Annotated in this window: 69 protein-coding genes and 2 other annotated features (1 of these 71 running past the window's edge); of the genes, 2 read left to right on the top strand and 67 right to left on the bottom strand. The window is 44.4% G+C overall.

Annotated elements, in window-relative coordinates:
* Nucleotides 1-1,545: the 3' portion of a S8 family serine peptidase gene (locus AR334_RS26775; RefSeq protein ID WP_066321365.1), read on the top strand. Its footprint begins 963 nt before the window's first position; only the last 1,545 of its 2,508 coding nucleotides appear in the window; its start codon lies beyond the left edge, outside the window; its stop codon occupies nt 1,543-1,545.
* A gap of 134 nt (nt 1,546-1,679) precedes the next feature.
* Here AR334_RS26775 and AR334_RS26770 read toward each other — a convergent pair whose 3' ends face one another.
* Nucleotides 1,680-2,084 (bottom strand): hypothetical protein, encoded by a 405-nt coding sequence (locus tag AR334_RS26770; protein ID WP_066321360.1) that lies wholly within the window; start codon nt 2,082-2,084, stop codon nt 1,680-1,682.
* A 159-nt stretch (nt 2,085-2,243) separates the two neighbouring features.
* On the opposite strand from AR334_RS26770, the gene AR334_RS26765 reads away from it, so the two are divergent.
* The gene (locus AR334_RS26765) at nt 2,244-2,969 is read left to right on the top strand and encodes a site-specific integrase (protein WP_066321354.1); all 726 of its coding nucleotides are present in this window, start codon (nt 2,244-2,246) and stop codon (nt 2,967-2,969) included.
* 117 nt (nt 2,970-3,086) lie between these two features.
* Here AR334_RS26765 and rpsI read toward each other — a convergent pair whose 3' ends face one another.
* The 66 genes from rpsI to AR334_RS26435 all read right to left on the bottom strand — a co-directional run bounded on the left by rpsI (nt 3,087) and on the right by AR334_RS26435 (nt 55,648).
* Nucleotides 3,087-3,479 carry a 30S ribosomal protein S9 gene (gene rpsI, locus AR334_RS26760; RefSeq protein WP_066321349.1) on the bottom strand — a complete coding sequence of 131 codons (393 nt, stop codon included), beginning with the start codon at nt 3,477-3,479 and terminating at the stop codon, nt 3,087-3,089.
* Nucleotides 3,480-3,498: 19 nt separating this feature from the next.
* The gene (gene rplM / locus AR334_RS26755; protein WP_066321346.1) at nt 3,499-3,936 is read right to left on the bottom strand and encodes a 50S ribosomal protein L13; all 438 of its coding nucleotides are present in this window, start codon (nt 3,934-3,936) and stop codon (nt 3,499-3,501) included.
* Nucleotides 3,937-4,195: 259 nt separating this feature from the next.
* The gene (gene truA, locus AR334_RS26750; RefSeq protein ID WP_066321344.1) at nt 4,196-4,933 is read right to left on the bottom strand and encodes a tRNA pseudouridine(38-40) synthase TruA; all 738 of its coding nucleotides are present in this window, start codon (nt 4,931-4,933) and stop codon (nt 4,196-4,198) included.
* Between the two features lie 12 nt (nt 4,934-4,945).
* Nucleotides 4,946-5,743: an energy-coupling factor transporter transmembrane protein EcfT gene (locus AR334_RS26745; RefSeq protein WP_066321343.1), complete on the bottom strand. Its 798-nt coding sequence runs from the start codon at nt 5,741-5,743 to the stop codon at nt 4,946-4,948.
* Entirely contained in the window at nt 5,740-6,609 is an 870-nt protein-coding gene (locus AR334_RS26740) for an energy-coupling factor ABC transporter ATP-binding protein (protein ID WP_066321342.1), read from the bottom strand. The genes AR334_RS26745 and AR334_RS26740 overlap by 4 nt, the downstream gene beginning before the upstream one ends.
* Complete coding sequence (locus AR334_RS26735; RefSeq protein ID WP_066321337.1) at nt 6,585-7,424, bottom strand: energy-coupling factor ABC transporter ATP-binding protein; 840 nt, start codon at nt 7,422-7,424, stop codon at nt 6,585-6,587. The genes AR334_RS26740 and AR334_RS26735 overlap by 25 nt, the downstream gene beginning before the upstream one ends.
* A 451-nt stretch (nt 7,425-7,875) precedes the next feature.
* Nucleotides 7,876-8,238, bottom strand: a complete 363-nt coding sequence (gene rplQ, locus AR334_RS26730; protein ID WP_066321335.1) for a 50S ribosomal protein L17 — start codon at nt 8,236-8,238, stop codon at nt 7,876-7,878.
* A 54-nt stretch (nt 8,239-8,292) separates the two neighbouring features.
* A complete protein-coding gene (locus tag AR334_RS26725) occupies nt 8,293-9,237 on the bottom strand; it encodes a DNA-directed RNA polymerase subunit alpha (protein WP_066321333.1) in 945 nt (314 codons plus the stop codon).
* A gap of 174 nt (nt 9,238-9,411) precedes the next feature.
* Complete coding sequence (gene rpsK, locus AR334_RS26720; protein WP_066321331.1) at nt 9,412-9,801, bottom strand: 30S ribosomal protein S11; 390 nt, start codon at nt 9,799-9,801, stop codon at nt 9,412-9,414.
* 22 nt (nt 9,802-9,823) lie between these two features.
* Nucleotides 9,824-10,189 (bottom strand): 30S ribosomal protein S13, encoded by a 366-nt coding sequence (rpsM, locus tag AR334_RS26715; protein WP_066321326.1) that lies wholly within the window; start codon nt 10,187-10,189, stop codon nt 9,824-9,826.
* A 24-nt stretch (nt 10,190-10,213) separates the two neighbouring features.
* On the bottom strand, nt 10,214-10,327 hold the full coding sequence (rpmJ, locus tag AR334_RS26710; protein ID WP_000868344.1) for a 50S ribosomal protein L36: 114 nt from the start codon (nt 10,325-10,327) through the stop codon (nt 10,214-10,216).
* Between the two features lie 35 nt (nt 10,328-10,362).
* Nucleotides 10,363-10,581 (bottom strand): translation initiation factor IF-1, encoded by a 219-nt coding sequence (gene infA / locus AR334_RS26705; RefSeq protein WP_007085268.1) that lies wholly within the window; start codon nt 10,579-10,581, stop codon nt 10,363-10,365.
* A gap of 309 nt (nt 10,582-10,890) precedes the next feature.
* A complete protein-coding gene (locus AR334_RS26700) occupies nt 10,891-11,541 on the bottom strand; it encodes an adenylate kinase (protein ID WP_066321325.1) in 651 nt (216 codons plus the stop codon).
* Nucleotides 11,542-11,602: 61 nt separating this feature from the next.
* Nucleotides 11,603-12,898 carry a preprotein translocase subunit SecY gene (secY, locus tag AR334_RS26695; RefSeq protein WP_066321322.1) on the bottom strand — a complete coding sequence of 432 codons (1,296 nt, stop codon included), beginning with the start codon at nt 12,896-12,898 and terminating at the stop codon, nt 11,603-11,605.
* A complete protein-coding gene (gene rplO, locus AR334_RS26690) occupies nt 12,898-13,338 on the bottom strand; it encodes a 50S ribosomal protein L15 (RefSeq protein ID WP_066321320.1) in 441 nt (146 codons plus the stop codon). The genes secY and rplO overlap by 1 nt, the downstream gene beginning before the upstream one ends.
* Before the next feature lie 32 nt (nt 13,339-13,370).
* Nucleotides 13,371-13,553: a 50S ribosomal protein L30 gene (gene rpmD / locus AR334_RS26685; protein ID WP_066321317.1), complete on the bottom strand. Its 183-nt coding sequence runs from the start codon at nt 13,551-13,553 to the stop codon at nt 13,371-13,373.
* Nucleotides 13,554-13,567: 14 nt separating this feature from the next.
* Nucleotides 13,568-14,068, bottom strand: a complete 501-nt coding sequence (gene rpsE / locus AR334_RS26680; RefSeq protein WP_066321315.1) for a 30S ribosomal protein S5 — start codon at nt 14,066-14,068, stop codon at nt 13,568-13,570.
* Nucleotides 14,069-14,092: 24 nt separating this feature from the next.
* The gene (rplR, locus tag AR334_RS26675; RefSeq protein ID WP_066321313.1) at nt 14,093-14,455 is read right to left on the bottom strand and encodes a 50S ribosomal protein L18; all 363 of its coding nucleotides are present in this window, start codon (nt 14,453-14,455) and stop codon (nt 14,093-14,095) included.
* Between the two features lie 32 nt (nt 14,456-14,487).
* Complete coding sequence (gene rplF / locus AR334_RS26670) at nt 14,488-15,024, bottom strand: 50S ribosomal protein L6 (protein ID WP_066321311.1); 537 nt, start codon at nt 15,022-15,024, stop codon at nt 14,488-14,490.
* Between the two features lie 31 nt (nt 15,025-15,055).
* Nucleotides 15,056-15,454, bottom strand: a complete 399-nt coding sequence (rpsH, locus tag AR334_RS26665; RefSeq protein ID WP_066321306.1) for a 30S ribosomal protein S8 — start codon at nt 15,452-15,454, stop codon at nt 15,056-15,058.
* Between the two features lie 31 nt (nt 15,455-15,485).
* Entirely contained in the window at nt 15,486-15,671 is a 186-nt protein-coding gene (rpsN, locus tag AR334_RS26660) for a 30S ribosomal protein S14 (protein ID WP_001085700.1), read from the bottom strand.
* A 23-nt stretch (nt 15,672-15,694) separates the two neighbouring features.
* Nucleotides 15,695-16,234 carry a 50S ribosomal protein L5 gene (rplE, locus tag AR334_RS26655; protein WP_066321303.1) on the bottom strand — a complete coding sequence of 180 codons (540 nt, stop codon included), beginning with the start codon at nt 16,232-16,234 and terminating at the stop codon, nt 15,695-15,697.
* 27 nt (nt 16,235-16,261) lie between these two features.
* Nucleotides 16,262-16,570 (bottom strand): 50S ribosomal protein L24, encoded by a 309-nt coding sequence (gene rplX, locus AR334_RS26650; protein WP_066321301.1) that lies wholly within the window; start codon nt 16,568-16,570, stop codon nt 16,262-16,264.
* A gap of 35 nt (nt 16,571-16,605) precedes the next feature.
* Complete coding sequence (rplN, locus tag AR334_RS26645) at nt 16,606-16,974, bottom strand: 50S ribosomal protein L14 (RefSeq protein ID WP_038538479.1); 369 nt, start codon at nt 16,972-16,974, stop codon at nt 16,606-16,608.
* 40 nt (nt 16,975-17,014) lie between these two features.
* Nucleotides 17,015-17,278, bottom strand: a complete 264-nt coding sequence (gene rpsQ / locus AR334_RS26640) for a 30S ribosomal protein S17 (protein ID WP_066321295.1) — start codon at nt 17,276-17,278, stop codon at nt 17,015-17,017.
* A 26-nt stretch (nt 17,279-17,304) separates the two neighbouring features.
* On the bottom strand, nt 17,305-17,505 hold the full coding sequence (rpmC, locus tag AR334_RS26635) for a 50S ribosomal protein L29 (protein ID WP_066321294.1): 201 nt from the start codon (nt 17,503-17,505) through the stop codon (nt 17,305-17,307).
* The gene (rplP, locus tag AR334_RS26630; RefSeq protein WP_066321290.1) at nt 17,495-17,929 is read right to left on the bottom strand and encodes a 50S ribosomal protein L16; all 435 of its coding nucleotides are present in this window, start codon (nt 17,927-17,929) and stop codon (nt 17,495-17,497) included. The genes rpmC and rplP overlap by 11 nt, the downstream gene beginning before the upstream one ends.
* Nucleotide 17,930: 1 nt before the next feature.
* Nucleotides 17,931-18,587: a 30S ribosomal protein S3 gene (gene rpsC, locus AR334_RS26625; RefSeq protein WP_066321288.1), complete on the bottom strand. Its 657-nt coding sequence runs from the start codon at nt 18,585-18,587 to the stop codon at nt 17,931-17,933.
* A gap of 3 nt (nt 18,588-18,590) precedes the next feature.
* Nucleotides 18,591-18,932 carry a 50S ribosomal protein L22 gene (gene rplV, locus AR334_RS26620; protein ID WP_066321287.1) on the bottom strand — a complete coding sequence of 114 codons (342 nt, stop codon included), beginning with the start codon at nt 18,930-18,932 and terminating at the stop codon, nt 18,591-18,593.
* A gap of 17 nt (nt 18,933-18,949) precedes the next feature.
* Nucleotides 18,950-19,228: a 30S ribosomal protein S19 gene (gene rpsS / locus AR334_RS26615; protein ID WP_066321286.1), complete on the bottom strand. Its 279-nt coding sequence runs from the start codon at nt 19,226-19,228 to the stop codon at nt 18,950-18,952.
* 60 nt (nt 19,229-19,288) lie between these two features.
* The gene (gene rplB, locus AR334_RS26610) at nt 19,289-20,119 is read right to left on the bottom strand and encodes a 50S ribosomal protein L2 (RefSeq protein ID WP_066321284.1); all 831 of its coding nucleotides are present in this window, start codon (nt 20,117-20,119) and stop codon (nt 19,289-19,291) included.
* Between the two features lie 28 nt (nt 20,120-20,147).
* A complete protein-coding gene (gene rplW, locus AR334_RS26605) occupies nt 20,148-20,432 on the bottom strand; it encodes a 50S ribosomal protein L23 (RefSeq protein WP_066321281.1) in 285 nt (94 codons plus the stop codon).
* Nucleotides 20,432-21,055: a 50S ribosomal protein L4 gene (rplD, locus tag AR334_RS26600; RefSeq protein WP_066321274.1), complete on the bottom strand. Its 624-nt coding sequence runs from the start codon at nt 21,053-21,055 to the stop codon at nt 20,432-20,434. Before rplD ends, rplW begins: the two co-directional genes overlap by 1 nt.
* A gap of 29 nt (nt 21,056-21,084) precedes the next feature.
* Nucleotides 21,085-21,711 carry a 50S ribosomal protein L3 gene (rplC, locus tag AR334_RS26595; RefSeq protein WP_066321272.1) on the bottom strand — a complete coding sequence of 209 codons (627 nt, stop codon included), beginning with the start codon at nt 21,709-21,711 and terminating at the stop codon, nt 21,085-21,087.
* Nucleotides 21,712-21,750: 39 nt separating this feature from the next.
* Complete coding sequence (gene rpsJ / locus AR334_RS26590; protein WP_007085291.1) at nt 21,751-22,059, bottom strand: 30S ribosomal protein S10; 309 nt, start codon at nt 22,057-22,059, stop codon at nt 21,751-21,753.
* 382 nt (nt 22,060-22,441) lie between these two features.
* Nucleotides 22,442-23,629, bottom strand: a complete 1,188-nt coding sequence (gene tuf, locus AR334_RS26585; RefSeq protein ID WP_066321270.1) for an elongation factor Tu — start codon at nt 23,627-23,629, stop codon at nt 22,442-22,444.
* A gap of 130 nt (nt 23,630-23,759) precedes the next feature.
* The gene (fusA, locus tag AR334_RS26580) at nt 23,760-25,841 is read right to left on the bottom strand and encodes an elongation factor G (protein ID WP_066321264.1); all 2,082 of its coding nucleotides are present in this window, start codon (nt 25,839-25,841) and stop codon (nt 23,760-23,762) included.
* Nucleotides 25,842-25,892: 51 nt separating this feature from the next.
* Entirely contained in the window at nt 25,893-26,363 is a 471-nt protein-coding gene (gene rpsG, locus AR334_RS26575) for a 30S ribosomal protein S7 (protein ID WP_066321259.1), read from the bottom strand.
* Nucleotides 26,364-26,404: 41 nt separating this feature from the next.
* On the bottom strand, nt 26,405-26,827 hold the full coding sequence (gene rpsL, locus AR334_RS26570; protein ID WP_066321257.1) for a 30S ribosomal protein S12: 423 nt from the start codon (nt 26,825-26,827) through the stop codon (nt 26,405-26,407).
* A 103-nt stretch (nt 26,828-26,930) separates the two neighbouring features.
* Entirely contained in the window at nt 26,931-27,179 is a 249-nt protein-coding gene (locus AR334_RS26565; protein ID WP_066321256.1) for a 50S ribosomal protein L7ae-like protein, read from the bottom strand.
* A 136-nt stretch (nt 27,180-27,315) separates the two neighbouring features.
* Nucleotides 27,316-30,915 (bottom strand): DNA-directed RNA polymerase subunit beta', encoded by a 3,600-nt coding sequence (rpoC, locus tag AR334_RS26560; RefSeq protein WP_066321255.1) that lies wholly within the window; start codon nt 30,913-30,915, stop codon nt 27,316-27,318.
* Nucleotides 30,916-31,044: 129 nt separating this feature from the next.
* Nucleotides 31,045-34,605, bottom strand: a complete 3,561-nt coding sequence (gene rpoB, locus AR334_RS26555; protein ID WP_066321254.1) for a DNA-directed RNA polymerase subunit beta — start codon at nt 34,603-34,605, stop codon at nt 31,045-31,047.
* A gap of 252 nt (nt 34,606-34,857) precedes the next feature.
* Nucleotides 34,858-35,457: a class I SAM-dependent methyltransferase gene (locus AR334_RS26550; protein WP_066321252.1), complete on the bottom strand. Its 600-nt coding sequence runs from the start codon at nt 35,455-35,457 to the stop codon at nt 34,858-34,860.
* Between the two features lie 244 nt (nt 35,458-35,701).
* Nucleotides 35,702-36,064: a 50S ribosomal protein L7/L12 gene (rplL, locus tag AR334_RS26545; RefSeq protein ID WP_066321249.1), complete on the bottom strand. Its 363-nt coding sequence runs from the start codon at nt 36,062-36,064 to the stop codon at nt 35,702-35,704.
* Between the two features lie 54 nt (nt 36,065-36,118).
* Nucleotides 36,119-36,619, bottom strand: a complete 501-nt coding sequence (rplJ, locus tag AR334_RS26540) for a 50S ribosomal protein L10 (RefSeq protein ID WP_066321244.1) — start codon at nt 36,617-36,619, stop codon at nt 36,119-36,121.
* A gap of 33 nt (nt 36,620-36,652) precedes the next feature.
* Nucleotides 36,653-36,793 (bottom strand) — a sequence feature (ribosomal protein L10 leader region).
* 63 nt (nt 36,794-36,856) lie between these two features.
* Complete coding sequence (gene rplA, locus AR334_RS26535; protein WP_066321243.1) at nt 36,857-37,555, bottom strand: 50S ribosomal protein L1; 699 nt, start codon at nt 37,553-37,555, stop codon at nt 36,857-36,859.
* A gap of 108 nt (nt 37,556-37,663) precedes the next feature.
* Nucleotides 37,664-38,089: a 50S ribosomal protein L11 gene (gene rplK / locus AR334_RS26530; protein ID WP_042453928.1), complete on the bottom strand. Its 426-nt coding sequence runs from the start codon at nt 38,087-38,089 to the stop codon at nt 37,664-37,666.
* Between the two features lie 200 nt (nt 38,090-38,289).
* Nucleotides 38,290-38,823, bottom strand: coding sequence for a transcription termination/antitermination protein NusG (gene nusG / locus AR334_RS26525; protein WP_066321241.1), 534 nt, complete (start codon nt 38,821-38,823; stop codon nt 38,290-38,292).
* Between the two features lie 130 nt (nt 38,824-38,953).
* Nucleotides 38,954-39,136 (bottom strand): preprotein translocase subunit SecE, encoded by a 183-nt coding sequence (secE, locus tag AR334_RS26520; protein ID WP_066321239.1) that lies wholly within the window; start codon nt 39,134-39,136, stop codon nt 38,954-38,956.
* A gap of 33 nt (nt 39,137-39,169) precedes the next feature.
* On the bottom strand, nt 39,170-39,316 hold the full coding sequence (rpmG, locus tag AR334_RS26515; protein WP_066321238.1) for a 50S ribosomal protein L33: 147 nt from the start codon (nt 39,314-39,316) through the stop codon (nt 39,170-39,172).
* Nucleotides 39,317-39,422: 106 nt separating this feature from the next.
* Entirely contained in the window at nt 39,423-40,049 is a 627-nt protein-coding gene (gene sigH, locus AR334_RS26510) for an RNA polymerase sporulation sigma factor SigH (RefSeq protein ID WP_172799310.1), read from the bottom strand.
* A gap of 93 nt (nt 40,050-40,142) precedes the next feature.
* Entirely contained in the window at nt 40,143-40,652 is a 510-nt protein-coding gene (locus AR334_RS26505) for an NYN domain-containing protein (protein ID WP_066321234.1), read from the bottom strand.
* A gap of 3 nt (nt 40,653-40,655) precedes the next feature.
* The gene (gene rlmB / locus AR334_RS26500) at nt 40,656-41,399 is read right to left on the bottom strand and encodes a 23S rRNA (guanosine(2251)-2'-O)-methyltransferase RlmB (RefSeq protein WP_066321232.1); all 744 of its coding nucleotides are present in this window, start codon (nt 41,397-41,399) and stop codon (nt 40,656-40,658) included.
* A 1-nt stretch (nt 41,400) separates the two neighbouring features.
* Entirely contained in the window at nt 41,401-41,820 is a 420-nt protein-coding gene (locus AR334_RS26495; RefSeq protein ID WP_066321227.1) for a Mini-ribonuclease 3, read from the bottom strand.
* Nucleotides 41,821-41,824: 4 nt separating this feature from the next.
* Nucleotides 41,825-43,225: a cysteine--tRNA ligase gene (gene cysS, locus AR334_RS26490; RefSeq protein ID WP_066321226.1), complete on the bottom strand. Its 1,401-nt coding sequence runs from the start codon at nt 43,223-43,225 to the stop codon at nt 41,825-41,827.
* A 4-nt stretch (nt 43,226-43,229) separates the two neighbouring features.
* On the bottom strand, nt 43,230-43,874 hold the full coding sequence (gene cysE / locus AR334_RS26485) for a serine O-acetyltransferase (protein ID WP_066321225.1): 645 nt from the start codon (nt 43,872-43,874) through the stop codon (nt 43,230-43,232).
* A gap of 59 nt (nt 43,875-43,933) precedes the next feature.
* Nucleotides 43,934-44,181, bottom strand: a binding site (T-box leader).
* Nucleotides 44,182-44,218: 37 nt separating this feature from the next.
* Nucleotides 44,219-45,682 carry a glutamate--tRNA ligase gene (gene gltX, locus AR334_RS26480; protein ID WP_066321224.1) on the bottom strand — a complete coding sequence of 488 codons (1,464 nt, stop codon included), beginning with the start codon at nt 45,680-45,682 and terminating at the stop codon, nt 44,219-44,221.
* Between the two features lie 68 nt (nt 45,683-45,750).
* Nucleotides 45,751-46,227, bottom strand: a complete 477-nt coding sequence (gene ispF / locus AR334_RS26475; RefSeq protein ID WP_066321223.1) for a 2-C-methyl-D-erythritol 2,4-cyclodiphosphate synthase — start codon at nt 46,225-46,227, stop codon at nt 45,751-45,753.
* Nucleotides 46,227-46,928, bottom strand: a complete 702-nt coding sequence (gene ispD / locus AR334_RS26470; protein ID WP_066321222.1) for a 2-C-methyl-D-erythritol 4-phosphate cytidylyltransferase — start codon at nt 46,926-46,928, stop codon at nt 46,227-46,229. The genes ispF and ispD overlap by 1 nt, the downstream gene beginning before the upstream one ends.
* Before the next feature lie 32 nt (nt 46,929-46,960).
* Nucleotides 46,961-48,046 (bottom strand): PIN/TRAM domain-containing protein, encoded by a 1,086-nt coding sequence (locus tag AR334_RS26465; protein ID WP_066321220.1) that lies wholly within the window; start codon nt 48,044-48,046, stop codon nt 46,961-46,963.
* Nucleotides 48,047-48,239: 193 nt separating this feature from the next.
* Nucleotides 48,240-49,313 carry a DNA integrity scanning diadenylate cyclase DisA gene (gene disA, locus AR334_RS26460; RefSeq protein ID WP_066321218.1) on the bottom strand — a complete coding sequence of 358 codons (1,074 nt, stop codon included), beginning with the start codon at nt 49,311-49,313 and terminating at the stop codon, nt 48,240-48,242.
* A gap of 6 nt (nt 49,314-49,319) precedes the next feature.
* Nucleotides 49,320-50,699 carry a DNA repair protein RadA gene (gene radA / locus AR334_RS26455; RefSeq protein ID WP_066321216.1) on the bottom strand — a complete coding sequence of 460 codons (1,380 nt, stop codon included), beginning with the start codon at nt 50,697-50,699 and terminating at the stop codon, nt 49,320-49,322.
* Nucleotides 50,700-50,923: 224 nt separating this feature from the next.
* On the bottom strand, nt 50,924-53,365 hold the full coding sequence (clpC, locus tag AR334_RS26450) for an ATP-dependent protease ATP-binding subunit ClpC (RefSeq protein ID WP_066321214.1): 2,442 nt from the start codon (nt 53,363-53,365) through the stop codon (nt 50,924-50,926).
* 4 nt (nt 53,366-53,369) lie between these two features.
* Complete coding sequence (locus AR334_RS26445; protein ID WP_066321211.1) at nt 53,370-54,452, bottom strand: protein arginine kinase; 1,083 nt, start codon at nt 54,450-54,452, stop codon at nt 53,370-53,372.
* A 1-nt stretch (nt 54,453) separates the two neighbouring features.
* Nucleotides 54,454-55,002 (bottom strand): UvrB/UvrC motif-containing protein, encoded by a 549-nt coding sequence (locus tag AR334_RS26440; protein WP_066321209.1) that lies wholly within the window; start codon nt 55,000-55,002, stop codon nt 54,454-54,456.
* A 184-nt stretch (nt 55,003-55,186) separates the two neighbouring features.
* The gene (locus tag AR334_RS26435; protein ID WP_066321204.1) at nt 55,187-55,648 is read right to left on the bottom strand and encodes a CtsR family transcriptional regulator; all 462 of its coding nucleotides are present in this window, start codon (nt 55,646-55,648) and stop codon (nt 55,187-55,189) included.
* Nucleotides 55,649-56,186 lie beyond the last annotated feature (538 nt).

Raw genomic sequence — 56,186 nt, 5'->3', positions numbered from 1 at the left:
CCGAACCACCCCGGACGTTCCTTTATGGAGGCCACCTGGGACGCCATCAAGGACAGCGGTACCGTCAACGTAAGGTCGGCCGGCAACAACGACTGGAACAACCCTTATTTTCGTCCGGCGTATCCCCTCTTCAATCCCTTGGCGGAAAATCAGTGGGTAGCAGTCGGCGGGGTGCAACCACCTACTGCGACCGTTCCCGAATACACAAAGCAGTACGGATTTAACGAGGCGGGGCTCGCCAAATGGTTTACCGTGTCTACCCCTTCAAACAGCGTTCGGACCACGAGCAGCAGTGGTGATACTAGCTATTCAAACTCTAGCGGCACGTCACCGGCAACGCCCGTTGCGACAGCAGTGATGGGGGTTCTGCTCTCCCGCTATCCGGACATGGACGCCATGCAGGTGCGCGAGCTGATGTTCACCACGGCGAACAATAAAATGTCCGACGGCGTGAGATTCCTCGGCACCGGGCAAACCTCCCCCACCGGAGCATCCATCGCCTGGACCGCTCCCGAAGGTCTTCCGGACGACCGCTGGGGCTGGGGGATTCCCGATCTGGCCAAGGGCATGTACGGCCCCGGCCAGTTCCTGAGCCCCATGACCTACAACATGAATAAAGCGCCCATGGACATCTGGTCGAACGACATCAGTCAGATCGCAATCAAGGAAAGGGAAAGGGAAGATCTGGAGTGGCTGGCGGGCTACAAGGAGCAAGGCATTGCCTACGCCGGTGAATTCAGTCCCAACGTGCTGAACCCGGACGGCACGCTTAACGAACAGGCCTTCATGGTTCAGGGCATTTTGGGTGATCCTTACATCCAAAAAATCACTAACGGCCATCCTGAGTTGTACGACAAGATCACCTATGAGGACGCAGTCAAGTGGCGCAAAGAATGGATGGATGCGCGCGCGGCCTACATTCAGAACAAGATCGACAACAACCTCTACACGGCTTCTCTGACCAAGCAGGGCCCTGGGACGCTGATCATGGCGGGCCACAACACCTACGAGGGCGCCACGACGGTTGAAGGCGGTAAGCTTTCGATCACCGGCCGGCACACAAGCTCGATCGGCGTTCAGGGCGGCACTCTCGGCGGCAGCGGCAGCGTGGCCGGCAGCATCGACGTCGACAGCGGCGTGTTGGAGCCCGGTCTCGCTCCGAAGGAAGCCGCGGCGCTCTTCACCGACGCCCCCGGCAAAGTCCTGAACGTCGGCGGGGATGTGCGCATCGGCCGCAAAGGTCGCCTCGCCGTGACCGTCAAGAGCGATAGCGACTATACGAGCGTAGAGGCTGATGGGGACCTGGTGCTGGAAGATGGAGAACTAGTCCTGGATGTGCAAGGAGCCTTGACCCAGGGCACCGTACTGACCATCATGAAGGGCGGATCGGTCACAGGCAGATTCCACCAGATGCCCGAAAATCGCGCGTGGCAGACAGGGGGCTACCTGTTCAAGGTGTCTTATCAGAACAATAGCGTGACGCTTACCGTCATGCATGCGGTGCCGCCTACGAAGGCGCCCGGGCAAAACCAGAAAAAGAACTAGGAAATACATTGGGATTACTGCTGAAGAAATAGAAAATGGCATGTTGAATTTCAAACTTTAAAGCGCGAAAAGGTGAATTGGAAATTACCATGGAACCAACACATGAGCAACCTCCAAATAATTCGGAGGTTGCTCTAGTCTTTCAGAATTTGATTGCTTAAATGGTAATTCTTGAGTTTAGCTATCCACTCGTTATAGTGAATTTCACATAGCCCCTTTAAATAAAGGATGTTTGAACAGTTTTCAGCCCCACATAACTTAATCACTTTTGGCATTTGTGGGTAACCCAATTTTATGTAAACATAATAATGATGCTCACAATAGCCCTCTGCATAATAAGAGTTGGTACAATTGACAGCTAAACAATTTCCAAGCTCGCCTATTCTGAAAATCTCATTGTCGTTTTTACCTCGTCTTCTCATTTTTGCATAATGCTTCCCACATAGCTGGCTCGCCTCAATGTATCCGTTGCATCCCTCAACTATACACTGACCTCTTCTTGAAAATTGTTTCTTAGGTTTGTTTTTTTTATTTTTCATATATCCCACCAACCAGTTTAGGAAAAAGGGCCATTCTGCGACCCTTTCTTAATCCTTCCCGTTTAAATCCGCAAAGGAGTAATAGCAGCTGTAATCGCTGAAAGCATTACATCCGTTAATGATTATAAAATACAGGCTAATCAAGTATTTAAATATGCTATGAAGATGGACATTATATCGAAGAATCCACTGGAGCATGTTACCATACCAAAAAGAGAAGAGGAAATAATAGCAGATACAAACGAGGCAGAGGAAAGGAACTATTGGAATAAGGACGAAATAAAACATTTCTTATCAATTGCAAATAATGAGAAAGAGTTAACTCTCCGTGACCATTTAATATTTCATCTTTTAATATATACTGGTGCTCGTAAAGGTGAAGTATTGGCTCTAACATGGGATGATATTGATTTTAATGTAGGCACTATACGCTTTGGCAAAACGCTTTTCTTTAATAAGGGAAAACATTATCTTCAGCAACCCAAAACAAAGCAATCTAAGCGTTTAATTAGGTTAGATACAAAATCCCTTTCTCTATTAAAAAGGTGGCGTACGAGCCTTATAGAAGCGAAATTAGCTAGCCCAAATATATTTGATGATAATAACCTTGTTTTTACAAGGGATGATGGTTTACCGCTTCGATTGGCTTACCCAAACGATAAATTAAAATCAATAATTAAAAAGCATAATCTTCACAAAATCACTATACATGGCTTACGTCATACCCACGCTTCACTTCTATTTGAAGCAGGGGCAAGTATAAAAGAGGTTCAGGAACGATTAGGACATTCCGATTTCCAAATGACCATGACCATCTATACACACGTAACTGACCACGTTAAAGAGCAAACTGCCCAAAAGTTTCAAAAGTATATTGAACTATAAGTTGTGGTCATATGTGGTCAAAAAAAATTCTCGTGGTCAAAATGTGGTCAAAGTCACTTTTCAGGTATAAAAAAGACCCCCAACCAAAATGGTTGAGAGCCTTTGAAAGCTTGAAGATTAACGCTTTGAGAACTGAGGTGCACGACGAGCGCCTTTAAGTCCGTATTTCTTACGCTCTTTCATACGTGGGTCACGAGTTAACAGACCTGCACGCTTTAATGTTGGACGATATTCAGGGTCCACTTGAAGCAATGCACGGGCAACACCGTGACGGATTGCGCCTGCTTGACCAGTGTAGCCACCGCCGCTTACGTTTACAAGAACATCGTAGCTGCCTACTGTTTCAGTAGCTACTAATGGTTGTCTTACAACAACACGTAAAGCTTCGAATGGGATATACTCATTAATGTCACGATCGTTAATAGTGATTTTACCTGTACCTGGAACTAAGCGCACACGTGCGACAGAGCTCTTACGACGACCAGTACCAATATATTGAACTTGTGCCAAGTTAATTCCCTCCCTTTAATTAACCGCGAAGTTCGTAAACTTCAGGTTGTTGTGCTTGGTGCGGATGTTCTGCGCCAGCGTATACGTGTAATTTTTTGAAGATTTGACGGCCAAGAGAATTCTTTGGAAGCATACCTTTAACAGCAAGCTCGATCATTTTCTCAGCATAGTTTGTACGCATTTCAAGAGCCGTTCTTTGTTTTAAACCGCCTGGGTGCATAGTGTGACGGTAGTAGATTTTGTCGTTTAATTTGTTACCAGTTAAAGTAACTTTAGATGCATTGACGATGATTACGTGATCACCAGTGTCAACATGTGGTGTAAAAGTTGGTTTGTTTTTACCACGTAGGATTGATGCAACTTCAGAAGCAAGACGACCAAGAGTTTTGCCTTCTGCATCAACTACGTACCATTTACGCTCGATATTGTTGGCATTTGCCATAAACGTTGTACGCATGAGGTTCCCTCCTAATTAATTCCATTAAGATTATTGTTTTCTCGCACCATCAAAGCTTTCAAGCAATCGATTCTGTTCCGGGAACCGATGTTTCAGCATAACGTGCGCTTCAAGTTCGAAAATCATATATTTTCAATCACGATGAAGACTTTCCGGGGCTTTATCGTGGGATTAAAAACACACACATATAATATAATAAATAGTTGAGGTGCAATTGTCAAGAAAATGTTACACCAGGATGGGTTGTTTTATAAATTTTTTAATAAAACACTTCCCAAAGATACAGCCCATGGGCCGGTGCCGTTTTTCCGGCAACGCGGCGGTCCTTAGCCTCGAGGATTCCCAGCATCTCCTCAGGGGCACGGTCACCGGTGCCTACCTCAAGCAAGGTCCCGACAAGAATCCGTACCATGTTGTACAGGAAGCCATTGCCGACAAAGCGGATTGTCAGCAAGTCGCCATCCTGCAGAAATTCGATTTCCTTAATGGTCCGCACCTTATCAACTACCTCAGTCTTAGCGGCGCAAAAGCTGGTGAAATCATGGGTTCCCAGCAGGTAGCCACTAGCCTCCCGCATCGCCCCCAGATTTAATCGAAACGGAAAACGATACGCATAGTTACGCAAAAACGGGTCGCGTACCCCCGATAACAAAAGCTGATACCGATATTCCTTCCCAGCCGCATTAAACCGTGCATGAAAGGAATGGTCCACTTTTTCAACCGAAAGAACCGATATATCCTCCGGCAACAATGAATTGAGCGCCACCGGCCACCTCTCTGCGGGGATCGCCAGTGGTGAATCAAAATGAATTACCTGTCCTCGGGCATGCACACCGGCATCCGTCCGGCCAGAACCAACGACCTTAACCGGCGTACCTTTATGAATTTTTTCCAACACGGCCTCTAGCTCTGCTTGGACGGTCCTTCCTTTTGGCTGAACCTGATAACCTGAAAAGCCGCTACCATCATAGGCGATAATGCCTTTGTATCTTTGCATGGCCAATCTCCATTATGCACGTAATAAAATCAGCAGCACAGTTAACAGCGCTAGCACCACAAGCTGCAGGGTATCAACCATTCTCCAGCTTAACTGGCGATATTTTGTTCTGCCTTCGCCGCCGCGGTATCCTCTTGCTTCCATCGCCACCGCAAGCTCTTCAGCACGCTTAAACGAACTTACAAACAAAGGAATCAGCAACGGGATGACCGCCTTGATGCGTTCTTTAACTGGCCCACTCGCAAATTCCACGCCACGAGCAATTTGCGCCTTCATGATCTTATCCGTTTCCTGCATCAACGTTGGAATAAACCGCAAAGAAATCGACATCATCAGCGCCATTTCATGAACCGGGAACTTCACCTTTTTTAAAGGATTCAGCAAGGTTTCCAATCCATCAGTTATCTCAATCGGAGTGGTTGTGAGCGTTAGCAGTGACGTCATTAGGATAAGGAAGAAGAATCGCAAGGAAATAAACAGCCCCATCCGGATGCCTTCCTCATAAATCTTCACTGGTCCCCATGACCATACGAGTGCTCCCTCTTTAGTAAAGAACAATTGCAATAAAAACGTAAACAACACAAGCCACAATATCGGCTTTAGGCCGCCAAATAAAAACTTGAAAGGCACCCGAGACATTCCAAGCATGATAAAAGTATAAATTCCGATAAGTGCATAAGTAAGCCAATTATTGGCAAGGAAAATAATACAAACAAATAAGAAAATAATAATCAGCTTGGCGCGTGGGTCCATCCGGTGCATCACCGAATCTGCCGGTACATAACGGCCGAAAATCATTTTTTCCATCATGTGCGGACACCTCCGCCTAGCCGCTCTGTTACCGCTGCTGTTAGTTCTTCAATTGATAAATAGATTTTCCCCAAATTAAGGCCGGTCTTTTCCTCCAGCTTTAACTGGAATCGAACAACTTCTGGAACATCGAGACCCATTTGCACCAAATCCTCCGGCGCCGAGAAGATCTCTTCCGGTGTGCCTCGTTTGGCAACACGCCCCTGTTGCATAATCACGATTTGATCAGCATATCTTGCGGCATCCTCCATACTGTGGGTAACGAGGATGGTCGAAAGATTTCTTTCCTTATGAAGCTCATAGAACATGTCCATGATTTCTTTCCGGCCGCGCGGGTCCAACCCGGCAGTCGGTTCATCCAACACAATCACATCCGGATTCATCGCCAATACACCGGCTATGGCAACACGGCGCATTTGCCCGCCTGACAGGTCAAACGGCGATTTCTCCAAGATTTCTTCACCCAAGCCAACTTGCTTTATCGCAACCCGGGCCCGATCTTTTGCGGCCTTCTCGGAAATGCCGAAGTTCATCGGTCCGAAAATGATATCCTTTTCGACTGTTTCCTCAAATAACTGATGCTCCGGGAATTGAAATACAATGCCCACCCGCTGCCGGATGGCCCGAAGGTTTTTATTTTTCTCATTCGCCTTTACCTCGCGGTCGCCAATTTTGACACTTCCTTGTGTCGGCTGCAGGAGAGCGTTCAAATGCTGCAGTACAGTCGATTTACCCGAACCGGTATGACCAATCAAAGCCAGGTAAGTACCGGATGGAATATCAATTGTGACGTCCTGAATCGCCAGCCGTTCAAATGGCGTACCCGCCTGGTAACGGTATTCTACATTCGAGAGTGAGATGTCCATAGCTCTGTCACCAACTCTTCTTCGGTTAAAAAATGTTTAGATAATTGAAATCCTTGCTGCCGGAACGCTTTGCTCATTTTGACCGAGAACGGGATATCGAGCCCCAGCTTCACAAGCTCTTCATCCATTGAAAAGATCTCCTCTGGTGTTCCTTCCCGGTAAACCTCTCCTCTGTTCATCACAATGATTCGGTCCGCCTTGGCAGCCTCGTCCAAATCATGGGTAATCGAGATGACGGTTAATGATTTTTCATTTTTCAAGGTTCGGACAGTTTCTAAAACTTCGTCTCTGCCACGGGGGTCAAGCATCGATGTTGCTTCATCGAGGATAATAATGGACGGCCGCAGCGCCAATACGCCAGCAATCGCAACCCGCTGCTTTTGTCCTCCAGACAGATGGTGGGGCTCTTGATATAGAAATTGATCCATCTTCACTTTTTTTAAGGCATCCTGGACCCGTCCAACCATTTCTTCGCGCGGGATGCCCATATTTTCTAAACCAAAAGCCACATCATCCTGCACGGTGGTTCCGACAAACTGATTATCGGGATTTTGAAACACCATGCCGAGCTGTTTGCGCACGTCCCAGACTGTCTCCTCATTTAACAGAAGCCCGCATACAGAGATTTCTCCTTCACTAGGGAACTGCAAACCATTTAACAGCTTGGCCGTGGTTGATTTTCCAGAGCCGTTATGCCCGACAATCGCCAGCCATTCTCCTTCATAAATATCAAACGTTACGGATTTAAGCGCATACTGCCCCTGGCTGTCATATTGAAACGAAACGTCTTTAAGTGACACGATCGCCTTGTTCATCCTGTTTCCCCCTCGCCTCAACTCTTCTCCACTCTTTATGAATCGGTATATACAAAAAAAGCCTGCACCTCATCCCCAGGCAGGAACGATTTCTACTGCCTAATAGACACTTCTGAAATAACAGAAATGGGAGGAGGTGCATGAGCTAGACGAGACGTAAAGAAGAAAAGGAATGGACAGTTTTCTCCCCGGGAAAGCTATGAAAACATAGAGGTCGCTCCTAGAACAGGAGTTACGCTCATCGTAACGCTCTTTTTGGCTTGGTTCGCAAAAGGAGGTGTGAGCAGAGCTACACTCTACTAGACACAACTCCAATTATTATTAGATTATACAACAAAGGGTTGAACACTGAATCTTTGCGGCGCTCCGCCCCTTTACAAATATACAGAAAAAGGGCAGAGAACTAGTTTGTTCTAAACCTGTCCAGTACCCTTGTTGTCTGTGAAATATATTAAACTAACTCGATGATAACCATTGGTGCACCATCGCCGCGGCGTGGTCCAAGCTTCATAATACGAGTATATCCGCCTTGACGCTCTGCATAGCGTGGAGCGATATCAGCGAAAAGTTTTTGAAGTGCATCTTGGCCAGTTTCAGCATTCGCTACTTCATTACGAACGAAAGAAGCTGCTTGACGGCGAGCGTGTAAGTCACCGCGCTTTCCAAGAGTGATCATCTTCTCAACAGTAGAGCGAAGTTCTTTCGCACGAGTTTCTGTTGTTTCGATGCGCTCGTTGATGATTAAGTCTGTTGTTAAATCGCGAAGCATAGCTTTACGCTGTGCACTTGTACGTCCTAACTTTCTGTATGCCATGAAGGGTTCCCTCCTTTTTGAAGTCATTCAACGGATTGGTGTCAAATGTAAGGGCTAGTCGTCCTTGCGTAAGCCCAATCCAAGCTCTTCTAGTTTAGCCTTCACTTCTTCGAGTGATTTGCGGCCCAAGTTGCGCACTTTCATCATATCTTCTTCAGTTTTGTTAGCCAATTCCTGAACAGTGTTGATACCGGCACGCTTTAAGCAGTTATAAGAACGAACAGAAAGATCCAGTTCTTCAATTGTCATTTCTAGAACTTTTTCTTTTTGATCCTCTTCTTTTTCAATCATGATCTCAGCATTCTGTGCTTCATCGGTCAACCCAACGAAAATATTCAAATGCTCAGTTAAAATTTTTGAACCAAGAGCGATTGCTTCTTTTGGCCCAGTGCTTCCATCTGTCCAAACATCAAGCGTTAGCTTGTCATAGTTTGTCATCTGACCAACACGAGTATTTTCTACTTGATAAGAAACACGTAGAACCGGAGTGTAAATGGAATCAATCGGAATCACACCAATTGGCTGATCTTCACGTTTGTTTTGGTCAGCCGGAGTGTAGCCGCGTCCGCGACGAGCCGTCAACCGCATGTGAAGATGTCCATTTGCCGCCAATGTTGCAATGTGAAGGTCTGGGTTTAAAATCTCGACATCACTGTCATGCGTGATATTGCCAGCTTTGACAGGCCCTTCGCCTTGAACATCAATTTCAAGTGTTTTCTCTTCATCAGAGTAGATTTTTAAAGCTAATTTTTTAATGTTTAAAATGATGGATGTTACATCCTCTACGACGCCTTCAATTGTTGAGAACTCATGTAGTACCCCATCCATTTGAATCGATGTAACAGCGGCACCTGGGAGTGAAGATAAAAGGATACGACGTAAGGAGTTACCCAAAGTGGTACCATATCCACGCTCTAGTGGCTCTACGACGAACTTCCCGTATTTGGCATCATCGTTGATCTCAATCGTTTCGATTTTTGGTTTTTCTATTTCGATCATCAAATAACCCTCCTTCAAAACGTCGAAACCTCGATTAGTGTTTGGCTAATCGAAATTCCCCCATGTTTACGTTCCCGTTTTGTGCACAACAACTGGAATAAATCTTCTGTAAAAGGCAATAAATTCATATCATATCCCATTATAGACAAATGATACAAATTCTATACAGAAAAATTAAACGCGACGACGTTTTGGCGGACGGCATCCGTTATGTGGAACAGGTGTAACGTCTTTGATGGCAGTAACTTCAAGACCAGCAGCTTGCAGCGCACGGATTGCAGCTTCACGACCTGAACCAGGTCCTTTAACTGTTACTTCCAAAGTTTTCATGCCATGTTCCATAGATGCCTTTGCAGCAGTTTCAGCAGCCATTTGAGCCGCGAATGGAGTAGATTTACGAGAACCCTTAAACCCTAGCGCACCGGCACTTGACCAAGAAAGTGCGTTTCCATGAACATCAGTGATCGTTACAATCGTATTGTTAAAAGTTGAACGGATATGAGCGATACCTGCTTCAATATTCTTTTTAACACGACGTTTACGTGTATTAGTTTTACGAGCCATTTATATGAACCTCCTTTGCCGATTACTTCTTCTTGTTCGCAACTGTCTTACGAGGACCTTTGCGGGTACGAGCGTTGTTTTTCGTATTTTGTCCACGAACAGGTAAACCACGACGATGACGTAAACCGCGGTAGCAGCCGATTTCCATCAAACGTTTAATGTTTAAGGAAACTTCACGACGAAGGTCACCTTCAACTTTTAATCTGTCGATGATATCACGGATTTTGTTTAATTCGTCTTCAGTCAAGTCGCGTACACGAGTATCTTCAGAAACGCCAGCTTCTGCCAATACTTTTTGTGCAGTCTTTTTACCAATACCAAAAATGTAAGTTAAAGAGATAACTACACGCTTTTCACGTGGAATATCTACACCAGCAATACGTGCCATTTAAAATGTGCACCTCCCTTATTATTAGCCTTGTTTTTGTTTATGTTTAGGGTTTTCACAGATAACCATAACTTTACCGCGTCTACGGATGACTTTGCACTTTTCGCAGATCGGTTTAACAGATGGTCTTACTTTCATGATCCTAACCTCCTTGGTAATACGGAGTGCTTCAGTTATTTAAAGCGGTAGGTAATTCTTCCGCGTGTCAAGTCATATGGAGAAAGCTCTACAGTTACTTTGTCTCCAGGAAGAATCCGGATGAAATGCATGCGGATTTTACCGGAAACATGAGCCAGCACCGTATGACCATTTTCCAATTCTACCTTAAACATCGCATTCGGCAAAGTTTCAATAACTTTACCTTCAATTTCAATAACATCATCTTTGGCCACGGGTCTCGTCTCCCTTCTCTTTTTAAAAATTGCGTTCGTCAAAACCAGTAATGTAAAGCGGCTTTTGTAATTACACAGTGTCAACCTTACAATTCTAACATAAAGACCACCCGCTGTCCTCTAGTAATGTTTACTAAAGCATCGGCAGCAGAAAAAGTACTTTATCTCATGTAAGTCTTGCCCCAAACCGTGTACCGCATACTTGTGTATGCTAGAAAAACCATTGTGCTTACATACTTTTCAATCTTATTGGAGATATTCGAGAGTCGCTTGCCCGGTAAGTCCTAAGGGCTTCGCAGAGATGATCATTCAGCTTAAACCCCCAAGCAGTTCTTGAATATCAGTAAACACCTTGTGAATATCCTGCTGACCATCGATCGTGCGCAAATAACCCTTTGTTTCATAAAAAGTCAATAATGGCTCTTGTTGTTTGATGTTGACGTCCAAACGATTTTGCACCGTTTCGGCATTATCATCCGCACGCTGATATAGCTCGCCACCGCAGCGGTCGCATACGCCTTCTTTTGCCGGCGGGTTGAACACGAGATGATAAGTTGAACCGCAATCTTTGCAGATCCGGCGTCCTGTCAAACGCTCCATTAAGATACTTTTGTCCACGTTTATATTAATCACATAGTCAATTTTCTTGTTTAAGTCAACTAATAGATTTTCTAACGCTTCCGCTTGAGGTACGGTTCTTGGAAAGCCATCCAGCAAGAAGCCTTTTTGGCAATCATCTTTGCCAAGACGTTCACGGACAATTCCGATTGTAACCTCATCAGGTACAAGTTCGCCTTTATCCATGAAGGACTTTGCCTTCAAACCCAGTTCAGTACCTTCCTTCATCGCTGCACGGAACATATCTCCAGTAGAAATATGAGGGATGCCGTATTGCTCGACAATTTTTTCAGCCTGGGTGCCCTTGCCGGCTCCCGGTAGCCCCATTAATACTAAGTTCACACGTATTCCCCCTCGTGCTATGTGTAGGTTTTGGGGCCCGATGAGGGTCCCGCTAAACCTATTATTTTATAAATCCTTTATAATGACGTTTAACCAATTGAGCTTCAAGCTGCTTATACGTTTCTAGCGCAACACCGACAACAATGAGCAAGCTTGTTCCGCCAATTTGCGCCGATTGCGGCAGGTTCGCAATTTTAATAAATAAAACTGGAAGTACAGCAATCACAGAAAGGAAAATAGCACCGACAAATGTTAAACGATATAAGACGCGTGTTAAATATTCTTGCGTGCTCTTACCAGGACGAATTCCCGGAATATAGCCGCTTTGCTTTTGTAAGTTTTCCGCTGCTTGTTCAGGGTTAACTTGAATAAAGGCATAAAAATATGTGAACGCGATTATCAATGCTGCATAAAGAATCATTCCGATTGGATGAGAATAGTCAAATACTCTCATAATCCAAGCCGTAACATCATTCGTTGGGAAGAATGAAGCGACCGTTCTTGGTGTAACTATAAATGATACAGCAAAGATAACAGGGATAACGCCGGCTGCGTTAACCTTTAACGGCATGTGTGTCGACTGTCCGCCGACAGGGTTACGACCGACTGCCATCCGCTTTGCATATTGAATTGGAATCTTACGTGTTGCTTGCTGGATGAAAATAACCCCAACAATAATTGCGAGAATCGCTAGTGCGATTAAGATCACTGTAACGATGTTTAGGAATAGCTTATCACCTGCATTTTCAAACTGTTGAACAAACATTTGATTCATTACAGTTGGAATGCCGGCAACGATACCAGCAAAGATGATGATGGAAATACCATTTCCCACACCTTTAGCTGTAATCTGCTCACCTAACCACATCAAAAACGCAGTACCTCCTGTTAACACCACCGCAATTAACAAATAAGTGCCGATTCCTGGATTTAAAATCAACTGTCCATTTGACATATTGTTAAACCCATAAGACATACCCAATGCTTGGATAAAGCCCAGCACAATCGTAAAATACCGGGTAAATTGGGCCAGCTTGCGACGGCCAGACTCCCCTTGCTTCGACCATTCAGTGAACTTCGGAACAACGTCCATTTGCAGCAACTGAATAATAATCGAAGCCGTAATGTAAGGCATGATCCCCATAGCAAAGATGGAAAATTGCTTTAACGCTCCACCGCCAAATGTATTTAGGACTCCAAATACACTCAGCTTATCTTGCGCCGCAAGGGCCTCTGCATTTACACTTGGAACCGGTATAAAGGTACCGATCCTAAAAACTACTAACATTAAAAGGGTGAATATGATCTTTCGACGTATATCACCCACGCGCATAAAATTGGAGATTGTCTGGAACATTAGATCACCTCAGTGGTTCCACCAGCAGCTTCGATCGCTTCCTTAGCAGCAGAGGAGAATTTGTGAGCTTTAACAGTCAGCTTTTTCTCAACGTTCCCTTTGGCAAGAATTTTGATTCCTGCTTTTTCGTTACTTACTACGCCTGTTTCGATAAGAAGTTCTGGAGTAACTTCTGTACCTTCCTCAAAGCGGTTTAATGCATCAAGATTTACAACGGCATATTCCTTGCGGTTAATGTTTGTAAATCCACGCTTTGGTAAACGACGGAATAAAGGCGTTTGACCACCTTCAAAACCTACACGTACACCGCCGCCTGAACGGGCTTTTTGACCTTTATGACCTTTACCCGCAGTTTTACCTTGGCCGGATCCGATACCGCGGCCTAAGCGTTTGCGCTCATGACGAGACCCTTCAGCAGGTTTTAACTCATGAAGTTTCATATTGGCACCTCCTTATGAAAGAAAACAATCGATTATTGTTCTTTTACTGTTACAAGGTGAGCAACTTTATTAATCATACCGCGAATAGCAGCGTTGTCTTGATGCTCAACTGTTTGATTCATTTTACGTAAACCTAGCGCTTTAACTGTTTCGCGTTGGTCCTCTGGACGACCGATCACGCTACGGCTGAGGGTAACTAAAAGTTTATTCGCCATTTGATTTCCCTCCCTTATCCTAACAGTTCTTCTACTGATTTACCACGTAATTTTGCTACGTCTTCAGCACGTTTTAATTGTTTTAGACCTTCTACAGTGGCACGTACCATATTAATTGGAGTGTTTGTTCCTAAGGATTTAGAAAGGATATCCTGAACGCCAGCCAATTCAAGTACAGCACGAACCGGACCACCAGCGATAACTCCAGTACCTTCAGAAGCAGGCTTTAACAGGATTTCGCCAGCGCCAAAGCGGCCAATTACCTCGTGAGGAACTGTTGTTCCAACCATCGGTACTTCAACCAAGTTTTTCTTTGCATCTTCGACAGCTTTGCGGATTGCATCAGGTACTTCTTGTGCTTTACCAGTACCAAAGCCAACATGACCGTTTTTATCTCCGACTACAACAAGAGCAGAGAAACGGAAACGACGTCCGCCTTTAACTACCTTCGCAACACGGTTAACCGTAACTACGCGTTCTTCTAGTTCAAGTTTGTTTGGATCAATGCGACGCATTATTTTATGTCCCTCCTTTGTCTATTAAAATTGTAAGCCGTTTTCGCGGGCAGCACCAGCTAATGCTTGAATACGGCCATGGTATAAGTAACCCCCACGGTCAAAAACAACATTAGTGATACCTTTTTCTACCGCACGTTTAGCGACTAATTCTCCAACCTTTTGAGCAGCATCAGCATTGCTAGTTGACTCAAGGTTTAGTTCTTTATCTAATGTAGAAGCACTTGCTATAGTAACTCCTAATACGTCATCGATTACCTGAGCATAAATATGCTGGTTAGAACGAAACACGTTTAGACGCGGACGAGCAGAGGTACCGCTAAGCTTCGCACGAACACGACCATGTCTTTTCTTGCGAGTAGCGTTTTTGTCTTGCTTCGTAATCATTTACGTCACTCCTTTCGTTTACTTATGCGGCATTACTTACCTGTTTTACCTTCTTTACGACGAACAAATTCACCTTCGTAACGAATCCCTTTGCCTTTATACGGCTCTGGAGGACGAACTTGGCGAATGTTGGCTGCTAATTCACCAACACGTTCTTTATCAATACCTCTAACAGTAATCTTTGTGTTAGCAGGCACTTCGATTTCAAGTCCGGTTTCAGGTTCAAATTCAACTGGGTGAGAGTATCCAACGTTTAATACAAGTTTGTTACCTTGCTTTTGAGCACGGTATCCAACCCCGATTAACTCTAATTTCTTTTCGAATCCTTGAGCAACACCCTCGATCATATTCGCAAGTACCGCACGTGTTGTACCGTGCAATGCGCGGTGCTCTTTCACGTCAGATGGACGAGTGATCGTTACAGTATTCTCTTCGATGTTGATGGCAATTTCAGGATTAAAAGAGCGAGTAAGTTCGCCTTTTGGTCCTTTTACAGTAACAGTGTGGTTGTTATTTGTAACTGTTACACCTGCTGGAATTTCAATAGGTTTTTTTCCTATACGAGACATTTAGTGCACCTCCATTCATTCAAAAAATCGATTACCAAACGTAAGCTAAAACTTCTCCGCCGATTTGCTTGGCACGAGCTTCTTTATCAGTGACCACACCATTTGAAGTTGATACAAGTGCGATCCCAAGACCGTTAAGTACGCGAGGTACTTCAGTTGATTTAGCGTAAACGCGAAGACCAGGCTTGCTAATACGCTTAAGACCAGTAATAACACGTTCGTTATTTGCACCGTATTTTAGGAAGATACGGATGATACCTTGTTTGTTGTCTTCGATATATTCAACGTCACGGACGAAGCCTTCACGCTTAAGGATTTCAGCGATTTCTTTTTTAATATTAGAAGCAGGCACTTCTAATTTTTCGTGACGTACCATGTTCGCATTACGAATGCGAGTAAGCATATCTGCAATTGGATCTGTCATGACCATTAATTTTTACCTCCTTCCACAAGCTCTAGTTTTACCAGCTAGCTTTTTTAACACCAGGAATTTGTCCTTTATATGCTAATTCACGGAAACAAATACGGCAAAGCTTAAATTTGCGATATACAGAGTGTGGACGGCCGCAACGTTCGCAGCGTGTGTACTCTTGTACTTTGAATTTAGGCGTGCGTTTTTGTTTCGCAATCATTGACTTTTTAGCCACGTTTTCGCCTCCTTATTTAGCGATTACTTTTGGAATGGCATTCCGATTTGAGTTAAAAGTTCACGGGACTCTTCATCAGTTTTTGCCGTTGTTACGATAACGATATCCATTCCACGAACCTTGCTTACTTTATCGTAATCAATTTCAGGGAAAATTAATTGTTCTTTAATCCCTAATGTGTAGTTTCCACGACCGTCAAATGCTTTTTTAGAAACACCACGGAAGTCACGTACACGTGGTAAAGAAACAGAAACTAATTTGTCCAGGAATTGATACATGCGCTCACCACGAAGGGTAACCTTTGCACCGATAGGCATGCCTTCACGAAGACGGAAACCTGCAATAGATTTCTTCGCGCGAGTTACAAGCGGCTTTTGACCAGTGATCGTAGCCAATTCATCGACTGCGTTATCAAGAGCTTTGGCGTTTGCAACAGCGTCACCTACACCCATGTTAACAACGATCTTTTCAATCTTTGGTACTTCCATTACTGATTTATAATTGAACTTGCTCATAAGAGCTGGAGTAATTTCCTTAAGATACTTTTCTTTTAGGCGGTTCATCTATTGTACCTCCCTTCTTAATTTAAACTATTTATCTAAAACTTCACCGGATTTTGCTACGCGTACTTTTTTGCCATCAACCACTTTGTGTCCAACACGAGTTGGGTTACCAGTCTTAGGATCGATAGGCATTACATTTGACACATGAATTGGAGCCTCGAAGCTGATGATTCCGCCCTGTGGGTTAGCTTGAGAAGGTTTTGAATGTTTTTTAACAATGTTCACACCTTCAACAAGTACACGGTTCTCTTTAGGATAAGCAGCCAGGATTACGCCTGTTTTGCCTTTATCCTTACCAGTCATGACTCTGACCTTATCACCTTTTTTTACATGCATCCGTAAGCACCTCCTTAAAGGCATTTGGATTATTATTATAGAACTTCTGGAGCTAAAGATACGATTTTCATAAAGTTGTTGTCGCGAAGTTCGCGGGCAACTGGTCCAAAGATACGAGTACCACGAGGGCTCTTATCTTCTTTGACAATAACACATGCGTTTTCATCGAAACGGATGTATGAACCGTCAGGACGGCGGACACCGCTCTTTGTACGCACTACTACTGCTTTAACTACGTCACCTTTTTTAACAACGCCACCTGGTGTTGCTTGTTTTACGGTGCAGACAATGATATCGCCGATGTTAGCTGTTTTGCGGCCGGAACCACCAAGAACTTTGATCGTCAGTACTTCACGAGCACCAGAGTTGTCAGCAACTTTTAAACGTGATTCTTGTTGAATCATGTGTGTAACCTCCCTTCGGAATCAAAGAATATCCGAACAATTAAATAATAACTGCTTTTTCTACTACTTCAACTAAACGGAAGCGCTTTGTAGCTGAAAGCGGGCGAGTTTCCATGATACGCACGATATCGCCAACTTTTGCTTGATTTTGCTCATCATGAGCTTTGTACTTTTTAGAGTACTTAACGCGTTTACCGTAAAGTGGATGCTTTTTGTATGTTTCAACAAGAACGGTAACAGTTTTGTCCATCTTGTCAGAAACAACGCGTCCAGTGTAAACCTTGCGTTGGTTACGTTCACTCATTCTTCGTGAACCCCCTCTCCTAGTTTCTACTTGTTAACGCTGATTTCTCTCTCACGAATCACAGTTTTCATGCGAGCGATTGACTTGCGTACTTCACGGATACGAGCTGTGTTTTCAAGTTGTCCAGTCGCCAATTGAAAGCGAAGGTTGAAAAGCTCTTCCTTTAAAGATTTAACTTTTTGTTCAATTTCAGCAGTGGTAAGGTCACGAATTTCATTAGCTTTCATTTGATTCACCACCAATTTCTTCACGTTTTACAAACTTGCATTTTACTGGAAGTTTGTGAGCTGCAAGACGTAGAGCTTCGCGTGCGATTTCTTCAGATACGCCAGCTAGTTCAAACATGACTTTGCCAGGTTTTACAACCGCTACCCAGCCTTCAGGTGAACCTTTACCGGAACCCATCCGCACTTCAAGAGGCTTTGCAGTGTATGGTTTGTGAGGGAAAATTTTAATCCAAACTTTACCGCCACGTTTCATATAACGAGTCATTGCACGACGTGCAGCTTCAATTTGACGGTTTGTAATCCATGAAGCTTCGACTGCTTGCAGACCGAATTCACCAAATGTTACTTCAGTGCCGCCTTTAGCGTTACCACGCATTTTCCCACGGTGTTGACGGCGAAATTTTACGCGTTTTGGCAATAACATATTATTTGCCTCCTTCCTCGGATTTCTTCTTAGTAGGAAGGACCTCTCCACGATAGATCCATACTTTAACACCAAGTTTTCCATAAGTAGTGTCTGCTTCTGCTGTAGCATAATCGATATCAGCGCGAAGAGTATGAAGTGGAACAGTTCCCTCGCTGTAGTGTTCAGAACGAGCGATATCGGCACCACCTAAACGACCAGATACCATTGTTTTGATACCTTTCGCACCTGCGCGCATTGCACGTTGGATCGCTTGCTTTTGAGCACGGCGGAAAGATACACGGTTTTCTAATTGACGAGCAATATTTTCTGCAACAAGCTTCGCATCAACATCAGCTCTCTTAATTTCAAGAATATTGATGTGTACACGCTTGCCAGTTAATTGATTTAACGCTTTACGAAGTGCTTCAACTTCAGTGCCGCCTTTACCGATTACCATACCAGGCTTTGCAGTATGAACAGTTACGTTAACACGGTTTGCAGCACGTTCGATTTCAACTTTAGAAACGGAAGCATCTTTTAGACGTTTCGTGATATATTCACGAACTTTAATGTCTTCGTGTAAAAGATCAGCAAAGTCTTTGCCTGCATACCATTTAGATTCCCAATCACGGATGATCCCGATACGCAAACCGACTGGATTTACCTTTTGACCCACTGATTATCCCTCCTTCTTTTCTGATAGAACGATTGTAATATGGCTAGTGCGTTTGTTGATTTGGCTTGCACGACCTTGTGCGCGAGGACGGAAACGTTTTAAGGTTGGTCCTTCGTCTACGAATGCCTGCTCAACAACTAGGTTATTTACGTCCATTTCATAATTGTGTTCCGCGTTTGCCATAGCGGATTTCAATACTTTTTCAACGACTGGAGAAGCAGCCTTCGGAGTCAGATTTAAAATCGCCACCGCTTCACCAACTTGCTTACCTCGAATTAAATCAACGACTAAACGTACTTTACGAGGAGCAATACGGACTGTTCTTGCAACAGCTTTAGCTTGCATTAGGATGCCCTCCTCTCTTAACGTCTTGTTTTCTTATCATCGTTACCGTGACCTTTGTAAGCGCGTGTTGGAGCGAATTCTCCAAGCTTGTGTCCTACCATGTCTTCAGTAACATACACAGGCACATGTTTACGGCCATCATAAACTGCGATCGTATGACCGATAAATTGTGGGAAAATCGTAGAACGACGAGACCAAGTTTTGATAACTTGCTTCTTATCAGTTTCATTTAACTTTTCAACTTTAACCATTAAATGATCATCAACGAATGGTCCTTTTTTTAAGCTGCGACCCATGAATGAACCTCCCTTCGTGATTGTTCTACGGTTCTATCCTTGAACCGTAGGTCAAACACGTTATTTTTTACGACGACGAATAATAAGTTTGTCGGATTTGTTTTTCTTCTTACGAGTCTTGTAACCAAGAGTCGGTTTGCCCCAAGGAGTCATTGGAGACTTACGTCCGATTGGTGAACGTCCTTCACCACCACCGTGTGGGTGATCGTTAGGGTTCATAACAGATCCACGTACAGTTGGGCGTTTACCTAACCAACGAGAACGACCTGCTTTACCAATGTTGATTAATTCGTGCTGTTCGTTACCTACCTGACCGATAGATGCACGGCACTCAGATAGAATCATACGAACTTCGCCGGAAGTTAAACGTACAAGTACGTATTTTCCTTCTTTACCAAGAACTTGTGCAGAAGTACCTGCTGAACGAACTAATTGTCCGCCTTTTCCTGGTTTTAATTCGATGTTGTGTACAACAGTACCAACCGGAATGTTAGCTAGTGGAAGGGCATTACCCACTTTAATGTCAGCTTCAGGACCTGACATAATTTCCATACCAACTTCCAAGTTTTTAGGAGCTAAGATATAACGCTTTTCTCCATCCGCATAATTAATTAATGCGATATTTGCAGAACGATTTGGATCGTACTCGATTGTGGCAACGCGTCCTGGAATGCCATCTTTGTTACGTTTAAAGTCGATTAAACGATATTGACGCTTATGGCCGCCACCTTGATGACGAACAGTTAACTTACCTTGGTTGTTACGGCCGCCTTTGCTCTTTAACGGAGCTAATAGGGATTTTTCTGGAGTGCTTGTTGTAATTTCAGCGAAATCAGAAACTGTCATGCCGCGACGACCGTTAGAGGTAGGTTTGTACTTTTTAATCGCCATTTTATTTCCCTCCTCTTCTTAGTGAATTTTAGCTTTCAAAGAATTCGATTTCTTTGCTGTCAGCTGTTAATTTTACAATTGCTTTACGACGTTTGTTTGTATAGCCGCCGAATTTGCCCATACGCTTGAATTTGCCTTTATAGTTCATGATGTTTACTCTTTCAACTTGAACACCAAAGATTTCTTGTACAGCATCTTTGACTTGTGTTTTGTTGGCTTTCACATCAACTTCGAACGTATATTTCTTTTCAGCAATTAGGTCAGTAGAACGTTCAGTGATAACGGGGCGCTTAATGATATCGCGTGCATCCATTATGCAAGCACCTCCTCTACTTTTTCAACCGCTGCTTTAGTCATGATCAATTTATCATGGTTTACAACGTCTAAAACGTTGATTCCATCAGCAGTTACAACTGTTACACCAGGAATGTTACGAGCAGATAATGCTACGTTTTCATCAAGGTCAGCAGTAACGATTAACGCTTTTTTCTCAACAGAAAGACCATTTAAAACAGCTTTGAAGTCTTTTGTTTTTGGCGCTTCAAATGCTAAGCTTTCCAATACTAAGATGTTTTCTTCTAACACTTTAGATGATAAAGCTGATTTGATCGCTAAACGACGAACTTTTTTAGGCATTTTATAGCTGTAGCTGCGTGGTGTTGGACCAAATACAGTACCGCCTCCGCGCCATTGTGGTGAACGAATGGAACCTTGACGAGCACGTCCTGTTCCTTTTTGACGCCATGGTTTACGGCCACCGCCTGCTACCTCAGAACGAGTTTTTACTTTATGAGTTCCTTGACGTAGAGAAGCTCTTTGCATAACAATTGCTTCGAATAATACGTGTTGGTTAGGCTCAATACCAAATACTGATTCATTAAGTTCGATTTCACCAACTTGTGAACCGCCTTGGTTTAATAATGCTACTTTAGGCATTCCTTTGTTCCTCCTTTCTCAGAAAGTGACTATGCTTTTACCGCACCTTTAATTTTTAGTAAAGCTTTTTTAGCTCCTGGAACGTTACCTTTAATCAAAAGTAAGTTGCGTTCAGCATCAACTTTTACGATTTCAAGGTTTTGAACAGTTACTTGCTCTCCGCCCATGCGGCCAGGTAATAATTTACCTTTGAAAACGCGGTTTGGAGCAACAGGTCCCATTGAACCAGGGCGACGATGATAACGAGAACCGTGAGCCATTGGGCCGCGTGATTGTCCATGGCGTTTGATTGAGCCTTGGAAACCTTTACCCTTTGAGATTCCTGTAACATCTACTAAATCGCCAGCAGCGAAAATATCAACTTTGACTTCTTGACCAACTTCAAAGCTTGCTAAGTCGTTTCCGCGGAATTCGCGAATGAAGCGCTTAGGAGCAGTATTTGCTTTTGCAACGTGTCCTTTTTCAGGTTTGTTTGATAGTTTTTCACGTTTGTCTTCGAAGCCTAATTGAACAGATTCATAACCGTCTGTGTCAACAGATTTCTTTTGAAGAACAACGTTTGGAGCTACCTCAACAACAGTTACCGGAATTAAGTTGCCGTTCTCTGCAAATACTTGAGTCATACCAATCTTTCTTCCTAAGATTCCTTTGGTCATGTAAGTCACACCTCCTAAATTTTTGTGTGTTTATTGTGATTAAAGCTTAATTTCGATATCAACACCAGATGGTAAATCCAATCTCATTAACGCATCAACTGTTTGTGGAGTTGGGTTAACGATGTCGATTAGACGCTTATGTGTCCGCATTTCAAATTGTTCACGAGAATCTTTGTACTTGTGAACCGCACGAAGAATTGTGTAAACAGACTTTTCAGTTGGAAGCGGAATCGGACCGGACACTGCTGCACCTGAACGTTTTGCTGTTTCAACGATTTTTTCCGCAGATTGATCAAGGATTCTGTGGTCATATGCTTTTAAGCGGATACGAATTTTTTGTTTTGCCATTATTTTCCCTCCTTTATTCGCCTATTTTTGAAAATAGACATACTCTGTGGAAATTTCCCACACACTCGCCATGGCAAAGCGGCCGGGTGTGTCAGCAACCTCCCACATCATCGCAGTCAAAGACCAACATTGTCTATTATACATAAAACATATGTCAAACGCAACATTTATCACGATTTTTTTTACTGTCTTTGACCTGAACACTTTTTCTATTATATAGGCTCATAATGTTGATTTCAACAGCTTATTGAAATCTCCAGTAATCTCCTAATTGTAAGGGTTTGCGTTTAATTTCTATATATATAGAAGAAACATGCTACTTTTTGAAAATGCGCACAAAAAAAGCAGCCGGATCGTCACCCGACTGCTCTTTAAATGTTAATTACTCAGCGATAGTTGTGATTGAACCTGAACCTACTGTACGGCCACCTTCACGAATTGAGAACTTAGTTCCTTCTTCGATCGCAACTGGAGCGATTAGCTCAACAGTCATTTCGATGTGGTCGCCAGGCATTACCATTTCAGTACCTTCTGGAAGAGTGATGATTCCAGTGATATCAGAAGTACGGAAATAGAATTGTGGACGGTAGTTTGAGAAGAATGGAGTATGACGTCCACCTTCTTCTTTTGATAATACGTAAACTTGTGCTTTAAACTTTGTGTGTGGAGTGATGGACTTTGGCTTAGCCAAAACTTGTCCACGCTCGATTTCTTCACGAGCTACACCACGAAGAAGGGCACCGATGTTGTCGCCAGCTTCAGCAAAGTCAAGAAGCTTACGGAACATTTCTACACCTGTTACAGTAGTAGATTTTGGCTCTTCAGTGAAACCTACGATTTCAACTACGTCACCAACTTTAACTTGGCCACGCTCAACACGGCCTGTAGCAACTGTACCACGGCCAGTGATTGAGAATACGTCCTCAACTGGCATCATGAATGGCTTGTCAGTGTCACGTGTTGGGTTTGGAATATAGCTGTCAACAGCTTCCATAAGTTCAACGATTTTTTCTTCCCACTCTGGTTCTCCTTCAAGAGCTTTAAGAGCAGAACCTTTGATTACAGGAATGTCGTCTCCTGGGAAGTCATATTCAGATAGAAGGTCACGAACTTCCATTTCAACTAGCTCTAATAATTCTTCGTCGTCAACCATATCACACTTGTTCATGAATACAACAAGGTAAGGTACGCCTACCTGACGAGAAAGAAGAATGTGCTCACGAGTTTGTGGCATTGGGCCGTCAGCAGCAGATACAACAAGAATACCGCCGTCCATTTGAGCAGCACCAGTGATCATGTTCTTAACGTAGTCAGCGTGTCCTGGGCAGTCTACGTGTGCGTAGTGACGGTTTGCTGTTTCGTACTCAACGTGAGAAGTTGAGATTGTGATTCCACGCTCTTTTTCTTCTGGAGCGTTGTCGATTTGATCATAACCGCGAGCTTCTGCACCGCCAATTTTAGCGAGAACAGTAGTGATTGCAGCTGTTAATGTAGTTTTACCGTGGTCAACGTGACCAATTGTACCAACGTTAACGTGTGGCTTAGAACGGTCAAATTTAGCTTTACCCATTAGGAAAATCCTCCTTTAATAAATAAAAGATAAGTATATTTTTAAGTGGAACTGCTAGTCAGGCTTCCGCCTAGATAACAGTTCCAAATATTACATAAGTAGTTATACTTTATATAAAGGCGAAAATCAATTATTCGCCTTTATTTTTTTTGATAATTTCTTCAGAGATTGATTTTGGTACTTCTTCGTAATGGTCAAAGTGCATGGAGAATACGCCACGGCCTTGAGTGCTTGAACGAAGTGATGTCGCATAACCAAACATTTCTGAAAGTGGAACCATCGCACGAACCACTTGGGCATTACCACGAGCGTCCATACCTTCAACGCGACCGCGGCGTGCAGTGATTTGTCCCATGATATCACCTAAATATTCTTCAGGGATAACAACTTCGACTCTCATGATTGGTTCAAGGATGACTGGTGCACACTTGGATGCAGCATTCTTAAGCGCTAGAGAAGCAGCGATCTTAAACGCCATTTCCGAGGAGTCAACATCATGGTATGAACCATCGAAAAGTCTTGCTTTGATATCAACCAACGGATAGCCGGCAAGTACGCCTCTTTCAAGGGAATCCTTTAAACCCGCTTCAACGGCTGGAACATATTCACGAGGTACTACCCCGCCAACAATACCGTTTTCAAATTCGAATCCTTTACCAGCTTCGTTTGGTGAGAATTCGATCCAAACATGTCCGTATTGTCCGCGACCACCGGACTGACGTGCAAATTTACCTTCTACTTGCGCAGAAGAAGTAAATGTTTCACGATAAGCAACCTGTGGTGCACCAACGTTCGCTTCAACCTTGAATTCGCGACGCATACGGTCAACGATAATATCAAGGTGCAGCTCACCCATACCGGCAATGATAACTTGTCCAGTTTCCTGGTTAGTATGTGCACGGAATGTTGGGTCTTCTTCTTGAAGCTTCTGAAGTGCAGTTGTCATTTTGTCTTGGTCAGCTTTTGACTTCGGCTCTACAGAAAGCTCGATTACTGGCTCTGGGAATTGCATAGACTCGAGGATAACAGGGTTTTTGTCATCACATAGAGTGTCGCCAGTAGTTGTATCTTTTAAGCCAACAGCTGCAGCAATGTCACCGGAGTAAACTGTTGTAATTTCCTGACGGTGGTTGGCGTGCATTTGCAGGATCCGTCCGATACGCTCACGCTTTCCTTTAGTAGAGTTCTGGACATAAGAACCAGAATCTAAAGTACCGGAGTAAACGCGGAAGAACGTTAATTTACCTACATAAGGGTCAGTCATTACTTTAAATGCAAGAGCAGAGAATGGCTCTTCATCGTTTGAATGACGCTCAACGATCTGGTCTTCATCATCAACAGAATGGCCTTTAATTGAAGGTACATCCAGTGGAGATGGAAGGTAATCGATAACAGCATCCAACATTGGCTGAACACCTTTGTTTTTAAATGCAGAACCACAGACTACTGGATAGAATTCAACGTTAACAGTACCTTTACGAATGCCAGCTTTCAGCTCTTCGATTGTGATTTCTTCACCACCAAGGTACTTTTCCATCAATTCTTCATCAAGTTCCGCAACTGCTTCAACTAATTTCTCACGCCATTCCTCAGCTAGAGCTCTATACTCTTCTGGGATTTCCACTTCTTGTACATCTGTTCCCAGGTCATTACCGTACATTCTTGCAGTCATTTCTACAAGGTCGATAATGCCTCTGAACTGATCTTCTGCACCGATTGGCAGTTGAATTGGATGAGCGTTTGCTTGAAGGCGGTCATGGATTGTCTTAACAGAATATAAGAAATCCGCGCCGATTTTGTCCATCTTGTTTACGAATACCACACGTGGTACACCGTAAGTTGTTGCTTGGCGCCAAACTGTTTCAGTTTGAGGCTCAACACCTGATTGTGCATCAAGTACCGCAACCGCACCATCAAGTACACGGAGGGAACGTTCAACTTCAACTGTGAAGTCTACGTGTCCCGGAGTGTCGATGATGTTTACGCGGTGGTTTTTCCACTGGGCAGTTGTAGCGGCGGAAGTAATGGTGATTCCGCGCTCTTGTTCCTGCTCCATCCAGTCCATCTGAGACGCACCTTCGTGAGTTTCACCGATTTTGTGAATCTTACCGGTGTAATAAAGGATACGCTCAGTAGTCGTGGTTTTACCAGCATCAATGTGAGCCATGATACCGATATTACGAGTCTTTTCTAAGGAGAACTCTCTTGGCATTGGGTCTTTCTCCTTCCTAGTATGAGTGTGTTTTTATTTTTGAAGGTAAAATTACCAACGATAGTGAGCAAACGCTTTGTTTGCTTCTGCCATTTTGTGTGTATCTTCACGCTTCTTAACAGATGCACCAGTGTTGTTAGCAGCATCCATGATTTCGTTAGCTAAACGCTCTTCCATCGTTTTTTCACCGCGAAGGCGTGAATAGTTAACTAACCAGCGAAGACCAAGAGTTGTACGGCGGTCAGGACGCACCTCAACTGGAACTTGGTAGTTGGCACCGCCGACACGGCGTGCTCTAACTTCTAGAACTGGCATGATATTTTTCATCGCTGCTTCAAATACTTCCATTGGATCTTTACCAGAACGCTCACGGATTGTATTGAATGCAGAGTAAAGAATTTCTTGAGATTTACCTCTTTTACCGTCGATCATCATCTTGTTGATCAGGCGAGTAACTAATTTTGAATTGTAAAGTGGATCTGGTAACACGTCTCTCTTTGCTACAGGACCTTTACGTGGCATGCTTTTTCCTCCTTTCAATGAAGCTTTCTATTTTAATGTGATTATTTTTTTGCTGCTTTCGGACGCTTAGTACCGTATTTAGAACGGCCTTGCATACGATTGTTAACGCCAGCTGTATCAAGTGCACCACGTACGATATGATAACGTACCCCTGGTAAGTCTTTTACACGTCCGCCACGGATAAGAACAACGCTGTGCTCTTGCAGGTTGTGGCCGATACCAGGAATGTATGCAGTCACCTCAATACCGTTTGTCAAGCGCACACGAGCATATTTACGTAACGCTGAGTTCGGTTTCTTCGGAGTCATTGTACCAACACGAGTACATACCCCGCGTTTTTGTGGTGATGATACGTTAGTTTGTGATTTCTTAAAGCTGTTGTAACCTTTATTAAGCGCTGGAGATTTTGACTTCTCTGCCGTTGATTGACGTGGCTTGCGCACTAATTGGTTAATAGTAGGCATTTGTTTTTCCTCCCTTCACTATTTGTAAGCCCACACATCCAGGTGGTTCATTTTTTTGCAAAAACAAAGTTTTTGCAGATTGCTCGATCTACAAAAACAGTTTTTAACGGATAATAGCTACAGCTGCAGCACTTACTTCAATCCTACATGCCTTTCCAAGTTTTTTCATCGAATCGACATATTGGACCGGAACGCCTAGCCTTTCTGCTTCATTCACTGCGGGACTCGTTACTTTCGCTTCGGCATCTGCCGCAATGACCAGCTCTTGTACTATGCCTTCTCTTAGTGCCTTAACTGTTTGTTTTGTTCCTATAATGACCTTGCTCGCCTGTAATACTTTTTCATAAGACATTTTGATATCCTCCAAAGTATCAGGTGTATAGGAGCACCTTTGATATATTAACATCTTGCCAATTATATGTCAACAATACTTTTAATATTTTTCTTAAAATACGGTACCTGCCATCAGGCAAGTACCGTTAATAATGTTATTCAACCGTAATCGGTTCTTCGGATGTTGTATCGCGAAGGACAGGCTCTGCTTTGCGGTAACGCTGCATTCCTGTTCCCGCTGGTACAAGCTTACCGATGATTACATTCTCTTTCAAGCCAAGCAGTTCATCGCGCTTGCCTTTGATGGCCGCATCGGTAAGAACTCTTGTTGTTTCTTGGAAGGATGCTGCCGACAAGAATGAATCTGTTTCAAGAGACGCTTTGGTAATACCGAGCAGCACCGGACGGCCGGTTGCTGGAAGTTTGCCATTTAACAATGCCTGTTCGTTAGCATCGGTAAATTGGTGAATATCAAGCAGCGTTCCTGGAAGCACGTCTGTATCGCCAGCATCGCTAACACGAATCTTGCGCAGCATTTGACGGACCATTACCTCTACGTGTTTGTCACCAATTTCAACCCCTTGCATCCGGTAAACTCTTTGAACCTCACGGAGCAAGTATTCTTGAACAGATATAACATCTTTCACTTTAAGAAGCTCTTTCGGATCAATTGATCCTTCTGTTAACTCATCTCCACGCTCAATCTGGTCGCCTACAGCTACCTTTAAGCGGGCTGTATATGGTGCATTATAGGTGCGTGATTCCACTTCGCCTTGAACGACAATCTCATGCTGGCGGTCACGGCCTTCGTTAATGCCTACAACCACACCATCAATTTCAGAAATAACGGCCTGGCCTTTAGGATTACGCGCCTCGAAGATTTCCTGGATACGCGGCAAACCTTGAGTGATATCGTTACCAGCAACACCGCCGGTATGGAATGTACGCATGGTCAACTGTGTACCAGGCTCACCGATGGACTGCGCTGCGATAATACCAACTGCTTCGCCCACTTCCACCTCTTGGCCAGTAGCCAAGTTGCGTCCGTAACACTTCTTACATACCCCATGACGGGTATTACATGTAAATGCTGAACGGATTTTCACTTCTTCAATACCCAAATTCGTGATTAGTTCGGCAAGGTCTTCGGTAATCAATTCATTTTCCTTCACGATGACTTCGTTCGTTTCTGGATGCTTAATTGGATTACGCGCATACCGTCCAATTAAACGCTCTTCAAGCGTCTCAATGATTTCTGTGCCATCCTTAATCGCACCAATCGTAAAGCCGCGGTCAGTACCGCAATCGTCTTCACGGACAATGACATCCTGAGCAACGTCAACAAGACGGCGTGTCAAGTAACCAGAGTCAGCTGTCTTAAGTGCTGTATCAGCAAGTCCTTTACGGGCACCGTGCGTCGAGATAAAGTACTCTAATACGGTTAATCCTTCACGGAAACTTGATTTGATTGGCAATTCGATGATACGTCCTGCCGGGTTGGCCATCAAACCACGCATACCAGCAAGCTGGGTAAAGTTCGAGGCGTTACCACGGGCACCGGAATCACTCATCATGAAGATAGGGTTCGTTTTATTCAAGGACTTCATCAACTTGCCCTGAATAACATCTTTCGCCTGGCTCCAGATGGAGATGACACGGTCATAGCGCTCATCTTCCGTAATCAAACCACGTCTGAATTGCTTTGTAACATTATCCACTTTAGCTTGCGCATCATGAAGGATTTGCTCCTTCTCGCCAAGAACGACGATGTCGGCAACACCTACAGTTATACCAGCTTTTGTGGAGTATTTAAAACCAAGGTCTTTCATGCGGTCAAGCATTTTTGACGTTTCAGTGATTTTGAACCGCTTGAATACTTCCGCAATGATGTTTCCAAGGATTTTCTTTTTAAACGGATCAATCAGTGGCATTGATTGAATCTTCGCCAAGATATCTTCGCCTTTTTCAACAAAATACTTCTCAGGTGTTTTAACCTCTAAATTATCCCTTGTAGGCTCATTGATGTAAGGGAATGATTTCGGAAGAATTTCGTTAAATACAAGCTTACCTACCGTTGTAATTAGCAGTTTGTTATTTTGTTCTTCCGTAAACGTTTCATTATTTAACGAACCAGCATGGACGGCAACCCGGGTATGCAGGTGTACATAGCCGTTTTGATAAGCCAACAAGGCTTCGTTTGTATCTTTAAAAATCATGCCCTCGCCGACGGCGCCTTCCCGCTCTAGGGTTAAGTAATAGTTACCCAATACCATGTCCTGAGACGGTGTAACAACCGGCTTTCCATCTTTAGGGTTCAAGATGTTTTGTGCCGCAAGCATTAATAGACGGGCTTCTGCCTGCGCTTCAGCTGAAAGCGGAACGTGAACGGCCATCTGGTCACCGTCGAAGTCGGCGTTGTAAGCCGTACAAACGAGCGGGTGCAAACGGATCGCGCGCCCTTCAACCAATGTTGGTTCAAAGGCCTGAATTCCCAGTCTGTGAAGCGTAGGGGCACGGTTTAACAGAACCGGATGTTCTTTAATGACATCTTCAAGGACATCCCAAACATCAGGAGATACCCGTTCGATTTTGCGTTTTGCTGATTTAATGTTGTGAGCAAGTCCTTTTTCGACAAGCTCTTTCATGACGAATGGCTTGAATAGTTCTAGCGCCATTTCCTTTGGAAGTCCGCACTGGTACATTTTCAAGTTAGGGCCGACGACGATAACGGAACGGCCAGAATAGTCAACCCGTTTTCCAAGCAAGTTCTGACGGAAACGTCCCTGTTTTCCTTTTAACATATGGGAAAGTGACTTTAAAGGACGGTTACCTGGACCTGTAACCGGACGACCACGGCGGCCGTTGTCGATTAGCGCATCGACAGCTTCCTGCAGCATCCGCTTTTCGTTTTGCACGATGATGCTTGGCGCACCCAAATCCAATAAACGCTTTAAGCGGTTGTTTCTGTTGATCACTCGGCGATAAAGGTCATTAAGGTCAGATGTGGCAAATCTGCCGCCATCCAATTGGACCATCGGACGCAGTTCCGGCGGAATGACCGGCAGTACATCAAGAACCATCCAGGATGGCTCGTTGCCGGAATTACGGAACGCTTCCAACACCTCAAGGCGCTTAATCGCCCGCGTACGACGCTGGCCTTGCGCAGTTTTAAGCTCTTCTTTTAACGCATCTACTTCTTTGTCCAGATTAATATCAGAAAGAAGCTTTTTGATCGCTTCGGCACCCATCGACGCCTGGAACTTATTACCGTACTTTTCACGATAGGCACGGTATTCTTTTTCAGATAGCAATTGTTTCTTTTCAAGTGCGGTATCACCGGATTCGGTTACCACATAGGAAGCAAAATAAATGACTTCCTCCAAAGCGCGAGGTGACATATCCAAAACAAGCCCCATCCGACTTGGTATTCCTTTAAAGTACCAAATATGGGAAACAGGAGCTGCTAGTTCAATATGACCCATACGTTCACGGCGAACTTTTGCGCGGGTTACCTCAACACCGCAACGGTCACAGACAACACCTTTATAACGGACACGTTTGTACTTGCCGCAGTGACACTCCCAGTCCTTTGTCGGACCGAAAATTCTTTCACAGAATAAACCGTCTTTTTCCGGCTTTAACGTACGATAGTTGATTGTTTCAGGTTTTTTCACTTCACCAAATGACCACGAACGGATCTTATCAGGCGATGCAAGACCAATTTTCATATACTCAAAATTATTGACGTCAAGCATAGGGGGCCTACCTCCCTTTTTATGTCCAGGTTTTACCCTTCAATACAGCTAAAATTAAAAAGCGCACTTAAGAACAGCCATAGCTTGTTCTTGGAAAAGCTATTCTCTTTAAGTGCGCTTTTGCTTGATTTACTCTTTTGAACCGACTTTTTCAGATTCAAAGCTTGGTGCATCAGGAACAATGTTTAAGGTGTCGACCTGTTGTAAGTCGTCCTCATCTTCCATATCACGCATTTCAATTTCTTCTTCATCGCCGGATAGAATTTTAACATCCATACCCAAGCTCTGAAGTTCTTTGATTAATACTTTAAATGATTCAGGAACGCCTGGTTCCGGCACATTTTCGCCTTTGACAATGGCTTCGTAGGTTTTCACACGGCCAACCACATCGTCGGATTTAACCGTAAGAATTTCCTGAAGCGTGTATGCAGCACCATATGCTTCAAGTGCCCATACCTCCATCTCTCCAAAACGCTGTCCACCGAATTGGGCTTTACCACCAAGCGGCTGCTGCGTAACAAGGGAGTATGGTCCAGTTGAACGAGCATGCAACTTATCATCAACCATGTGAGCCAGTTTAATCATATACATGATACCAACTGATACACGGTTATCAAACGGTTCTCCCGTACGTCCATCATAAAGAACTGTTTTCGCATCACGAGCCATGCCAGCTTCCTCGATGGTTGACCAAACATCTTCTTCCGTAGCTCCGTCAAATACTGGTGAAGCGACATGAATGCCGAGGTATCTTGCTGCCATACCTAAGTGAAGCTCAAGCACCTGTCCGATGTTCATCCGTGATGGTACCCCTAATGGGTTTAACATGATATCAACCGGTGTTCCATCTGGAAGGAACGGCATATCCTCTTCCGGTAAAATTCTCGAGATAACCCCTTTATTACCGTGGCGTCCTGCCATTTTATCCCCTGCGGAGATTTTCCGTTTTTGTACAATATAGACACGAACAAGTTGATTCACGCCTGGAGGCAGTTCATCGCCATCCTCGCGGTTAAATACTTTCACATCGAGGACAATACCGCCGCCGCCGTGCGGAACACGAAGTGACGTATCACGGACCTCGCGGGCTTTTTCACCGAAAATGGCATGAAGCAAACGCTCTTCAGCAGTAAGCTCTGTTACCCCTTTTGGTGTCACCTTACCAACTAGCAAGTCGCCGTCTTTTACTTCGGCACCAATACGGATAATTCCGCGCTCATCCAAGTTGCGGAGTGCATCTTCGCCGACGTTTGGAATATCGCGGGTAATCTCTTCAGGTCCAAGCTTTGTATCACGTGATTCTGATTCATATTCCTCAATATGAATCGAAGTATATACATCGTCTTTCACAAGACGTTCACTCATAATAATCGCATCTTCGTAGTTATAACCATCCCATGTCATAAAGGCAACGAGAACATTACGGCCTAATGCCAATTCACCTTTTTCCATGGAAGGGCCATCAGCAAGGATTTCACCCTTGACAACACGGTCGCCCACAGAAACGATTGGACGCTGGTTATAGCATGTTCCTTGGTTCGAACGGATAAACTTTAACATCCGATACTTGTCAAGATCGCCTTTGACCTCTTGGCCGTCGACTTCTTTAATGCGGCGGACCCATACTTGACGGGCTTCAACGCGCTCAACAATTCCTTCATGCTTACAGATGACAGCGGCACCAGAGTCTTTACCCGATACATATTCCATACCTGTACCGACAATCGGCGCTTCCGGCTGCATCAATGGTACAGCCTGCCGCTGCATGTTCGCGCCCATCAAGGCACGGTTCGAGTCATCGTTTTCAAGGAACGGAATACATGCTGTTGCTGCTGAAACTACCTGCTTCGGAGATACATCCATGTAGTCGACACGATCCCGCTTTACAACGGTGTTTTCACCACGGAAACGGGCAATGACTTCCTCATCCAAGAAGGAACCGTCATCTCCTAGACGTGAGTTAGCCTGTGCGGTTACATAATTATCCTCTTCGTCAGCAGTCAGGTAATCAATTCTTGATGTTACCTTACCGGTATCAGGATCGACTCGGCGATAAGGTGTTTCGATAAAACCAAAGCGGTTTACCTTCGCATATGATGATAACGAGTTGATCAAACCGATATTCGGACCTTCCGGTGTTTCAATTGGACACATCCGGCCATAGTGAGAATAGTGAACGTCACGAACTTCCATTCCGGCGCGTTCACGAGTCAGACCCCCTGGGCCTAATGCCGATAAACGACGCTTATGCGTTAATTCCGCCAGCGGGTTAGTTTGGTCCATAAACTGTGAAAGCTGGGAGCTTCCAAAGAATTCCTTAATTGACGCAATAACAGGACGAATATTGATCAACTGCTGCGGCGTAATCGTTGCTGTGTCCTGAATCGACATTCTTTCACGAACCACGCGCTCCATCCGTGATAAACCGATACGGAATTGGTTTTGCAGCAATTCGCCTACAGAACGAAGACGTCTGTTGCCCAAATGGTCGATATCGTCTGTATCGCCAACACCATGAAGCAAATCGAAGAAATAGCTGATCGACGCAATAATGTCAGCTGGTGTGATGTTTTTAATTGGTTCAGCCACATAGGCATTGCCCAATACATTAATCACTTTTTCATTTTCATCGCCAGGTGCATAGATTTTAATGCCTTGAAGAACAATCTCATCATCCACAACGCCGCCAACTGGGTTATAGCTGCGGAAATTAATATTTTTCTCAAGTGCAGGCAAAATCCTGTCAAGGTTTCTTCGGTCAAGAAGCGTTCCTTTTTCGGCGATAATTTCACCTGTTTCCGGGTCTACCAGTGTTTCGGCAAGACGCTGATTGAAAAGGCGGTTTTTAATATGAAGCTTTTTATTTATTTTATAACGACCTACATTAGCAAGGTCATAGCGCTTAGGATCAAAGAACCGTGATATCAATAGATTCTTCGCATTTTCAACGGTTGGAGGTTCACCAGGACGGAGTCGTTCATAAATTTCAAGCAACGCTTTATCGATACCTTCCGTGTTGTCCTTTTCAAGCGTATTGCGAAGATACTCATTATCACCAATCAACTCGATGATTTCTTGGTCTGAGCCAAATCCAAGTGCACGCAAAAGAACCGTTACAGGCAATTTCCTTGTGCGATCAATTCTGACATATACCACATCTTTGGCATCTGTTTCATATTCAAGCCAAGCGCCGCGGTTCGGAATGACAGTAGCCGTAAAGCCTCTCTTTCCGTTTTTATCCACTTTACCGTTGAAGTAAACGCTCGGGGAACGCACTAGCTGTGAAACGATAACGCGTTCTGCACCGTTGATGACAAAGGTGCCTGTTTCCGTCATTAACGGAAAATCGCCCATGAATACATCTTGATCCTTCACTTCGCCTGTTTCTTTGTTTACAAGACGTACCTTCACACGCAATGGAGCAGAATAAGTAACGTCCCGCTCTTTCGATTCTTCAACCGAATACTTTGGATCGCCAAGACTGTAATCAATAAATTCTAGTGATAGATTACCGGTGAAATCCTCAATTGGCGAAATATCCTGGAACATCTCACGCAATCCCTCATCAAGAAACCACTGATATGAAGAGGTTTGGATTTCAATAAGATTTGGCAATTCTAAAACTTCACTGATTCGTGCATAACTTCTCCGCTTACGGTGTCGTCCATACTGAACTAGTTGACCTGTCAACTGATTCACCCCTCAAATCAAGCGTTATTTAAAAATCTATTTACGTCTTTTAGAAGAATTTGTTACCTTGCTAAAAGACAAAAAGAAAAAGGGTTTTTTCCCAAAAACCACATTTTCACATTTTGACTATTATTTTGTCATCATTTCCTTGTTATTCCGTTTTTATACTCGATTTTATGTATTTAAAGGAATAATTCGGTAAATATTATGATGGCATTTTATAATGCTATCACAGGGACAATTCGTAGTCAACTATTTTGTGGCTCTAATAATAAAATAACCTTTGGATTTGTCAACTGTTTCTACATCAGAAAATATTTGCGTTAATTTCTCCAAAGCCGATGGTGCACCTTGCTTTTTTTGAATGACTACCCAGAGCTCTCCACCACTAAGCAGATGTTGGTGACTTTGTTCAAAAATATCATGAACTGTTTTTTTGCCGGCACGGATCGGCGGATTTGTCAGGATGGCGACAAAATCTGTTTCCGGTACATTCAGCAGCCTGTCACTTTCATAGATTCTTACATTATCAATCTGGTTAAGGGCAGCATTTTCCTTTGCTAACTCAATGGCCCGTTGGTTCACATCAATCATATGTATCGTACGATTAGGATGTTCCTTGGCAATCGACAAGCCAATCGGACCGTAGCCGCAACCGACATCAAGAACCTTCCCTTCCACTTCAGGCATGGCAAATGTCTCGATCAAAAGACGTGAGCCAAAATCCACTTCCCGTTTTGAAAAAACGCCATTATCAGTTTTAAAGCGAAACGAATGGCCTCGTAATTTATAATCCCAAGACTTTGGGTCACTTTCAACATTTTGGGTTCGAGAATAGTAGTGTTCGGTCATTTTTGACTTCACCTCCTGGGGAGCTATATATAGAAGAAATAAGAGGAATTACTACAACCTTTAAGCTATCCAGCTACAGCGCCTAGGGCTCTGGGTCATAAGCCAATCCGTCAAGAAGGCTAAAAAGCAGCCTTCTGGTCGGCTCGTCTTATGCCTGTTGCCCCTGAGCAAGGCGCTTCCGCTATTAAATTAAGTTAGCCAAAAAAAGCCCGCTTATGCAGCGAGCTTTTTCATGGAATTAAAATTACTTAACTTCAACGTTTGCTCCAACTTCATCAAGCTTAGCTTTGATTGCTTCAGCATCTTCTTTAGAAACGCCTTCTTTAATAGCTTTTGGAGTGTTGTCAACAAGGTCTTTTGCTTCTTTAAGACCAAGACCAGTGATTTCACGTACAACTTTGATAACTTTGATTTTTTGATCGCCAGCAGAAGCTAGGATTACATCAAATTCAGTTTGCTCTTCAACAGCAGCAGCACCAGCGCCGCCAACCATTGCTACAGGAGCAGCAGCAGTTACGCCGAATTCTTCTTCGATTGCTTTTACAAGATCGTTAAGTTCTAAAACAGTCATAGATTTAACTGCTTCAATGATTTGTTCTTTAGTCATTTTAATTTTCCTCCTTAGTTTTCATTCCGTATTAGTTAAGCGATAAGTACTAACTTACGCGCCTTGTTGTTCTTTTTGGTCTGCCACAGCTTTTGCAGCAAGGGCAAGGTTGCGGATTGGAGCTTGTAGTACGCTGAGTAGCATAGACAGCAAGCCTTCGCGAGATGGAAGTTCAGCAAGGGCTTGAACTTCTTCAACAGTTGCGATTGTACCTTCAATCACACCCGCTTTAAGTTCAAGAGCTTCATTCTTTTTCGCGAAATCGTTAAGGATTTTAGCAGGAGCGACAACATCTTCAGTACTGAACGCGATTGCGTTCGGGCCTGTTAATGCATCGTTTAACCCTGAAAGTCCAGCAACTTCAGCCGCACGACGAGTCATAGAGTTTTTGTAAACCTTGAATTCAACGCCAGCTTCACGAAGTTGTTTACGGAGTTCAGTTAATTGAGCCACTGAAAGACCGCGGTAATCTACAACAATTGTTGATACACTTGCTTTTAATTTATCAGCAATCTCTTCAACAACCACTTTTTTTGCTTCGATTGCACTGCTCATTTTTACACCTCCTGTAGAATGTGTACATTTATACCAGGCAGTAAAAGAGCCTCCAAATCTTTCATAGACATGGAGGCTCATAAATAGCTTAGGTAAAAGCTAAATCTTTGGCTAACCTCGGCAGGATATTAAGCGATAAGCCCCTGCTGTCTACGGTACAAATGTTATATTTATTAAACAACAAAATTGATTATATATAATCTAATTTTGTTTGTCAATTACCAATTATTCCTAATCTTACTTAGCAGCTACAGATGAAGGATCCACTTTCACGCCAGGTCCCATAGTTGAAGAAACTGTAACGTTCTTCATGTAAGTGCCTTTTGCTGCAGATGGCTTCACTTTTAGCATAGTTTCAAAAACAGTTGTAAAGTTTTCAACAAGCTTTTCGTTTTCGAAAGAAGCTTTACCGATTGGAACATGAATGTTACCAGACTTGTCAACACGGTATTCAACTTTACCTGCTTTGATTTCGTTGATTGCTCTTGTTACGTCGAAAGTAACTGTGCCTGTTTTAGGGTTTGGCATTAAGCCTTTAGGTCCCAATACGCGGCCAAGCTTACCAACTTCACCCATCATGTCAGGAGTTGCTACGATTACATCAAAATCAAACCAACCTTGTTGAATTTTGTTGATGTATTCTGCATCACCCACATAATCTGCGCCAGCAGCTTCTGCTTCTTTCACTTTTTCACCCTTCGCGAATACTAATACGCGTTGAGTTTTACCAGTTCCGTTTGGAAGCACTACTGCACCACGGATTTGCTGGTCAGCTTTCTTAGGATCTACGCCTAAGCGGAAAGCAACTTCAAGAGTCGCATCAAATTTTGCATAGTTTGTTTTCTTTGCAAGTTCAATTGCTTCTGCAATTGGGTAAGCATGTGTACGATCTACAAGCTTCGCAGCTTCTAAATACTTCTTACCTTTTTTAGCCATTGTTTTTTCCTCCTTGATTTGTGGTTTTAGCGAATTAATCTCCCACGAAAAAGGTTGCGAGTGAAAAACTGCGCAACCCCCTCATTACAACATAACAGTTTGCATAGATTAGTCTTCGATAACGATACCCATGCTGCGTGCAGTACCTTCAACCATGCGCATTGCTGCTTCAACGCTAGCTGCGTTAAGGTCAGGCATTTTTTGTTCCGCAATCTCGCGTACTTTATCACGCTTTACTGTTGCTACTTTATTACGGTTAGGCTGGCCTGAACCAGACTGAATTCCAGCTGCTACTTTCAAAAGAACGGCAGCAGGAGGAGTTTTCGTAATAAATGTAAATGAACGGTCTTCAAACACCGTAATTTCAACAGGAATAATCAATCCAGCTTGATCTGCTGTACGAGCGTTAAATTCTTTACAGAATCCCATGATGTTAACACCGGCTTGACCTAAAGCAGGACCAACTGGCGGCGCAGGGTTTGCTTTACCTGCAGGAATTTGCAATTTAACAACTTTAATTACTTTTTTAGCCACGAGACACACCTCCTTAAAGTCCGTGATGTGGTTAACAGGGTTTCCTTATATAGGGAGCCCCCTCCCACTCATCTTGAAGTCTTTATATGAATACAAAGAACTTGACAAAGTCTTGTCCGAGCATCTAACTCGAGACATACTGACCTAAAAAATAGTAACATTTTTTAAAACTGATTTCAAGTTTTTTTACAATAATTGATTTAGATTTTCTCAATCTGCGAAAATTCAAGCTCAACCGGGGTATCGCGACCGAACATATTAACGAGAACTTTAAGTTTTTGTTTATCCCTGTCCATTTCTTCAACATTGCCGGTGAAGTTAGCAAATGGACCTTCCTTTACGCGGACCGTTTCGCCAATTTCATAATTGACATCGACACGCTTCTCTTCGACGCCCATGCGTTTGAGAATAAACGCTACCTCATCCGGAAGCAGCGGTGTTGGTTTGGAGCCTGATCCGGCAGAACCAACAAAACCGGTTACACCAGGGGTATTCCGTACAACATACCATGAATCATCTGTCATGATTAGCTCCACTAATACATAGCCAGGAAACACCTTGCGTTTTACCACTTTTTTCTTGCCGTTTTTCAATTCGGTTTCTTCTTCCTCTGGAACTACCACACGGAAGATCTTATCTTGCATGCCCATCGATTCAACCCGTTTTTCAAGGTTGGTTTTTACTTTATTTTCGTAGCCGGAGTAAGTATGAACAACATACCAATTCTTTTCCATTTTCGAGGACTTTCGTCCGTCCCTCCCTAAAATTAAATGCATTTTTTGGCAAATTAAAAAACCCGCAACTGACGGGTTTTTAACTGAAATTTCCTTTGTTAATTTCCATTATACCATGAACCATTGGCTATTATTCAAGAATTAAACGAATCAATTCTGAAATACCCAAATCCAGGACCGCGAAGAAAATCGCAAAGAAGGCAACAGTGCTGACAACCGTAATAGTCGAGCGAGTCAGTTCGCTGCGCTTTGGCCAGCTTACCTTTCTCATTTCACGAGCTATATCACTAAAGAAATTCTTTATGCGAGACATTTAAGTAACCCCCAATGATTGCGCGGTCTTTTATCATTTTGTCTCTTTATGAATGGTATGAGACCCGCAAGTTTTGCAGTATTTTTTTATTTCCAGTCTTTCCTGTTTCGTGTCGCTGCTGGCTGTTGAATAATTCCTTGAGCCGCAGGTTTCACAGGCAAGTACAACTTTTTTACCCATATTCTTCACCTAATATATCCTTAAAAATGTAACATGATGCCTAATTAATGTCAATAATATTCTGAATCACTGATATAACCGCCATAGTTTATAAAGCGGATACATTTTACAACGAAAATTCCCGAATTTCCAAGTACCGTTCCAATTTTCGCTTTACGCGCTGGAGGGCATTATCAATCGATTTAACGTGGCGGTTGAGTTCCTCAGAAATCTCCTGGTACGACTGGCCATCCAAATAAAGCGCCAATACCTTCCGCTCCAAATCACTTAACAGTTCAGTCATTTTAACCTCGATATGGTCAAATTCTTCCTGATTAATGATCAATTCCTCCGGGTCAAGCACCTTTGCTCCGGACAAAACATCCATTAGCGTCCGGTCTGACTCCTCATCAAAAATTGGCTTGTCTAATGATACGTAGGAATTTAGCGGTATATGCTTCTGCCGTGTCGCCGTCTTTATCGCTGTAATAATTTGGCGGGTTATGCACAGTTCGGCAAATGCTTTAAAGGAGGTGAGCTTGTCCTCGCGAAAGTCGCGGATCGCCTTATATAAGCCAATCATTCCCTCTTGAACAATATCTTCTTTATCCGCTCCAATCAGAAAATAGGATCTAGCCTTTGCACGCACAAAATTTCGATACTTATGAATTAAAAAATCCAATGCTTCACCATCACCCTGATGAACCAAATCAACAATTTCTTCATCCTCCATGGCGGAGAATTGTTCATGCATTTTTGTCCTGAAGTCCGTACTCAAATTAGATCCCCTCCACCGAACAAGCATAGATACCACTATTATACATTAGAAAATTTTTGAAGTACAGGCTTACTTCTGCCCTCTGCGCCACTTTTCAAAAATTTCTGCCATTTCATCGCTAATCGGTATTTTGGAAACGGGCTTTTTATCTTGGATTTTTTTTACTTTCTTCTCGATGTTCTTTTCAATAGAAGACATTTCAATTTCCAGTTCGCGTGCGGATTTCCGGAGGGCGCCTTGTCCAAAAATCTGCCATTGTTCGGTAAAGTCGGAGGTGGCCACATGGATTTGCGTTTTCCGGTTGCTAAGGCTGATAGCCATTTTTTCAATCCGTTCGTCGGCTGATTCATTTTCCTTTGTAAAAATAACCTCTACCTGATGATTTTTATACTTTTTTTCTGTCCCTTTTACATAGTGGGCATCGAACACCACGATCACACGGAAGCCGGAAATGGCTTGGTACTCAGCCATTTTTTCAACCAAACGGTCACGCGCTGCCGGCAGGTCCCGGTCTTTTAATGCTTTAAGCTCCGGCCATGCCCCTATAATGTTATATCCGTCCACAAGCAGGATATCCATACACTATCCCTCTAAACTATGCCGTTTCCGGTATACCTCATACATTAATAGCGCAGCTGCCACAGAAGCGTTTAATGACGTTACTTTGCCAGCCATCGGCAAATGGATCAAAAAGTCGCATTTATCACGAATCAGCCGTCCCATCCCTTTTCCTTCACTGCCAATGACAAGCCCTAGCGGCAAAGTTCCATCTAGCCGGCGGTAATCATCCTTGCCTTTAGCATCAGTACCGGCAATCCAGACACCGCGCTCCTTCAATTCATCGATTGTCCTTGCCATGTTGGTAACCCGGACAACCGGGATATATTCTATCGCCCCAGTAGAAGCTTTCGCAACGGTCGCCGTCAAACCTACGGCCCGGCGTTTCGGAATGATGATGCCGTGCGCCCCAACCGCATCCGCCGTCCTCATGATGGAGCCAAGATTATGCGGATCTTCAATTTCATCCAATAATAAAAAGAAAGGAGGTTCGTTTTTCCTTTCGGCGGCTGCAAAGAGATCATCCAGTTCCGCGTACTGATAAGCGGCGACATAGGCCAGAACGCCCTGGTGATTTTCCTCGGTGATTTGGTCGATTTTTTTCTTCGGGACAAACTGGACCAGCACATTCGTTTCTTTTGCCAGCCGGGTAATTTGCTGCATCTGCCCGTGCTGCGACCCTTCGGCAATCAGGATTTTATTGATGTCCCGCCCCGATTTTAAAGCCTCAATGACCGGATTTTTGCCCACAATGTATTCCTGGTTCATTCTAACGGCCACCTTTCTGTTCATCTACATAGTTTAACGCCTGTGAAATGAGCTCTTCGAGGCGCTCATTCTCTCCCGTTAAAAATAAATATCCCATTAATGCCTCAAACGCCGTACTGTACCGGTATGTTTGCACATCGGTGTTTTTCGGGACGGTCCCGGATTTGGCATTGCGGCCGCGCATGACCACATTCGTTTCCGTTTCCGTTAACAGCCCGTTATCCATCATCCAAAACAGGATTTGGCACTGGGCTTTTGCCGAGACATATTTGGTTCCTTCCCGGTGCAGCTGGTGTGGCCGGACTTGCCCGCTGTAAAGCAGGTGACGCCGGACATACGTTTCAAATACGGCATCACCCATGTAGGCAAGCGCCAGGCTGTTTAATTGTTGAGCATCAACTGTGTTTTCATAATCTAGCATGGTATTAGCCTCTTTTCCACCTTGTACCCTGTGGAGTATCCTCCAAAATAATATTCATATCCTTTAATTGGTCACGGATTTGATCGGCCAATTGGAAGTTGCGATTCTTGCGCGCCTGAATCCGCTGTTCAATCAAGGCATCAATTTCTTCATCGAGCAGTTCTTCCTGCTGTTCGAGGGTCAGGCCGAGCACCGCGAATAATTCCTCAAATTGCGCTGTGAAGGCATCGATGACTTCGATTGCCGTATTTTTTTCGATCAGGTAATAGTTGGCCAGCTTCGATAATTCAAACAGCACGGAAATTGCCTTTGCTGTGTTAAAATCATCGTCCATTGCGTCGATGAACTCATCGCGGTGAGCCTTGATTTTTTCAAGCCATTCCTGATTATTTTGCGTCAGGTTCGCACTCGCTTCTCGGCGGTGCTTTAAATTCTGATAAGAGGTCTTTAGACGCTCCAGTGCCGCTGTTGTGCTTTCCAATAGCTCCTGGCTGTAGTTGATCGGGTTGCGGTAATGCACCGACAGCATAAAGAACCGTAATACCTGTGGATTGATCTGCTTAATAATGTCATGAACCAACACAAAGTTGCCGAGCGACTTCGACATTTTTTCGTTATCAATATTAATATAGCCATTATGCATCCAATAGCGAGCAAATGTTTTTCCACTTAAAGCCTCGGATTGGGCAATTTCATTTTCATGGTGCGGGAAGGTCAGGTCCTGGCCGCCGGCATGAATATCAATGGTTTCCCCAAGATATTTTTTCGCCATTGCCGAGCATTCGATGTGCCAGCCCGGACGTCCCGGACCCCATGGGCTATCCCAGAATATTTCCCCTTCCTTTGCCGCTTTCCATAGGGCAAAATCAAGGTCATCTTGTTTTTTCTCACCGACTTCGATTCTGGCGCCAACTTGCAAATCATCAATCGATTGGTGGGAAAGCTTGCCGTACTCTTCAAAACTGCGGGTTCGGAAATAGACATCCCCTTCCGATTCATAGGCATAGCCCTTTTCAACCAGTTGGCTGATAAAATCGATAATAATGTCCATATTTTCCATAACGCGCGGGTGAACATCCGCCTTTTTGCAGCCAAGCGCCGAAACATCTTCAAAATATGCCTCGATAAATCGGTTGGCAATTGTCGGCACATCCGAATGCAGCTCATTGGCAGCCCGGATCAATTTATCATCCACATCAGTAAAGTTAGATACGTAGTTTACGTCATAACCGCGATATTCGAGGTAGCGGCGAACGGTGTCAAACACAATTGCCGGCCTGGCATTTCCGATATGAATATAATTATAGACAGTCGGACCGCAAACATACATTTTTACTTTTCCTTCTTCGAGCGGTACAAAAGTTTCCTTTTTGCGGGTTAAAGTATTATAAAGTTGAATGGCCATTGACTCATACCCTTTCCTCTTTTAAGTTTGCCAGTTCTGCTCGCAGCTGGTCGAGCTCTGTTTGTATTTCTTTAATACGGTCTGCTACCGGGTCCGGCATATCGCCATGATTTAGATCACGAGTGATTCGTTTGCCGTCCTGAATGACGACCCTTCCCGGAATTCCTACCACTGTGGAGTTTGGCGGCACTTCCTTAAGGACGACCGAACCGCCACCGATTTTCGAATTCTCGCCAATGGTAATCGACCCTAGCACCTTGGCACCTGTGGAAATCAGGACATTGTCCTTGATTGTCGGGTGCCGCTTGCCTTTCTCCTTTCCGGTTCCACCCAAGGTCACTCCTTGGAACACGGTAACATTATCGCCAATTTCGCACGTTTCTCCGATGACAACGCCCATCCCGTGGTCGATAAAAAATCTCCTGCCTATTTTTGCCCCCGGGTGAATTTCAATTCCGGTGAAAAAGCGGCTCGCCTGTGAAATCACCCTTGCCAGGAAGAAAAACTTACGTTTATATAGCGCATGTGCCAGTCGGTGCGCCCAGATGGCATGCAAACCGGAATAGGTCAAAATGACCTCCAGATATGTCCTGGCCGCCGGGTCCTGCTCAAATACCACTTCCACGTCTTCCTTTAACCGTTTGAACATCTCCAATCCCCCTTTATTATTTCTAATTTCCCCCAAATAAAAAACGCCCCTGTCGGATCGACAGAGACGCTTAAATGCGTGGTTCCACTCTGATTAGGCCAAAGCTGCTTGCAAAACAAAAATGCAAAGGACTTTAATAGCCTCACTCTTCCCTGTTAACGGATGGTTCCGCCCAAATCTACTGAAATCTTTCGAAATGGGACTCAGAGGGGCACTTCAAAAAATGAGCGGCCTGAACCACTTTCAGCCGGTGATGGTTCTCTCTTTTAAGCATCATTTTTCTACTTTTCCTCATCGACACTTTAGCCTTATAAATAGTTATACTTAATATATACCATTTTCCCTTAGTTGTTAACTAATAATTTGCTAATTCTTTTTTGAACTTTCTCTCGGCCAAGCAGTTCAATTGCTTGCGGCAGGTCAGGGCCGTGGGTTTGGCCTGTTACCGCAGCACGAATCGGCATAAATAAATTTTTGCCCTTTTGCCCGGTAGATTTTTGCACTGCCTTCATCGCTGCTTTGATTCCGTCTGCTTCAAAGGCCTCCAGTTTGTCTAGTTCCTCGGAAAATGCTTTTAGCACCTGTGGAACGGTTTCACCCGCAAGCACTTCCTTGGCATCCGCTTCATAGTCTGCATCTTCTTTAAAGAACATATCCGAAAGCTCAACAATCTCGGCACCAAAGCTCATTTTTTCCTGAAGCAACGCGACCAGGCTATGAACCCATTGGCGTTCTGCTTCAGACGGATTTTCGTTTAGGCGGCCTGCCTTGACTAAATGCGGCATTGCAAGCTCGACAACCCTATCAACCTCTATCTTTTTCATGTATTGGTTGTTCATCCAAGTAAGCTTTTGCTTATCAAATAAGGCCGGTGACTTGGACAAGCGGCTAGCATCAAAAATCTCGATAAATTCTTCCTTGCTGTAAAGCTCTTCTTCCCCTGCAGGTGACCAGCCAAGCAAGGTAATAAAGTTAAATAAAGCTTCAGGCAGGTATCCCAATTCTTCGTATTGCTCGATAAACTGGATAATCGATTCATCCCGCTTACTCAATTTTTTCCGGCTTTCATTCACAATCAAGGTCATATGGCCAAAAATCGGCGGCTCCCAGCCTAGTGCTTCATAAACCATTAGCTGCTTCGGTGTATTGGATATATGGTCATCACCGCGAAGGACATGGGAGATTTCCATTAGATGATCGTCAACGGCCACAGCAAAGTTATAGGTCGGAGTACCGTCTTTTTTTGCAATGACCCAATCGCCCATTCCCTCGGACTCAAAGGAAACATCGCCCTTTACCATATCATCAAACGTATACGTTTTCCCTTCCGGGACAGCGATGCGCAAACTTGGCTGGCGGCCTTCTGCTTCAAGGCGGGCACGCTCTTCCGCAGTCAGATGGCGGCATCTCCCGGAATAATGCGGAGTTTCGCCTCTTTCGGTTTGCGCGTCTCTCTCTGCCTCAAGTTCTTCCTCGGTACAATAGCACTTGTAAACATGCCCGGACTCCAGCAATTGCTTGTAATAGCCCTCATAGATTTCATTTCGTTCGGATTGGCGGTATGGGCCGTATGGGCCGCCGACATCGACACTTTCATCCCAGTCGATGCCGAGCCATTTCAAATATTTTAATTGGCTTTGTTCGCCGCCCTCAATATTCCGCTTTTTGTCGGTATCTTCAATGCGGATAATAAATTTACCGCCTTGGTTGCGCGCAAACAGGTAATTGAACAGCGCAGTTCTGGCGTTTCCAATATGTAAATGCCCAGTCGGACTTGGAGCATACCTTACACGTACTTCGTTTGACATGACGATAATGTCACCACTTTCAATTCATTTTCTCATACTGAATTATTTTACCATGCTGATTTTCAGCGTTAAAGTTTTTTTAGCAATACTACCACTTGGGAAGCAATGCCTTCCCCGCGGCCGGTAAAGCCCAGTTTTTCAGTGGTTGTCGCTTTGACATTGATTTGTTCCACATCCGCTTCGAGCAATTCGGCAATTCGGGCCCGCATTTGCTCAATATACGGCGCCATTTTTGGCTTTTGTGCAATTATAGTGCAATCGGCATTAACCAGCTCGTAGCCTTTTGTTTTTACCAACTGCCAGACCTGCTCCATCAGCTTGGCGGAATCGGCATCCTTAAAATTCGGGTCAGTATCGGGGAAATGTTTGCCGATATCCCCTTCACCGATTGCCCCAAGGCAGGCATCGGAAATTGTATGTAATAATACATCTGCATCGGAATGGCCAAGCAAGCCCTTTTCATAGGGAATCGTAATCCCGCCAATGATCAGCGGACGCCCTTCCGTCAATTGATGGACATCAAAGCCCTGTCCAATACGAAACATCACGAAAACTCCTTTTTGTCTCTATTTCTCTTTTTTAAAATCGCTTCTGCGAAAAATAAATCTTCTGGGGTGGTCAGTTTGATATTATCATAGTCGCCTTCGACAATAGCCACGGGATGGCCGAGCCTTTCGACTAGACTGGCATCATCCGTCCCGAGATAATGATCCCTTTCCGCCTGTTCATAAGCGTTACGCAACAGGGAAACACGAAAAGCTTGCGGGGTTTGTACCGCCCACAAGCTTGAACGTTCGACAGTTTCCACTACTGTACCAGCATCAACCTTTTTCATCGTATCCTTTGCCGGCACCCCGACAATCGCCGCCCCGGTTTTCATCGCTGTTTCAAAAAGGCTGTGAATCTGTGCTTTTTTGATAAACGGCCTTGCCGCATCGTGAACAAGAATAATCCCGTCAGACCCGACTGTTTTTAACGCATTAAAAATGCTGTGCTGCCGTTCTTTGCCGCCTGCTGCAAAACCAATGACTTTATTGATTTTATATTCCTTTAGCAAGGCTTTAAATTCGGACTCATCCTGGGGATGTACCGCTAGAATCATCCCCTGGCACGCCTCGTCATCTTCAAAAACCTTTAAGGTATGGATCAGCACTGGCACTCCATTAAGTTCAAGAAAAAGCTTATTTCTCCCTGCTCCCATTCGTTTTCCCTGCCCAGCGGCCGGGAGAATGACCTGGTAAGTCATAGTAAAACCCCACTCTATCTATATCTCTTTATCTATAGTGCTTTTTCTAATAATTTAGGCTTGGCAAATATCATTCTGCCTGCAGAGGTCTGAAGAACGCTGGTTACGAGCACTTCAATGCGTTTTCCGATATACTCCCGGCCTTCTTCGACGACAATCATCGTACCGTCATCCAAATAGGCAACGCCCTGGTGATACTCTTTTCCATCCTTGATGACCTGCACTGTCAATTCCTCGCCAGGCAGGACAACAGGCTTCACCGCATTGGCCAAATCATTGATATTTAGAACAGATACATTCTGCAATTCACAAACCTTATTTAAGTTAAAATCATTCGTAACGAGAACACCGTTCGTCAGTTTCGCCAGCTTGACAAGCTTGGAATCAACTTCGGCAATTTCTTCAAAATCGCCCTCGTAAATTTCCACCTTAATAGCCAGCTCCTTTTGAATTCGGTTTAGGATATCCAAGCCCCTGCGGCCGCGATTCCGCTTTAGCACATCGGAAGAATCGGCGATATGCTGCAGTTCCTCAAGGACAAACTGTGGAATTACAATCGTTCCTTCCAAAAATCCAGTTTGGCATATATCGGCAACCCGTCCATCAATAATGACACTGGTATCCAATATTTTCATGCTTTTATTTTCCGGCTTCTCTGCTTCCTCCTCAGCGGACTTTTTCTTGTTGCCTTTTCCGAACAGGCCAATTAGTTCATCGCGCTTTTTGAAGCCAACCTGGTAGCCAAGATAACCAAATAATAGGGTTAATAGAATCGGTGCCACCTCATTTACAATCGGCACTTGAACCGCGTTTAACGCAAATCCGATTAGAAAAGCGACCAATAATCCAAAGATAAGTCCTAAACTGCCAAACAGTACATCAGTTACAGGAATTTTCACAAGAGAATCCTCGAGCCACTTAATAAAATTAAACACATAATCTACTGCCCAAAAGGTAATAAGATAAAAAATAATAGCCCCTAAAATAGCAGCAACATAAGAATTATTGACCGCTTGTATATCATCCACATGAAGGATGGTGAATAGCTCCGGCAATAACCAAATCCCAAGCGAACCACCCAAAATGAGGAAGCATGCCTGCACAATTCGTTTTAACATTACTTCACCTCCTCTATTAATTATAAACATATTCGTAAAATACAAACGTTGATTTTCTGATTATTTTTCCAAAATGTAACCATCTTGAAACATGGTTGTGATGTTACTTCCATAGGGTAGCATTGAAAAATATCGGTGTCAATTTATTGAAATTGTTAATTTTAACATAGCATTTGAATTCTTTCAATCCTTTTTATAAATGACGATCCGTGTACAGACGCTCTTTTATCAGTTTAAAGCCCTCTTTTATTTTCTTCGCCCGGACCTCACCGATCCCCTCGACCTCGTCCAGTTCTTCCACTGTTGCCGCGATAATGGGAGGCAGATTGGCAAAGGCATTTATTAAGTTTTCGATTATAACACCAGGAAGCCGCGGGATTTTATTCAAGATTCGGTAGCCGCGTGGGTGTTTATTTTCTTCAAGATGAACATAGCCGAGATAGCCCATTAATTTCAAAAGACCCGCGTCATCAAAGCTGCCATTTTGGGTTAATGCCTGCATCCGCCTCAATACCTCTGCTGGTTTTATTTCGCGGTTGAAGGCATAGTCCTTAATAATCAGCATGATTTCTTCCTCAAGCTCGGTCAAAATTTCATTCATTTGCAGGCGGATCAGCCGGCCTTCTGTCCCTAGTTCGTAGAGGAACCCCAGAAGTTCATTTTTGATTTTCAATACCATTTCAAACCGATGCAGCACAAGGAGGAAATCATTATACGTCACCGACTCTTCAAACTCTAGAATGCTTAAATTGGTAATGCTTTGTTCGAGAACCACCTTGTATTTTTCCAGAGTTTGAATTGCCTGGTTCGCTTTCGTCAAAATCATCGCGATATCCTTCAGGGCGTAGCGAAAATTGCCTTGGTACAAGGTGATGACATTCCTCCGCTGAGAGATGGCAATGACAAGCATCTTTGTCTGCTTGGCCACCCGCTCAGCCGTGCGGTGACGCATGCCAGTTTCCGAGGATGGGATTTCCGAGTCTGGGGCAAGCGTCGCATTGGCAATCAAAATTTTATTGGCAGTCTCGTTCAAGATAATCGCACCGTCCATTTTCGCCAGTTCATATAAAAAACTCGGCGAAAACGGGCAATTAATCTCAAAGCCGCCGTCGACAATACTTTTCATCCTATCGTTATAGCCAATAACAATCAAACCACCAGTATTGGCCCTTAGAACATTATCCAAACCCTCACGTAGAGGTGTCCCTGGCGCGACAAGCTGCAAAACGTCGCTGACGGATTGCCCCTCTACCCTTTTATGATCCATTTGCTATCACTCCAATGCTGCCTGTAATGCCTCGCTGACGGAGGAAACACCAATTAACTGAACTCCAGTTGGCGCGCTCCAGCCTCCCAAATTATTGGCTGGCAGAATCACCCGCTCAAATCCTAGCTTGGCAGCTTCCTGAACACGCTGCTCAATTCTTGAAACCCTTCGTACCTCGCCTGTCAGTCCAACTTCGCCAATTATGCAGTCCGTGGGCCTCGTCGGTTTGTCGCGGAAGCTCGACGCAATGCTGACCGCAACCGCCAAGTCTATCGCCGGTTCATCCAATTTCACCCCGCCGGCCACTTTTAAGTAAGCATCCTGATTGGCAAGGAGCATCCCGACCCGTTTTTCCAAAACGGCCATTAACAACGGCACGCGGTTGTGGTCAATCCCAGTGGCCATTCTTCTAGGGTTCCCAAAGCTGGTCGGGGAGATCAGCGCCTGGATTTCGACTAATACTGGACGGGTGCCTTCCATTGAAGCAACAACCGTAGAGCCTGCAGCACCGCGTGACCGTTCTTCTAGAAAAATCTCAGAAGGGTTTTCGACTTCTTCCAGTCCAAATTCCTTCATTTCAAAAATGCCCATTTCATTGGTCGAACCGAATCGATTTTTCACGGCGCGCAAAATTCGGTAGGTGTGGTGCCGCTCCCCCTCAAAATAAAGAACCGTGTCGACCATATGCTCAAGCAGTCTCGGGCCGGCAATCGATCCTTCTTTTGTGACGTGCCCGACAATAAAAATGGCGATGCCCTTTGTTTTTCCGATTCTCATTAATTCAGACGTACATTCGCGGACTTGGGATACACTTCCCGGTGCGGATGTAACCTCAGGATGATAAACGGTTTGGATGGAGTCAATAATGACAAAGCTCGGATTGGTGCTTTCAATCGTTCGATTGATTTCTTCGAGGTTGGTTTCTGCATAGACGAACAGATTTTCAGAGGTGATGTTTAGCCGTTCTGCCCGGAGCTTTGTCTGTCGAAGCGACTCTTCACCGGATATGTATAAAACCTGATGGCCTTTTACGGCCAGCTGCGATGACACCTGCAGCAGCAGCGTGGATTTTCCAATCCCCGGGTCACCCCCAATTAGCACCAATGAGCCCTTTACGACCCCACCGCCCAAGACCCGGTTCAATTCATTTAAATCGGTATGAATTCTCGGTTCGGTTACCATTTCAATCGAAGTGATGGGCGTCGGCTTGGACAAAATCGTCGAACCTCCCTGCGAATGGGCGAAGGCCCCGCGCCGATTGCCGCCGGTTACCTCTACCTCTTCCACCATCTTGTTCCACTGGCCGCAGCCTGGACATTTCCCCATCCATTTAGGGGATTCATAGCCGCATTCCTGGCACATGAATTTTGTTTTCCGTTTAACCATGGCAGTTCTTCCTCTCTCGGGTGATAGCAATATAAATGAAAACTCGCCGATTGGCGAGTCCGTTAGGACGAAGACAGAGGCGTAGTTGAATTTATGCGTGCGAAGCTGAAAAGAAAAATTTGGTAAAAATTTTACACTTTCCTATTAGCTAAAAAGAGGTACACGATATATCAATATTTACGTGTACCTCCTGCAATTGTTTCAAAGTTTTTCCAAAAAAATCTCTATTTGGTCAAGCTCGTCTTCTCGGCTGTTCTGACGACAAACTCCCCATTATCAACATCGATGGTCGCCTTCTGTCCTGTCAGCAATGTTCCTTTAAGCAATTCTTCAGATAACCGGTCCTCAATATGCTTTTGGATCGCACGGCGGAGCGGTCTTGCCCCGTATTCAGGGTCATAGCCTTCCTCGGAAATCTTTGCTTTAGCGGCCGGCGTAAGCTCTACATCGATATTTAGCTCCCTCAACCGCTTGATAAGCTGGTCGGACAATAACGTAACAATTTCATCAAGATGCTTTTTCTCTAGGGCGTGGAAGACAATGATTTCATCAATCCGGTTTAGGAATTCTGGACGGAAAGCCCGTTTCAGTTCTTCCATTACCTTGCCCTTCATGTCTTTATAATCCTGGGTTGAATCCTGAATATTAAAGCCGACATATTTATTGCGTCGTAACGCTTCGGCACCAACGTTGGATGTCATAATCAGAACGGTATTGCGAAAATCAACGGTTCTGCCCTTGGAATCAGTCAAACGTCCATCCTCAAGCACCTGTAGTAAAATATTGAACACATCCGGATGCGCTTTTTCGATTTCATCCAGCAAGATGACGGAATATGGCTTTCTGCGCACCTTCTCAGTTAATTGTCCGCCTTCCTCATAGCCGACGTAGCCCGGAGGCGATCCGACAAGACGTGAAGTCGAATGCTTCTCCATATATTCAGACATGTCGATGCGAATCATTGCATCCTCATCGCCAAACATCGCTTCAGCTAAAGCACGGGCAAGTTCGGTTTTTCCGACACCTGTAGGGCCAAGGAACACAAATGAACCAATCGGACGTTTTGGATCCTTCAGGCCGGCTCTTGCCCGTCGCACCGCTTTGGCCACGGCCTTGACCGCTTCTTCCTGGCCGATTACCCGTGAATGTAAAATTTCCTCAAGGTTAAGCAGTTTTGCCGTTTCGGTTTCCGCAAGCTTGGAGACCGGGATTCCCGTCCAGCTTGAAACAACGCTGGCGATGTCTTCCACGGTGACTTCATTATTTTCTTTGCCCTGCTTTTCCTTCCAGCTCTTCTTCGTTTCCTCAAGCTGTTCGCGCAGGCGCTGCTCGGAATCCCTTAGCGATGCCGCCTTTTCAAATTCCTGGCTCTGGACAGCGGCATCCTTTTCTTTTCGGACCTCCTCAAGCTTCACTTCAAGCTCCTTTAAATTTGGTGGAGTTGTATAAGAGCGCAGCCTTACCTTTGACCCGGCTTCATCAATTAAGTCAATTGCTTTATCCGGCAGGAAGCGGTCCGATATATAACGGTCTGATAGCTTGACAGCCGCCTCAATCGCTTCATCGGTAATTGATACACGATGGTGCGCTTCATAGCGGTCACGTAATCCTTCCAAAATTTGAATCGATTCTTCTGCCGTCGGTTCGTCAACACGGATCGGCTGGAAGCGGCGCTCGAGCGCTGCATCTTTTTCAATATATTTACGGTATTCATCGAGTGTTGTTGCCCCAATACATTGCAGTTCGCCGCGGGCAAGCGACGGTTTCAGGATATTGGATGCGTCAATTGCTCCTTCCGCTCCGCCAGCACCGATTAACGTGTGCAACTCATCAATGAACAGAATAATATTTCCAGCCTGGCGAATTTCATCCATGACCTTTTTCAAGCGGTCTTCAAATTCCCCGCGATATTTGGTTCCGGCGACAACAGTGCCCATATCAAGTGTCATTACGCGCTTGTCACGGAGGATTTCCGGCACTTCGTTATTGACAATTTGCTGGGCCAATCCTTCGGCAATCGCTGTTTTCCCTACCCCAGGCTCACCGATTAGTACCGGATTGTTTTTAGTACGGCGGCTAAGCACCTCAATAACCCGCTGAATTTCCTTGCCGCGGCCAATCACCGGATCAAGGCTGCCTTCGCGGGCAATCGCTGTCAAATCGCGGGCCAGGCTATCAAGCGTCGGCGTATTGGCACTAACGGCCCCTCCGCCCTGATGTCCGCCGGATTCGTTTGAGCCCAGTAATTGTAGCACCTGCTGCCGCGCTTTATTCAAGCTTACCCCGAGATTATTCAGAACGCGGGCTGCGACACCTTCGCCTTCACGAATCAACCCAAGAAGGATGTGCTCAGTTCCCACATAGGAATGACCGAGTTTGCGTGCTTCATCCATGGAAAGCTCAATGACCTTTTTAGCTCGTGGAGTGTAGTGAATGATTTGTGAGGCCTCTTGCCCTTTGCCAATTAAATTTTCTACTTCCTTTTGAATTTTTTCAGATCCAAGCCCAAGACCATAAAGAGCCTTTGCGGCAATTCCTTCGCCTTCGCGAACCAATCCGAGCAAAATATGCTCCGTTCCAATATTGTTATGCCCAAGGCGAATCGCCTCTTCCTGTGCCAAAGCCAGTACCTTTTGTGCTCTTTCTGTAAAACGGCCGAACATCATACTATCACTCCTCACCAAATTTTTTAAATTCCATTTGGAATCGTTCTCGAATTAATGCGGCTCTTCTTATATCTCTCTCATGAGGTCTTAACGGACCGCCAGCATACTGTTGGAGAAAACCCGGCTGGGTTAAAATCATTAATTCATTCAAAATCGTTCTAGATATATTTTCGATGTAGCCCATATCAATTCCAAGACGAACGTCTGATAAGCATCTGGCTGCTTCCTTCGATTCAATAATCCGGCTGTTGGTCAATACCCCCAAGGACCGGAACACTCTATCTTCTAATTGTATGTTGGAAGTTTTCCGTAATGCTTCACGCGCCGACCTTTCTTGAGAAATGATCTGGCTGACAACCCCCATCAAATCACGGCAAATATCCTCTTCCGCTTTTCCAAGAGTGATCTGGTTCGATATTTGAAAAATATTCCCCAGTGCTTCACTTCCTTCGCCATAAATTCCCCTGACGACAAACCCCAATTGATTGATCGCAGGAATAATCCGGCCCATTTGCTGCGTTAGTATTAACCCCGGCAAATGCATCATCACCGACGCACGAAGACCGGTTCCAACATTAGTGGGACAACTTGTCAGATAACCCAGGCTTTCATCAAAGGCATATTGAAGATGCTGTTCAAGCCAATCATCCATTTCATTGGCAGCTTCCAACGCTTCAGCCAATTGCAAGCCCGGGAATAGGCATTGGATGCGAATATGGTCTTCTTCATTAACCATTATACTAACTTCTTCATTTTCCGATAATAAAACCGCCCCATGTGGCGACTCCTCTGCAAGATTTGGGCTAATCAGATGCTTCTCCACTAAAACCCGTTTTTGCAACGGCTGCATTTCATCGATTTTCAATAATTCCATTGAGCCGAATTTCGGCATTGTTACTTGTCTCAGCAGATTTTCCATATCTGAGATGATCCGTTTTGCTTCCTCATGGGAAAAAACTGTCGGGAATTTATAAGCTTCCAGGTTACGTGCCAAGCGGATCCGCGAGCTTAGGACAATGTCGGAATCTGGTCCATCCTTACTCATCCAGGAGCTGACCGCCTGATTTAAGAAACGTTCGAGCGACATATTACTCCCCTCCCTCGTGGCTTGCGGATAACCTTTTTTCCAGCTGGCGGATTTCATCACGGATGCTTGCCGCCTGTTCAAACTCTTCACGGTTGATTGATTCTCTCAGGTTAGTTTTCAGTTCTTCAATCTGCTTGCGCAGATGGATACTGCCGCCAATCCGTTTTGGTATTTTTCCATTATGTGTCCAGTTGCCGCCATGCAGTCGCCTTAGTACCGGCTTTAGCTGGTCCTGAAAGGTTTCATAGCAATGAGCACAGCCAAACCGTCCCACTTTTAAAAATTGCGGAAAGGTCATCGAACAGTGCTGACACTGCAGGATTTCTTCCTGGTGAAACGGGCTTTGACTCGGCTGTTTAAACGAGGGGTCAATATTTAATAAGCCGGCTAATAGATTATTAAAGGATAAGCCCGATTCCCCATTAAACATAAACATTTCGCCTTTTTCCTGTGCACATTTTTCACACAGGTGCACTTCCGTTTTTTCGCCATTTACTATTTTTGTAAAATGAAGTGCCGCTGGCCTTTGATTGCATTCCTGGCAAATCATACTTCTCACCTCTATAGGCATGTGATTAAATAAGTGTCCTAGATTTTTTTGGTTTTTCATAGAACCCAGGTACTTATTTAGCTAATATGGAATTATAAAATTTTCCAAATATTATAATTCCCTAACGCATAAATTCAACTACGCCTCTGTCTTCGTCCTAACGGACTCGCCAATCGACGAGTTCTCATTTATATTTCAAAGTTGTTAACATGGCTCTTAGCATTCTTGCCCGCAATTCGTCCCGGTATGGAAGGTCAATATAGAGCACGGAACGATCAATGACTGATAGCATAATTTTGGCTTCCCGCTTTGTAATAATCTCTTCCTGGACAAGACGGGTGATAACATCCTCGGCACTTGCCTGGGCAACCCTGCCTTGAATAAGCGATAACAAATGGTCAATTAAATCGGCAGAATCATGCGATTCCACCTTCATGATCCGGATATAGCCGCCTCCGCCTCGTTTGCTTTCAACGAGATATCCTCGTTCGATTGTAAAGCGGGTGTTGATTACATAATTGATCTGTGAAGGAACACATTGAAATTTATCGGCAACTTCGCTGCGTTTAATTTCAACTATATCCTGTTCACTCATTTCCAAAACCTGTTTCAAGTATTTCTCGATAATATCGGAGATGTTACTCATCTACCCACCCCCTGTCATCATCTGACTTTGACTATATTTGACATTCATTATACTCAAATTTATGGTGAGATGCAACGATTCGCTACTTTATGATTTTCTCCAAATCTCGCGGTTGCGAAACGTGAGGACGGTGGGAAAAAACTACTATTTCGGGGGGATTGGGCTTGTTTGGGGGTGGATTGAGGCGGTTGGAGGGGAAAAAACGGGCGCTGCTGCTCCTTTGGAGTGGGTTGGCGTAGGGAAATGGCGAAAACTCAGGGTCAACGGTCCGATAATGTCTATAAGAGTAGTCGGAGGACGGAAATTCGAGATTTACTGCTCCTATAGGGTCTATTGGCGTAGTCGGAAGGTGAATATTCGGGGTTTACTTCTCCTATAAGATCTATTGGCGTAGTCGGAGGGTGAATTTTCGGTATTCTGTTCACCAATTAGACTCTAAGAAAATTATATCTTCGATGTTTCACTATATATCTGCGATCATCTTAGATATATCCGCGGTAATTAGAGTTATATCCGCGATAAATTCAATATATCCGCG

Origin of the sequence: Bacillus sp. FJAT-29814 (assembly GCF_001510715.1) — a bacterium.
GTDB lineage: Bacteria > Bacillota > Bacilli > Bacillales > Cytobacillaceae > Neobacillus.
This window is presented reverse-complemented; position numbering and strand designations above follow the sequence as displayed.

Coding starts and splice junctions, on each gene's coding strand:
- AR334_RS26770 (WP_066321360.1), bottom strand. CDS start 2,084: ATGAAAAATAAAAAAAACAAACCTAAGAAACAATTTTCAAGAAGAGGT.
- AR334_RS26765 (WP_066321354.1), top strand. CDS start 2,244: ATGAAGATGGACATTATATCGAAGAATCCACTGGAGCATGTTACCATA.
- rplM (WP_066321346.1), bottom strand. CDS start 3,936: ATGCGTACAACGTTTATGGCAAATGCCAACAATATCGAGCGTAAATGG.
- truA (WP_066321344.1), bottom strand. CDS start 4,933: ATGCAAAGATACAAAGGCATTATCGCCTATGATGGTAGCGGCTTTTCA.
- AR334_RS26745 (WP_066321343.1), bottom strand. CDS start 5,743: ATGATGGAAAAAATGATTTTCGGCCGTTATGTACCGGCAGATTCGGTG.
- AR334_RS26740 (WP_066321342.1), bottom strand. CDS start 6,609: ATGGACATCTCACTCTCGAATGTAGAATACCGTTACCAGGCGGGTACG.
- AR334_RS26735 (WP_066321337.1), bottom strand. CDS start 7,424: ATGAACAAGGCGATCGTGTCACTTAAAGACGTTTCGTTTCAATATGAC.
- rplQ (WP_066321335.1), bottom strand. CDS start 8,238: ATGGCATACAGAAAGTTAGGACGTACAAGTGCACAGCGTAAAGCTATG.
- AR334_RS26725 (WP_066321333.1), bottom strand. CDS start 9,237: ATGATCGAAATAGAAAAACCAAAAATCGAAACGATTGAGATCAACGAT.
- rpsK (WP_066321331.1), bottom strand. CDS start 9,801: ATGGCTCGTAAAACTAATACACGTAAACGTCGTGTTAAAAAGAATATT.
- rpsM (WP_066321326.1), bottom strand. CDS start 10,189: ATGGCACGTATTGCTGGTGTAGATATTCCACGTGAAAAGCGTGTAGTT.
- rpmJ (WP_000868344.1), bottom strand. CDS start 10,327: ATGAAAGTAAGACCATCTGTTAAACCGATCTGCGAAAAGTGCAAAGTC.
- secY (WP_066321322.1), bottom strand. CDS start 12,898: ATGTTCCAGACAATCTCCAATTTTATGCGCGTGGGTGATATACGTCGA.
- rplO (WP_066321320.1), bottom strand. CDS start 13,338: ATGAAACTTCATGAGTTAAAACCTGCTGAAGGGTCTCGTCATGAGCGC.
- rpmD (WP_066321317.1), bottom strand. CDS start 13,553: ATGGCGAATAAACTTTTAGTTACCCTCAGCCGTAGCGTGATCGGTCGT.
- rpsE (WP_066321315.1), bottom strand. CDS start 14,068: ATGCGTCGCATTGATCCAAACAAACTTGAACTAGAAGAACGCGTAGTT.
- rplR (WP_066321313.1), bottom strand. CDS start 14,455: ATGATTACGAAGCAAGACAAAAACGCTACTCGCAAGAAAAGACATGGT.
- rplF (WP_066321311.1), bottom strand. CDS start 15,024: ATGTCTCGTATAGGAAAAAAACCTATTGAAATTCCAGCAGGTGTAACA.
- rpsH (WP_066321306.1), bottom strand. CDS start 15,454: ATGGTCATGACAGATCCAATTGCAGATATGCTTACTCGCATTCGTAAT.
- rplE (WP_066321303.1), bottom strand. CDS start 16,234: ATGAACCGCCTAAAAGAAAAGTATCTTAAGGAAATTACTCCAGCTCTT.
- rplX (WP_066321301.1), bottom strand. CDS start 16,570: ATGCATGTAAAAAAAGGTGATAAGGTCAGAGTCATGACTGGTAAGGAT.
- rplN (WP_038538479.1), bottom strand. CDS start 16,974: ATGATTCAACAAGAATCACGTTTAAAAGTTGCTGACAACTCTGGTGCT.
- rpsQ (WP_066321295.1), bottom strand. CDS start 17,278: ATGAGTGAACGTAACCAACGCAAGGTTTACACTGGACGCGTTGTTTCT.
- rpmC (WP_066321294.1), bottom strand. CDS start 17,505: ATGAAAGCTAATGAAATTCGTGACCTTACCACTGCTGAAATTGAACAA.
- rplP (WP_066321290.1), bottom strand. CDS start 17,929: ATGTTATTGCCAAAACGCGTAAAATTTCGCCGTCAACACCGTGGGAAA.
- rplV (WP_066321287.1), bottom strand. CDS start 18,932: ATGCAAGCTAAAGCTGTTGCAAGAACAGTCCGTATTGCTCCTCGTAAA.
- rpsS (WP_066321286.1), bottom strand. CDS start 19,228: ATGGGTCGCAGCTTAAAAAAAGGACCATTCGTTGATGATCATTTAATG.
- rplB (WP_066321284.1), bottom strand. CDS start 20,119: ATGGCGATTAAAAAGTACAAACCTACCTCTAACGGTCGTCGCGGCATG.
- rplW (WP_066321281.1), bottom strand. CDS start 20,432: ATGGATGCACGCGATATCATTAAGCGCCCCGTTATCACTGAACGTTCT.
- rplD (WP_066321274.1), bottom strand. CDS start 21,055: ATGCCTAAAGTAGCATTATTAAACCAAGGCGGTTCACAAGTTGGTGAA.
- rplC (WP_066321272.1), bottom strand. CDS start 21,711: ATGACCAAAGGAATCTTAGGAAGAAAGATTGGTATGACTCAAGTATTT.
- rpsJ (WP_007085291.1), bottom strand. CDS start 22,059: ATGGCAAAACAAAAAATTCGTATCCGCTTAAAAGCATATGACCACAGA.
- tuf (WP_066321270.1), bottom strand. CDS start 23,629: ATGGGTAAAGCTAAATTTGACCGTTCTAAGCCACACGTTAACGTTGGT.
- fusA (WP_066321264.1), bottom strand. CDS start 25,841: ATGCCAAGAGAGTTCTCCTTAGAAAAGACTCGTAATATCGGTATCATG.
- rpsG (WP_066321259.1), bottom strand. CDS start 26,363: ATGCCACGTAAAGGTCCTGTAGCAAAGAGAGACGTGTTACCAGATCCA.
- rpsL (WP_066321257.1), bottom strand. CDS start 26,827: ATGCCTACTATTAACCAATTAGTGCGCAAGCCACGTCAATCAACGGCA.
- AR334_RS26565 (WP_066321256.1), bottom strand. CDS start 27,179: ATGTCTTATGAAAAAGTATTACAGGCGAGCAAGGTCATTATAGGAACA.
- rpoC (WP_066321255.1), bottom strand. CDS start 30,915: ATGCTTGACGTCAATAATTTTGAGTATATGAAAATTGGTCTTGCATCG.
- AR334_RS26550 (WP_066321252.1), bottom strand. CDS start 35,457: ATGACCGAACACTACTATTCTCGAACCCAAAATGTTGAAAGTGACCCA.
- rplL (WP_066321249.1), bottom strand. CDS start 36,064: ATGACTAAAGAACAAATCATTGAAGCAGTTAAATCTATGACTGTTTTA.
- rplJ (WP_066321244.1), bottom strand. CDS start 36,619: ATGAGCAGTGCAATCGAAGCAAAAAAAGTGGTTGTTGAAGAGATTGCT.
- rplA (WP_066321243.1), bottom strand. CDS start 37,555: ATGGCTAAAAAAGGTAAGAAGTATTTAGAAGCTGCGAAGCTTGTAGAT.
- nusG (WP_066321241.1), bottom strand. CDS start 38,823: ATGGAAAAGAATTGGTATGTTGTTCATACTTACTCCGGCTACGAAAAT.
- secE (WP_066321239.1), bottom strand. CDS start 39,136: ATGTCTCGCATAAAGAATTTCTTTAGTGATATAGCTCGTGAAATGAGA.
- rpmG (WP_066321238.1), bottom strand. CDS start 39,316: ATGGGTAAAAAAGTTGTACTTGCCTGTGAAACCTGCGGCTCAAGGAAT.
- sigH (WP_172799310.1), bottom strand. CDS start 40,049: ATGCATGAACAATTCTCCGCCATGGAGGATGAAGAAATTGTTGATTTG.
- AR334_RS26505 (WP_066321234.1), bottom strand. CDS start 40,652: ATGGATATCCTGCTTGTGGACGGATATAACATTATAGGGGCATGGCCG.
- rlmB (WP_066321232.1), bottom strand. CDS start 41,399: ATGAACCAGGAATACATTGTGGGCAAAAATCCGGTCATTGAGGCTTTA.
- AR334_RS26495 (WP_066321227.1), bottom strand. CDS start 41,820: ATGCTAGATTATGAAAACACAGTTGATGCTCAACAATTAAACAGCCTG.
- cysS (WP_066321226.1), bottom strand. CDS start 43,225: ATGGCCATTCAACTTTATAATACTTTAACCCGCAAAAAGGAAACTTTT.
- cysE (WP_066321225.1), bottom strand. CDS start 43,874: ATGTTCAAACGGTTAAAGGAAGACGTGGAAGTGGTATTTGAGCAGGAC.
- gltX (WP_066321224.1), bottom strand. CDS start 45,682: ATGTCAAACGAAGTACGTGTAAGGTATGCTCCAAGTCCGACTGGGCAT.
- ispF (WP_066321223.1), bottom strand. CDS start 46,227: ATGTTTCGTATTGGACAGGGCTTTGATGTCCATCAATTGACGGAAGGG.
- ispD (WP_066321222.1), bottom strand. CDS start 46,928: ATGACTTACCAGGTCATTCTCCCGGCCGCTGGGCAGGGAAAACGAATG.
- AR334_RS26465 (WP_066321220.1), bottom strand. CDS start 48,046: ATGTTAAAACGAATTGTGCAGGCATGCTTCCTCATTTTGGGTGGTTCG.
- disA (WP_066321218.1), bottom strand. CDS start 49,313: ATGGATCATAAAAGGGTAGAGGGGCAATCCGTCAGCGACGTTTTGCAG.
- radA (WP_066321216.1), bottom strand. CDS start 50,699: ATGGTTAAACGGAAAACAAAATTCATGTGCCAGGAATGCGGCTATGAA.
- clpC (WP_066321214.1), bottom strand. CDS start 53,365: ATGATGTTCGGCCGTTTTACAGAAAGAGCACAAAAGGTACTGGCTTTG.
- AR334_RS26445 (WP_066321211.1), bottom strand. CDS start 54,452: ATGTCGCTCGAACGTTTCTTAAATCAGGCGGTCAGCTCCTGGATGAGT.
- AR334_RS26440 (WP_066321209.1), bottom strand. CDS start 55,002: ATGATTTGCCAGGAATGCAATCAAAGGCCAGCGGCACTTCATTTTACA.
- AR334_RS26435 (WP_066321204.1), bottom strand. CDS start 55,648: ATGAGTAACATCTCCGATATTATCGAGAAATACTTGAAACAGGTTTTG.